General features: G+C 51.5%; 50 protein-coding genes (1 of these 50 running past the window's edge). 12 read left to right on the top strand and 38 right to left on the bottom strand.

From position 1 onward, the window contains the following. A protein-coding gene (gene guaA / locus C7A19_RS04075; RefSeq protein WP_116644244.1) for a glutamine-hydrolyzing GMP synthase crosses the window boundary here: on the bottom strand, nucleotides 1–1,095 show its 5' portion. The gene continues 483 nt to the left of window position 1, outside the view; 1,095 of the gene's 1,578 nt are visible here — the first part of the coding sequence; its start codon is at nucleotides 1,093–1,095; the stop codon falls past the left edge of the window. A gap of 75 nt (nucleotides 1,096–1,170) precedes the next feature. Next, complete coding sequence (gene guaB, locus C7A19_RS04070; protein WP_069363240.1) at nucleotides 1,171–2,634, bottom strand: IMP dehydrogenase; 1,464 nt, start codon at nucleotides 2,632–2,634, stop codon at nucleotides 1,171–1,173. A 244-nt stretch (nucleotides 2,635–2,878) separates the two neighbouring features. Here guaB and xseA point away from each other — a divergent pair, with 244 nt between their 5' ends. Next, on the top strand, nucleotides 2,879–4,237 hold the full coding sequence (xseA, locus tag C7A19_RS04065; protein WP_201264065.1) for an exodeoxyribonuclease VII large subunit: 1,359 nt from the start codon (nucleotides 2,879–2,881) through the stop codon (nucleotides 4,235–4,237). A 401-nt stretch (nucleotides 4,238–4,638) separates the two neighbouring features. Here xseA and der read toward each other — a convergent pair whose 3' ends face one another. The 19 genes from der to trmJ form a co-directional block, all read right to left on the bottom strand. Continuing rightward, on the bottom strand, nucleotides 4,639–6,144 hold the full coding sequence (gene der / locus C7A19_RS04060; protein ID WP_116644242.1) for a ribosome biogenesis GTPase Der: 1,506 nt from the start codon (nucleotides 6,142–6,144) through the stop codon (nucleotides 4,639–4,641). A gap of 93 nt (nucleotides 6,145–6,237) precedes the next feature. After that, nucleotides 6,238–7,395, bottom strand: a complete 1,158-nt coding sequence (gene bamB / locus C7A19_RS04055) for an outer membrane protein assembly factor BamB (RefSeq protein WP_116644241.1) — start codon at nucleotides 7,393–7,395, stop codon at nucleotides 6,238–6,240. A 9-nt stretch (nucleotides 7,396–7,404) separates the two neighbouring features. Further along, nucleotides 7,405–7,998 carry a tetratricopeptide repeat protein gene (locus C7A19_RS04050; RefSeq protein WP_116644240.1) on the bottom strand — a complete coding sequence of 198 codons (594 nt, stop codon included), beginning with the start codon at nucleotides 7,996–7,998 and terminating at the stop codon, nucleotides 7,405–7,407. An 11-nt stretch (nucleotides 7,999–8,009) separates the two neighbouring features. After that, nucleotides 8,010–9,278 (bottom strand): histidine--tRNA ligase, encoded by a 1,269-nt coding sequence (gene hisS, locus C7A19_RS04045; protein WP_069363244.1) that lies wholly within the window; start codon nucleotides 9,276–9,278, stop codon nucleotides 8,010–8,012. A 52-nt stretch (nucleotides 9,279–9,330) separates the two neighbouring features. After that, on the bottom strand, nucleotides 9,331–10,458 hold the full coding sequence (gene ispG / locus C7A19_RS04040) for a flavodoxin-dependent (E)-4-hydroxy-3-methylbut-2-enyl-diphosphate synthase (RefSeq protein WP_069363245.1): 1,128 nt from the start codon (nucleotides 10,456–10,458) through the stop codon (nucleotides 9,331–9,333). Between the two features lie 15 nt (nucleotides 10,459–10,473). Then, a complete protein-coding gene (gene rodZ / locus C7A19_RS04035) occupies nucleotides 10,474–11,472 on the bottom strand; it encodes a cytoskeleton protein RodZ (protein ID WP_116644239.1) in 999 nt (332 codons plus the stop codon). After that, a complete protein-coding gene (pilW, locus tag C7A19_RS04030; RefSeq protein ID WP_116644238.1) occupies nucleotides 11,462–12,217 on the bottom strand; it encodes a type IV pilus biogenesis/stability protein PilW in 756 nt (251 codons plus the stop codon). Before pilW ends, rodZ begins: the two co-directional genes overlap by 11 nt. 24 nt (nucleotides 12,218–12,241) lie before the next feature. Beyond that, nucleotides 12,242–13,363 (bottom strand): bifunctional tRNA (adenosine(37)-C2)-methyltransferase TrmG/ribosomal RNA large subunit methyltransferase RlmN, encoded by a 1,122-nt coding sequence (locus C7A19_RS04025; RefSeq protein WP_116644237.1) that lies wholly within the window; start codon nucleotides 13,361–13,363, stop codon nucleotides 12,242–12,244. A gap of 248 nt (nucleotides 13,364–13,611) precedes the next feature. Further along, nucleotides 13,612–14,040: a nucleoside-diphosphate kinase gene (ndk, locus tag C7A19_RS04020; RefSeq protein ID WP_077673405.1), complete on the bottom strand. Its 429-nt coding sequence runs from the start codon at nucleotides 14,038–14,040 to the stop codon at nucleotides 13,612–13,614. Nucleotides 14,041–14,189: 149 nt separating this feature from the next. After that, nucleotides 14,190–15,485, bottom strand: coding sequence for an aminopeptidase PepB (pepB, locus tag C7A19_RS04015; RefSeq protein ID WP_116644236.1), 1,296 nt, complete (start codon nucleotides 15,483–15,485; stop codon nucleotides 14,190–14,192). Between the two features lie 201 nt (nucleotides 15,486–15,686). After that, a complete protein-coding gene (gene iscX / locus C7A19_RS04010; protein ID WP_046075004.1) occupies nucleotides 15,687–15,887 on the bottom strand; it encodes a Fe-S cluster assembly protein IscX in 201 nt (66 codons plus the stop codon). Nucleotides 15,888–15,916: 29 nt separating this feature from the next. Further along, nucleotides 15,917–16,255 carry an ISC system 2Fe-2S type ferredoxin gene (gene fdx, locus C7A19_RS04005; RefSeq protein ID WP_069363251.1) on the bottom strand — a complete coding sequence of 113 codons (339 nt, stop codon included), beginning with the start codon at nucleotides 16,253–16,255 and terminating at the stop codon, nucleotides 15,917–15,919. A gap of 2 nt (nucleotides 16,256–16,257) precedes the next feature. Beyond that, nucleotides 16,258–18,108 (bottom strand): Fe-S protein assembly chaperone HscA, encoded by a 1,851-nt coding sequence (gene hscA, locus C7A19_RS04000; protein WP_116644235.1) that lies wholly within the window; start codon nucleotides 18,106–18,108, stop codon nucleotides 16,258–16,260. A 43-nt stretch (nucleotides 18,109–18,151) separates the two neighbouring features. After that, nucleotides 18,152–18,664 carry a co-chaperone HscB gene (gene hscB, locus C7A19_RS03995; protein ID WP_116644234.1) on the bottom strand — a complete coding sequence of 171 codons (513 nt, stop codon included), beginning with the start codon at nucleotides 18,662–18,664 and terminating at the stop codon, nucleotides 18,152–18,154. Nucleotides 18,665–18,677: 13 nt separating this feature from the next. Next, the gene (gene iscA / locus C7A19_RS03990; protein WP_046075008.1) at nucleotides 18,678–19,001 is read right to left on the bottom strand and encodes an iron-sulfur cluster assembly protein IscA; all 324 of its coding nucleotides are present in this window, start codon (nucleotides 18,999–19,001) and stop codon (nucleotides 18,678–18,680) included. Between the two features lie 20 nt (nucleotides 19,002–19,021). Continuing rightward, on the bottom strand, nucleotides 19,022–19,405 hold the full coding sequence (gene iscU, locus C7A19_RS03985; RefSeq protein ID WP_069363254.1) for a Fe-S cluster assembly scaffold IscU: 384 nt from the start codon (nucleotides 19,403–19,405) through the stop codon (nucleotides 19,022–19,024). Nucleotides 19,406–19,458: 53 nt separating this feature from the next. Then, on the bottom strand, nucleotides 19,459–20,673 hold the full coding sequence (locus tag C7A19_RS03980; protein ID WP_077771563.1) for an IscS subfamily cysteine desulfurase: 1,215 nt from the start codon (nucleotides 20,671–20,673) through the stop codon (nucleotides 19,459–19,461). Between the two features lie 30 nt (nucleotides 20,674–20,703). Beyond that, nucleotides 20,704–21,225 (bottom strand): Fe-S cluster assembly transcriptional regulator IscR, encoded by a 522-nt coding sequence (gene iscR / locus C7A19_RS03975; protein ID WP_069363256.1) that lies wholly within the window; start codon nucleotides 21,223–21,225, stop codon nucleotides 20,704–20,706. A 122-nt stretch (nucleotides 21,226–21,347) separates the two neighbouring features. Beyond that, nucleotides 21,348–22,112, bottom strand: coding sequence for a tRNA (cytosine(32)/uridine(32)-2'-O)-methyltransferase TrmJ (gene trmJ, locus C7A19_RS03970; RefSeq protein ID WP_077650347.1), 765 nt, complete (start codon nucleotides 22,110–22,112; stop codon nucleotides 21,348–21,350). 222 nt (nucleotides 22,113–22,334) lie between these two features. Here trmJ and suhB point away from each other — a divergent pair, with 222 nt between their 5' ends. Then, nucleotides 22,335–23,138: an inositol-1-monophosphatase gene (gene suhB, locus C7A19_RS03965; RefSeq protein WP_116644233.1), complete on the top strand. Its 804-nt coding sequence runs from the start codon at nucleotides 22,335–22,337 to the stop codon at nucleotides 23,136–23,138. Between the two features lie 156 nt (nucleotides 23,139–23,294). On the opposite strand, the gene secF is transcribed toward suhB, so the two are convergent. From secF to queA, 5 genes are all read right to left on the bottom strand, one after another. Beyond that, entirely contained in the window at nucleotides 23,295–24,242 is a 948-nt protein-coding gene (gene secF, locus C7A19_RS03960) for a protein translocase subunit SecF (RefSeq protein ID WP_069363259.1), read from the bottom strand. 12 nt (nucleotides 24,243–24,254) lie between these two features. Continuing rightward, nucleotides 24,255–26,108 (bottom strand): protein translocase subunit SecD, encoded by a 1,854-nt coding sequence (gene secD, locus C7A19_RS03955; protein ID WP_116644232.1) that lies wholly within the window; start codon nucleotides 26,106–26,108, stop codon nucleotides 24,255–24,257. Between the two features lie 27 nt (nucleotides 26,109–26,135). Beyond that, nucleotides 26,136–26,465, bottom strand: coding sequence for a preprotein translocase subunit YajC (yajC, locus tag C7A19_RS03950; protein WP_021022912.1), 330 nt, complete (start codon nucleotides 26,463–26,465; stop codon nucleotides 26,136–26,138). Nucleotides 26,466–26,501: 36 nt separating this feature from the next. Beyond that, nucleotides 26,502–27,623 carry a tRNA guanosine(34) transglycosylase Tgt gene (gene tgt / locus C7A19_RS03945; RefSeq protein ID WP_116644231.1) on the bottom strand — a complete coding sequence of 374 codons (1,122 nt, stop codon included), beginning with the start codon at nucleotides 27,621–27,623 and terminating at the stop codon, nucleotides 26,502–26,504. Nucleotides 27,624–27,735: 112 nt separating this feature from the next. Beyond that, a complete protein-coding gene (queA, locus tag C7A19_RS03940; RefSeq protein ID WP_116644230.1) occupies nucleotides 27,736–28,788 on the bottom strand; it encodes a tRNA preQ1(34) S-adenosylmethionine ribosyltransferase-isomerase QueA in 1,053 nt (350 codons plus the stop codon). Between the two features lie 215 nt (nucleotides 28,789–29,003). Here queA and C7A19_RS03935 point away from each other — a divergent pair, with 215 nt between their 5' ends. Beyond that, nucleotides 29,004–29,444: a CBS domain-containing protein gene (locus tag C7A19_RS03935; RefSeq protein ID WP_077484548.1), complete on the top strand. Its 441-nt coding sequence runs from the start codon at nucleotides 29,004–29,006 to the stop codon at nucleotides 29,442–29,444. Between the two features lie 58 nt (nucleotides 29,445–29,502). Here C7A19_RS03935 and aceA read toward each other — a convergent pair whose 3' ends face one another. The 3 genes from aceA to C7A19_RS03915 all read right to left on the bottom strand — a co-directional run bounded on the left by aceA (nucleotide 29,503) and on the right by C7A19_RS03915 (nucleotide 33,911). Then, nucleotides 29,503–30,807, bottom strand: a complete 1,305-nt coding sequence (gene aceA / locus C7A19_RS03930) for an isocitrate lyase (RefSeq protein WP_069363264.1) — start codon at nucleotides 30,805–30,807, stop codon at nucleotides 29,503–29,505. A 78-nt stretch (nucleotides 30,808–30,885) separates the two neighbouring features. After that, nucleotides 30,886–32,493, bottom strand: coding sequence for a malate synthase A (gene aceB, locus C7A19_RS03925; RefSeq protein ID WP_116644229.1), 1,608 nt, complete (start codon nucleotides 32,491–32,493; stop codon nucleotides 30,886–30,888). 503 nt (nucleotides 32,494–32,996) lie between these two features. Then, nucleotides 32,997–33,911, bottom strand: a complete 915-nt coding sequence (locus tag C7A19_RS03915; RefSeq protein WP_116644227.1) for a hydrogen peroxide-inducible genes activator — start codon at nucleotides 33,909–33,911, stop codon at nucleotides 32,997–32,999. A gap of 143 nt (nucleotides 33,912–34,054) precedes the next feature. Between C7A19_RS03915 and C7A19_RS03910 the strand changes: the two genes are divergently transcribed. From C7A19_RS03910 to ppk2, 3 genes are all read left to right on the top strand, one after another. Further along, nucleotides 34,055–34,657 (top strand): peroxiredoxin C, encoded by a 603-nt coding sequence (locus tag C7A19_RS03910; protein ID WP_069363267.1) that lies wholly within the window; start codon nucleotides 34,055–34,057, stop codon nucleotides 34,655–34,657. 201 nt (nucleotides 34,658–34,858) lie between these two features. After that, nucleotides 34,859–35,599, top strand: a complete 741-nt coding sequence (locus C7A19_RS03905) for a copper homeostasis protein CutC (RefSeq protein ID WP_116644226.1) — start codon at nucleotides 34,859–34,861, stop codon at nucleotides 35,597–35,599. A 150-nt stretch (nucleotides 35,600–35,749) separates the two neighbouring features. Then, complete coding sequence (gene ppk2 / locus C7A19_RS03900) at nucleotides 35,750–36,562, top strand: polyphosphate kinase 2 (protein ID WP_077600227.1); 813 nt, start codon at nucleotides 35,750–35,752, stop codon at nucleotides 36,560–36,562. Between the two features lie 3 nt (nucleotides 36,563–36,565). Here the strand turns inward: ppk2 and phoU are convergent, their stop codons facing one another. The 4 genes from phoU to C7A19_RS03880 are packed head-to-tail and all read right to left on the bottom strand — an operon-like array spanning nucleotide 36,566 to nucleotide 42,013. After that, on the bottom strand, nucleotides 36,566–37,273 hold the full coding sequence (phoU, locus tag C7A19_RS03895; protein ID WP_046075027.1) for a phosphate signaling complex protein PhoU: 708 nt from the start codon (nucleotides 37,271–37,273) through the stop codon (nucleotides 36,566–36,568). 10 nt (nucleotides 37,274–37,283) lie between these two features. Further along, nucleotides 37,284–38,102 carry a phosphate ABC transporter ATP-binding protein PstB gene (gene pstB / locus C7A19_RS03890; RefSeq protein ID WP_069363270.1) on the bottom strand — a complete coding sequence of 273 codons (819 nt, stop codon included), beginning with the start codon at nucleotides 38,100–38,102 and terminating at the stop codon, nucleotides 37,284–37,286. An 18-nt stretch (nucleotides 38,103–38,120) separates the two neighbouring features. Continuing rightward, nucleotides 38,121–39,767 (bottom strand): phosphate ABC transporter permease PstA, encoded by a 1,647-nt coding sequence (gene pstA, locus C7A19_RS03885; protein ID WP_116644246.1) that lies wholly within the window; start codon nucleotides 39,765–39,767, stop codon nucleotides 38,121–38,123. 17 nt (nucleotides 39,768–39,784) lie between these two features. Then, nucleotides 39,785–42,013, bottom strand: coding sequence for an ABC transporter permease subunit (locus tag C7A19_RS03880; RefSeq protein WP_116644225.1), 2,229 nt, complete (start codon nucleotides 42,011–42,013; stop codon nucleotides 39,785–39,787). A gap of 300 nt (nucleotides 42,014–42,313) precedes the next feature. On the opposite strand from C7A19_RS03880, the gene C7A19_RS03875 reads away from it, so the two are divergent. The 3 genes from C7A19_RS03875 to ppx are packed head-to-tail and all read left to right on the top strand — an operon-like array spanning nucleotide 42,314 to nucleotide 46,445. After that, nucleotides 42,314–42,823 (top strand): ACT domain-containing protein, encoded by a 510-nt coding sequence (locus C7A19_RS03875; protein WP_116644224.1) that lies wholly within the window; start codon nucleotides 42,314–42,316, stop codon nucleotides 42,821–42,823. 21 nt (nucleotides 42,824–42,844) lie between these two features. Then, nucleotides 42,845–44,959: a polyphosphate kinase 1 gene (gene ppk1, locus C7A19_RS03870; protein WP_116644223.1), complete on the top strand. Its 2,115-nt coding sequence runs from the start codon at nucleotides 42,845–42,847 to the stop codon at nucleotides 44,957–44,959. Further along, on the top strand, nucleotides 44,934–46,445 hold the full coding sequence (ppx, locus tag C7A19_RS03865) for an exopolyphosphatase (protein ID WP_116644222.1): 1,512 nt from the start codon (nucleotides 44,934–44,936) through the stop codon (nucleotides 46,443–46,445). Before ppk1 ends, ppx begins: the two co-directional genes overlap by 26 nt. A gap of 60 nt (nucleotides 46,446–46,505) precedes the next feature. On the opposite strand, the gene C7A19_RS03860 is transcribed toward ppx, so the two are convergent. The 5 genes from C7A19_RS03860 to C7A19_RS03840 form a co-directional block, all read right to left on the bottom strand. Next, nucleotides 46,506–47,474: a phosphate ABC transporter substrate-binding protein gene (locus C7A19_RS03860; RefSeq protein ID WP_116644221.1), complete on the bottom strand. Its 969-nt coding sequence runs from the start codon at nucleotides 47,472–47,474 to the stop codon at nucleotides 46,506–46,508. After that, complete coding sequence (gene phoR, locus C7A19_RS03855) at nucleotides 47,468–48,763, bottom strand: phosphate regulon sensor histidine kinase PhoR (protein WP_116644220.1); 1,296 nt, start codon at nucleotides 48,761–48,763, stop codon at nucleotides 47,468–47,470. The genes C7A19_RS03860 and phoR overlap by 7 nt, the downstream gene beginning before the upstream one ends. Nucleotides 48,764–48,801: 38 nt before the next feature. After that, a complete protein-coding gene (gene phoB / locus C7A19_RS03850) occupies nucleotides 48,802–49,491 on the bottom strand; it encodes a phosphate regulon transcriptional regulator PhoB (RefSeq protein ID WP_069363277.1) in 690 nt (229 codons plus the stop codon). 107 nt (nucleotides 49,492–49,598) lie between these two features. Next, a complete protein-coding gene (locus C7A19_RS03845) occupies nucleotides 49,599–53,366 on the bottom strand; it encodes an AAA family ATPase (RefSeq protein ID WP_116644219.1) in 3,768 nt (1,255 codons plus the stop codon). Between the two features lie 3 nt (nucleotides 53,367–53,369). Next, a complete protein-coding gene (locus C7A19_RS03840) occupies nucleotides 53,370–54,725 on the bottom strand; it encodes an exonuclease SbcCD subunit D C-terminal domain-containing protein (protein WP_116644218.1) in 1,356 nt (451 codons plus the stop codon). A 40-nt stretch (nucleotides 54,726–54,765) separates the two neighbouring features. On the opposite strand from C7A19_RS03840, the gene rdgC reads away from it, so the two are divergent. The 3 genes from rdgC (at nucleotide 54,766) to C7A19_RS03825 (ending at nucleotide 57,400) form a co-directional block, all read left to right on the top strand. Continuing rightward, nucleotides 54,766–55,674: a recombination-associated protein RdgC gene (gene rdgC / locus C7A19_RS03835; protein WP_201264064.1), complete on the top strand. Its 909-nt coding sequence runs from the start codon at nucleotides 54,766–54,768 to the stop codon at nucleotides 55,672–55,674. 123 nt (nucleotides 55,675–55,797) lie between these two features. Then, nucleotides 55,798–57,144 (top strand): tRNA 5-hydroxyuridine modification protein YegQ, encoded by a 1,347-nt coding sequence (gene yegQ / locus C7A19_RS03830; protein WP_116644216.1) that lies wholly within the window; start codon nucleotides 55,798–55,800, stop codon nucleotides 57,142–57,144. Nucleotide 57,145: 1 nt separating this feature from the next. Beyond that, nucleotides 57,146–57,400 (top strand): YfhL family 4Fe-4S dicluster ferredoxin, encoded by a 255-nt coding sequence (locus tag C7A19_RS03825; protein WP_102504733.1) that lies wholly within the window; start codon nucleotides 57,146–57,148, stop codon nucleotides 57,398–57,400. The last annotated feature ends 271 nt before the right edge of the window (nucleotides 57,401–57,671 follow it).

Below are 57,671 nucleotides of genomic sequence, written 5' to 3'. Positions count from 1 at the left end.
CGGCAGGCCACCCACATTGTGATGTGATTTGATCACATGGGCTTTACCGGTTTTCGAGGCCGCTGACTCAATCACATCCGGGTAGATGGTGCCTTGTGCCAGCCACTTGGCATTTTTCATTTTGCTCGCTTGCTCATCGAATACTTCGACAAACACGCGGCCAATGATTTTACGCTTAGCTTCCGGATCCGCTTCGTCTTTAAGGGCATCGAGGAAACGGTCTTCAGCGTTAACATGAATAATATTCAAACCAAAGTGGTCACCGAACATTTCCAGTACTTGCTCACCTTCGTTAAGGCGTAGCAGGCCATTATCGACGAACACACACGTGAGCTTATCGCCAATTGCACGGTGAACCAGCATGGCGACCACAGAAGAGTCAACGCCGCCAGACAAGCCAAGGATCACTTCATCATCCCCGACTTGCTCACGAATACGCTCAATCGCATCGTCAATAATGGTGGCTGGTGTCCACAAGCGCTCGCATTGGCAGATTTGCATCACAAACTGCTCCAACATGCGTTGGCCTTGGCGAGTATGGGTCACTTCTGGGTGGAATTGCACACCATAAAAACGCTTGTCTTCATTGGCCATGGCCGCGAAGGGGCAAGTGTCTGTCTCGGCCACTTTGACAAAATCTTCTGGAATGGCGACCACTTTATCGCCATGGCTCATCCATACATCAAGGAGTGCGTGACCGTCATCGGCGATGGCATCTTCAATGCCATCAAACAGCGCGCTTTGTCCAACGCGTTTTACTTGCGCGTAGCCAAATTCACGGTGCTCAGAGCCGGCCACCTTACCACCAAGCTGCTCGGCCATGGTCTGCATGCCATAACAAACCCCCAACACTGGCACGCCGGCGTTAAAGACATACTGCGGCGCTCGTGGCGAGTTCTCCTCTGCCACGCTCTCTGGACCACCGGATAGGATGATACCGTTAGGGGCAAAATCACGAATGTCTTGCTCGTCGACATCCCAGCTCCAAAGCTCACAATACACACCGATCTCGCGTACACGGCGCGCAATCAATTGGGTGTACTGGGAGCCAAAATCAAGGATCAAAATACGTTGAGCATGAATGTTCTGGGTCATTATCTGGCTTTCTCAATTAAGTGGAACAAAGGGGAGCCGCGCTCCCCTCTCAAATACATCGCGGTGGTGATGTCTTTAGCCGAGGCGGTAGTTCGGCGCTTCTTTAGTAATGGTGACATCATGCGCGTGTGACTCTTTCATGCCCGCGCCGGTTACGCGAACAAACTGCGCTTGGGTACGCATCTCTTCAATGGTGGCAGAGCCGGTGAGACCCATGCTGGAGCGCAAGCCACCCATTTGTTGATGAATGATCTCTTTCATCATGCCTTTGTAATCAACGCGTCCTTCAATGCCTTCAGGCACCAGCTTGTCTGCGGCGTTATCGCTTTGGAAGTAACGGTCAGACGAGCCTTTCGACATCGCGCCTACCGAGCCCATACCACGATAAGATTTGTAAGCGCGACCTTGGTAAAGCTCCACTTCACCCGGAGACTCTTCGGTACCGGCGAGCATTGAGCCTACCATCACACAGGATGCACCGGCCGCAATGGCTTTACACAGATCCCCAGAGAAGCGGATACCGCCATCGGCAATCACAGGAATGCCGTATTCTTGCGCTACAGCGGCTGCATCACTGATCGCCGTGATCTGCGGGACACCCACGCCGGTAACGATACGCGTGGTACAAATTGAGCCTGGGCCAATGCCAACCTTAACGGCATCCACACCGGCTTCAATCAAGGCGCGTGCGCCTTCAGCCGTGGCGACGTTGCCGCCCACAATCTGCAGGTTCGGATACGCGGCACGTGCTTCACGGATACGTTGCAACACCCCTTCAGAGTGGCCGTGTGATGAGTCAATCAGCAGCACATCCACGCCGGCTTCAACCAAGGCGGCAATACGTTCTTCATTGCCCGCACCGGCCCCGACCGCACCGCCAACACGTAAGCGACCTTGTTCGTCTTTACAGGCATTAGGCTTGCTTTCCGCTTTTTGGAAGTCTTTAGCGGTGATCATACCGGTGAGATGATGGCTTGAGTTGACCACCAAAACCTTCTCGACGCGGTGTTGTTGCATGAGCTGTTGTACCTGCTCACGCTCCGCGCCTTCTTGCACAGTGGCAAGGCGAGATTTTGGTGTCATCACGTCTTCGACGCGCTTGCTTAAGTCAGAGACAAAACGCACGTCACGGCCAGTGATGATGCCCACCAGCTCTTTTTGTGCATTGACAACAGGGTAACCGGCAAAGCCGTTACGCTCAGTCAGCGCCTTCACATCAGCAATGGTCATTTCAGGGGTCACAGTCACTGGATTGGTGACCATGCCTGCTTCATAGATTTTGACCAAGCGTACTTGTTCAGCCTGTTGCTCGATGGTCATGTTTTTATGGATAAAGCCAAGACCACCTTCTTGCGCCAAGGCAATTGCCAAACGGGCTTCGGTCACCGTGTCCATCGCGGCGGATAGCACAGGAATGTTTAAGCTGATCGAGCGTGTCAGTTTAGTACGCAGATCGGCATGGTTAGGAAGAACATTTGAGTGGGCAGGGACGAGGAGTACATCGTCAAAGGTTAGCGCTTCTTTCGCGATTCTCAGCATTGCAATATCTCACACCAAAATTTGTGAAGGGGAACAAAATATTGCCGCAGCATTATACGTGCAGCGCAAACGTTTGGCTATCGATTTTTACTAAGAATGTCCGTTTGTTGGGCAACTCAGATTTAGTCGGTTGATTTATCAACATATATCCGCGGGACTTTTTCGCAACCGATTGCTCTAGGTCTATTTGGCATACCGGAATGCGACAGGTAGTATGCTGACAAGCTTATTGAAAGGGACCGAGATCGTGACCGCTAACAACCGAAATATTCTTTCCGTCTCTCGCTTAAATGCCGAAGTGCGTCTTTGCTTGGAGAAAAACATCGGTATCGTCTGGCTCACGGGAGAAATCTCTAATTTTACCGCTGCGACATCGGGTCACTGGTATTTGTCGTTGAAAGACAACCAAAGCCAAGTTAAATGTGCGATGTTCCGTGGTAACAACCGCCGCGTGATGTTCAAACCTAAAAACGGCGATCAGGTGTTGGTGCGTGCGCGCGTGTCTATGTACGAGCCTCGCGGCGACTATCAGCTGATCCTTGAGAGCATGCAGCCCGAGGGCGATGGACGACTGCAGCAAGCGTTTGAGCAACGCAAACAAGCGTTGGCAGCCGAGGGATTATTCGCACAAAGCGCCAAACAGGCCTTGCCCGACCAACCCAAGCGCGTTGGCATAATCATCTCCAAAACGGGCGCTGCCTTGCATGATATTCTAAATGTGTTAAAACGGCGCGATCCGAGCCTGCCAGTGGTTATCTACCCCACGCTGGTACAAGGACAAGAAGCGGCGGTTTCTATTGCCCAAGCCATAGGACGCGCGAATACGCGCAACGAGTGTGATGTGCTGATTGTTGGCCGTGGCGGCGGCTCACTCGAGGATTTATGGTGCTTTAATGAAGAAATTGTCGCCCGTACTATCGCCGCCAGTCAGATCCCCATCGTCAGCGCCGTGGGCCATGAGGTCGATGTCACCATTGCCGACTTTGTTGCCGACGTGCGCGCGCCGACGCCATCAGCCGCCGCAGAATTAGTGAGCCGAGACCTCAGTTATCGCTTACAGCAATATCAGCAGCGCGAGCAAGCACTTAAAAACGCGATCGGCACCCTCTTGTATCGCCAGCAACGGGCGCTGACGCAGCACGAACACCGTTTGTCGCATCAGCACCCTCGTCGGCGTTTGCAACAGCAGAGTCAGCATATTGATGAGCTGCAACGACGAATGCACCAGGCACTCACTAAGCAGTTTTCACGGTACAGCAGCCAACTGAACACGTTAGATACTCGATTGCAGCGCATGACGCCTGACCGTCGTATTCAGCAGCATCAGGCTCAATTGGCGCAATACCATCAACGCCTTACCCACGCGATGGACTCGCACCTGTCCCATGCGCAACAGCGACTCGCGACCTTGGTCGCCACCTTAGATGCGGTCAGCCCACTTGCCACCCTTTCTCGCGGCTATTCAATTAGCCATGATAGTGATGGACACATCGTCACTAACATCAACCAGCTCAAAGAGGGTGATACCTTACACACCCAGCTCAGCAACGGCGATGTCACCAGCGTGGTACAACAACGACACCCGCATCAATCTCCTGATTAAACTCTGCACAACACACATCTGACCGATCAGTAAGCGATCGCGCGATCTGGGGGTTTATTCCCCCTGATCAGCTTCCTACCCTGAAAAGAATATTTATCAATACACTTCCCGAAAGCATAAGTTACATGTTCTGCATTTGGATTTATAGAAGGATAAAAATCTAAATTATGTTTTAATACAGCCTAGATCCAGAATAATCCAAAAGTGTGATATGGAAAGGGGTGTCGATTTTACCACCGCTCAAAACCTGAGCGGCAGCGCAATGGACTAGGATCTAAGACAACAGATAATCGCGCCTATTAACGTGACCTAGATCACTTTTATTCGGTTACGGATCCTAACAGAGATCGGACTCGCCATGTCGCGATCAAAAAAGCCCAGCATCGCTGCTGGGCTTTCTATCACTTCTTATTGCGGTTTTTCACCATATCCATTAAGCGTTTACGCTGACGGGATTGAGATAATGTCAGCTTTTCTTTTTTCCCCTCATAGGGGTTTTCGCTGTTTTGGAATTGGATCTTTATTGGCGTGCCCATTATATCCAGGGTTCGCCGATAGTAATTCATCAAATAACGCTTATAAGAATCTGGTAGCTCTTTGACCAAGTTACCATGAACCACCACAATCGGTGGGTTGTAGCCGCCTGCATGCGCATATTTGAGCTTTACCCGACGTCCACGGATCATCGGTGGTTGATGGTCATCTTGCGCCATTTTCAAAATGCGGGTGAGCATCGCGGTTCCAACACGTTTTGTCGCTGACTGATACGCCTCTTGAATCGACTCAAACAAGTGACCGACCCCGGTGCCGTGCAACGCAGAAATGAAATGCACACGGGCAAAGTCGACAAAGCCTAAGCGACGATCAAGCTCTGACTTCACACGCTCTTTCACTTCACTGTCCAAGCCATCCCACTTGTTGACCGCCAAAACAATCGAGCGCCCAGCATTCAGTGCAAAACCAAGCAAGCTTAAGTCTTGGTCTGAGATATTCTCGCGTGCGTCGATGACCAATAACACCACGTTGGCATCTTCAATCGCCTTGAGGGTTTGGATCACCGAGAATTTTTCTACCTTGTCGCTCACTCGTTTACGACGTCGCACCCCGGCGGTATCAATCATCACGTATTCGCGACCATCACGCTCCATGGGAATGTAAATGGAGTCACGGGTAGTGCCAGGCATGTCATAAACCACCACGCGCTCTTCACCGAGCATGCGGTTCGTCAGGGTTGATTTACCCACATTGGGGCGGCCAATAATTCCAATTTTAATCGGTAGCGATTGTAAGTATTCATACTCGCTTTCCGCCTGCTCTTCGGTTTTTACCGCGTCATCATCACTGTCGAGCGTATCGGCTTCCTCGGTCAAATCGATCACGCCTGCTTGCGCATCGTCCTCATCAGCTGACACTTGCTCCACCAAAGGCGTCAACGCACGATTAATCAGGCCGCTCACACCTCGGCCATGTGCTGCAGCGATCTGGAACATGTTATCCATGCCTAACTGCCAAAAATCAGCCGTCGCCGTGTCTGGATCAATACCATCCACTTTGTTCACCACCAAGAAGGTGGTTTTTTCACGGGTACGAATATGTTGCGCAATATCCTGATCCGCTGGGGTCAGACCGGCTCGACCATCGACCATAAACAGTACGACATCGGCTTCTTCAATCGCCGCCAGCGACTGCTCTGCCATCTTGGTTTCTACACCTTCTTCGGTGCCGTCAATGCCGCCGGTGTCAATCACGATAAATTCGTGATCATCTAGCAATGCCTTGCCGTATTTTCGATCCCTGGTCAGTCCCGGAAAATCCGCTACTAATGCATCGCGTGTGCGGGTAAGACGGTTAAAGAGCGTCGATTTTCCCACATTCGGGCGCCCCACTAGGGCTATAACAGGAATCATGTAGACCTCTTCTTTTCATTCGCTTTATTAATAAACAAGGCTCCCGACTGTCTTGGCAGCCAGGAGCCTAAATATAGAACTGGATGGCTTCGCTTACTCGATACTCAGCTTTCTCAGTTGACCATCACGGGTGATCACAATATAGCCATCATCGGTTTGCACCGGTGCAACTGCAATCCCGTTCCCTTCCAGAGATTGTTGCGCGACAAAGTCACCCGTTTGCGGGTCAAGCCAGTGCAAGTAGCCTTGGCTGTCGCCGACCACCAGATAGCCGCCGCTTGCCGCAGGTGCGGTTAAGATACGGTAAGCTAGCTGTGTATTGCGCCACTTTTCTAGGCCGTTACGCGCATCTAACGCAACGACATTATCTTTATCATCAATAAGATAAATACTATTGCCTGCGACTAGGAAGTCTTTAGCAGAGGAAAAATCCCGCTTCCACGCCGCTTTCCCCGAGCGCAAATCAATAGAGACTAATTGGCCATTATAGCCTACTGCATACAAACGGTCGCCATCGATTACTGGGGTCGCATCCACATCCACTAAGCGGTCAATCTCGGTCGCCCCTTTTGGGGTCGAGATAGGGATCTGCCAAATTGAGCGGCCGGTTTCGATCATGGCCGCCCCTAGGCGTCCATTGGCCATCCCCCAGAATACCCCGCCGGAAATAGTCACTGGCGCACTTTCACCGCGTAGGCTCAAGTTCGGCACATCATTAGCGTTATTCCACTGTGGATCGCCCGATTCTGCATCCAGTGCCACTAACTCACCACGGCTGGTATTAACGATCACCAACCCAGCTTCCACCAAAGGCTTGGCCAGTACTTCACCATTCACGTTCTGTTGCCAAACCCGCTCGCCGGTTTCGGCATCCAGTGCGTAAACTTGACCGGTTTCACCGCCCACATACACTTTGCCGTATGAGGCGCTCAAGCCGCCAGAAAGCAACGCCGGTGTCTCGGTTTGTACCGACTGTTGCCAGACAGCGTCACCGCTTTCTAAATCAAAGGCGGCGACTAAACCTTGGCGGTCCGCCGCAAACACTTTGTCATACGCCACGGTAGGCTGGAGCGCGGAATAGTATTGGCCAACCCCGTCACCCACTTGTGCCCGCCAATGCTGGGTTGATGAAATCTCATTAGTCACTGAAGGCAGTGGCGCCATTTGCACCACATCTTCTTCACCGGCACAGCCTGCCAGTATTGCCATGGTCGTGGCCATTGCAGCCATACGCCATAATCGTTTTTTCATACCACGACCTTATTGACTCAGATTATCAAGCTTCATGTTAACGGTTGGGCTTTCCGCCGCCGCCAATGACGCTGCATACGCGTCTCGCGCTGCCTGCTTGTCGCCCTGACGAAGCAAGACGTCACCACGGATCTCTGCCACTTTCGCCGTCCAGCTTTCGGCGGTCACTTTGTCGAGTTCGTTCAATGCGGCTGAATAATTTTCCAACTCTGCCTCAACGCGCGCCAGTCGTGTGGTGACAAGTCCATACAGGGCGCCATCTTTCACGGCTTGCTGCGCTTTTTTGAGTTGCGCCTGGGCACTGTCCAGCTCTCCTTGCGCAACATGCTTTTGCGCCAGCTGTAATGCCGCCAAGGCACGATAACCTTCATGGCCTTCTAGCTCGCTCAGTGACACGGTATCACCGCTTTCAATGCCACTTAGCACCTGTTCATATTGCTGCGAGGCTTGCGCTTGGTTCGCCAGTTGCTGTGACTGGAAATAACGCCAACCATATAACGCACCCAAACCGACAACGGCACCGATTACAACGGCCTTACCATTGTCTCGCCACCACTTTTTAATGGCTTCAACCTGCTGCTCTTCTGTGGTGTAGACGTCCACGTTCTGTCCTCTTAAATCAATGCTTTTAGTGACGCGGCGATCTCATCCTGATTCAGTGTTTGTTGCTCGCCGCCTTTCAAATCTTTTAACGCCACTGTGCCGTTGGCGACTTCATCTTCGCCCAACACCAGCGCCACAGAAGCGCCGACTTTGTCCGCGCGCTTAAACTGTTTTTTAAAGCTACCACCGCCGAAGTGCGACATCACGCGTAGCCCTGGCACCTGCTCGCGTAGGCGCTCCGCCAGTTTCATCCCCACAGCCATGGCTCCTTCGCCGGCTGTGACCATATACACATCCACGGCCGGGCGGACATCATCTTGGTTAAGGTTTTCCAGCATTAGAACCAGACGCTCTAAGCCCATTGCAAACCCAACAGCAGGGGTTGCCTTGCCGCCGAGTTGCTCAACCAAGCCGTCATAACGGCCACCACCGCACACCGTGCCTTGCGCACCCAAGCTATCAGTGATCCACTCAAACACGGTCCGGTTGTAGTAGTCGAGACCACGTACCAAACGGTGGTTTACTTGGTATTCGATACCTGCCGCGTCCAAGAGTTCACACAAGCGCGCAAAATGCTGTTTTGATTCGTCATCCAGGTAGTCACCGAGCTGAGGTGCATCCACTAGAATGGCTTGGATGTCTGCGTTTTTGGTGTCCAGCACGCGCAATGGGTTGGTCTGCATGCGGCGCTTGCTGTCTTCATCCAACACAGATTCGTGTTGCATCAAAAAGTCCACCAGCGCTTGACGATAATTCGCACGCGCTTGTGGTGAGCCGATTGAGTTAAGCTCCAATCGCACATGTTCCGCAATGCCCAGCTCGCGCCACATACGTGCAGTCATCATGATTAATTCAGCATCCACGTCTGGGCCATTGAGGCCAAAGACTTCCACACCAAATTGATGGAACTGGCGATAACGGCCTTTTTGCGGACGCTCATGACGGAACATTGGTCCGATGTACCAAAGACGATGCTCTTGGTTGTACAGCAGGCCATTTTCAATCCCGGCTCGGACGCAGCCCGCTGTCCCTTCAGGGCGCAAAGTGAGACTGTCACCATTGCGGTCATCGAAGGTATACATTTCTTTTTCGACAACGTCTGTCACTTCACCAATGGCACGGCTAAACAAATGCGTCGCTTCCACAATAGGCATGCGAACTTCACTATAGCCGTAAGCGCTCACTACGTTTTTAATGGTAGATTCGAGCTTTTGCCATAAAGGAGATTGAGACGGGAGGCAGTCATTCATGCCTCGAATTGCTTGAATTGTTTTAGCCACGTTAACTTCCGTTACCGAAATGATATAAAAGGGGAGAAGGCCGCCTAACGGCTTAGCCTTCTTGATCGATTTGAGACACTTTGATGCGGTTGCGTTCATCCATCATCGCCGCTTTGGCGCGGATTTTGGCCTCCAACTCATCCACCAAGTTGTCGTTATTAAAGCGCTCTTTTTGGCGTTTACCATCGAGGTAATAAGCGCTGCGCTTGTTACCCCCTGCCAAGCCGAGGTGAGACGCTTCGGCTTCACCCGGGCCATTGACCACACAACCAATCACAGAGACATCCATTGGGGTCAGTATGTCTTCCACGCGCTGCTCGAGCGCATTAACCGTACCAATCACATCAAACTCTTGACGTGAACAACTCGGACAGGCAATAAAGTTCACACCGCGAGAGCGGATACGCAGTGATTTAAGAATATCGAAGCCGACTTTGATTTCTTCGACCGGATCGGCGGCGAGTGATACACGCAAGGTATCACCAATACCTTCCGCCAATAGCATCCCCAAACCAACGGATGACTTAACCGCACCAGCACGCGCGCCACCGGCCTCGGTGATACCAAGGTGAAGGGGCTGATCGATTTGCTGCGCGAGTTTGCGATAAGACTCAACCGCTAGGAAGACATCTGACGCTTTCACACTGACTTTAAATTGGTCAAAGTTAAGACGGTCAAGGATATCGACATGACGCATGGCCGATTCGACTAAAGCATCAGAGGTTGGCTCTCCGTACTTTTCTTGCAGATCGCGCTCCAGTGAGCCGCCATTGACACCAATCCGGATTGGAATGTTTTTGTCACGTGCGGCATCCACCACCGCCCGAATGCGCTCTTCTTTACCAATATTCCCTGGGTTGATACGCAAACAGTCGACACCATACTCCGCCACTTTTAATGCAATGCGGTAGTCAAAGTGGATGTCTGCGACCAAAGGGATCGAGGTTTGCGCTTTAATCTCTTTAAACGCTTCCGCCGCGTCCATGGTGGGTACCGATACCCGAACGATATCTGCCCCCACCCCTTCTAGCGCTTTGATTTGTGCCACAGTAGCGGCTACATCTGTGGTTCGCGTATTGGTCATAGATTGCACGGCAATCGGCGCGCCATCACCAATCGGCACATTGCCGACGTTGATGCGCGTTGAGGGACGGCGTTTAATGGGAGTTTCGTTGTGCATATCGACGTTCTCTGATTACTGCGGAAGGCGCAACCGAGCCACTTGACCGGTTGGGAAGCCATCAAGATCAATGTTGTCGCCATTAAAGGTGATTTTCACCACGCTGGGAGCACCCAATACCAATTGATACGGGATGTCACCCGTTAAGGTCACTTGCTCACCCTCAGATTTTATCCCGGTTGCCAGTCGTTCGCCATTGGCATCTCGCACATCTATCCAGCAATCACCACTAAAGGTCATCACTAGACGATTATTGACCGTACTGGCGGGGGCTTCATCCTCAGACGCTGGCGTTGGTTGTGCCTCAGGTTCAGTTTGCGTCATCGCCTCGTTCGTTTGCCCCGGCTCAACCGCCGTAGCTGATTCTGGCTCCGTCGACCCTGAGCGGTTCTCCTGATTAGATACCGGCTCGTTCGCGGTATCTTGTGTGTCAGTTTCTTGTAACTCCGCCCCTTGTGAGGCCGTCGAATCTGTCATCGCAGGCTCGGCCATCGCCGGTGCCTCTGCGGCAACCATCGCGCTATCTTGCTCTGATGGCGTAGTGACAAGTTCATCCGCTTGCTGGCTATCCAGCTGTGTCGGCACAGACGTCATGGCCTGCTGGTTCTGCCAATACCACACACCCGTGATCCCGACCGCAATAGCGATGATCACCCAAGACAACCACATCAGGCGGCTTTCACTTTTTTGCCGCCGTGTTTTGCGCGAGAAGCTTTGCATTTTTTGTACGGTGGCCGTACTGCTTGCTTCCATATTGCTATTACCTAAAAGCTGATCAGCGTCGATTTGCATCAGCTTGGCATAGGATCGCAAATAGCCACGTGTAAACGTGGCCAATTGATCCATGTCCGGATTGTTTTGTTCAAGATCCTCAATGACGCTGACCCGCAACCGAAGTCGGTCAGCCACATCTCGAACACTCCAGCCCATTTTCTCTCGCGCTTGCTTTAATACTTCCCCGGGCGCAGGTTGGGTATCAGATTGCGCTTGTTCTTCCGTCTGTTCAGTATTCATTCGCTAGGTACAATTGATATTCTTTGGATTCTGGAAACCGTTGCGCCAATCGCTGAGCGTCATGGGCAGCTCGCTCCGTGTAGCCTTGTTGCTGATACGCTTTCACTAGCAATAACAGTCCGGCAGGCTGAACACCAACACGTTGGTGGAGCCGCTTGATACGTGCGACGGCCTCTGCCACTTGCCCGGTATCTATTTCTAATTTGGCAAGTTGTAAACCAGCACGGACATTCAGCGGGTCGTGATCAACCGCTTTGCTAAACAAGGCTTTTGCGCGTTCTACGTGGCCAGCTTTTAGCTGACAAAACGCCGCGTTTTCATAACTGCCTGACACACGATGATAATACGGTTGTACGACTGCTTGCAAAAATGCGTCATTCGCCGCGGAAAATCGCTGTTGTTCGCACAAGAAAACACCGTAATTGTTATAGACATCACCTTTTTCAGACGCTTGCGCTAACGCTTGTTGATATAAGCGATCCGCTTTGTCGTTTTCACCGACACGTTGTTGATAATACGCCATCGACAGCGAGGTGCGATAGTAGTTAGGCGCATATTGGCGCGCTTGCTGCAAGTTTTGCTGCGCTTGTTGATAGCGATCACTGTTTAGATAGCCTAATCCCAGTGCAATGCGCGCCTCTGCGGCTTGAATCTTATCAAATTTCGTCTCGCTGTGTGGCGAACCTGACGATGAACATCCAGCCAACACCATCAGCACGCCCAATACCCAAACCGTTTTTGTCATGCCATCCCCTTGTCACCCTCTCATTTAGACGGGTCGAACAGGGATCACCTCCTGTGCGCCCAGTCGCTTCTCGGCACGTTTGGTTCGGTCGACAATATCACCGGCAAGTTGGCCACATGCTGCGTCAATGTCATCGCCCCGAGTTTTACGTACCGTCACCGTAAAGTCGTATTCCATTAAGGTTTTCATAAACCTATCAATACGAGAATTGCTCGGCTTGTTGAATGGCGATCCAGGATACGGGTTAAATGGGATCAGGTTAATCTTAGCTGGGGTGTCTTTTAATAGCTCTGCGAGTTGGCGCGCATGCTCCATATAGTCATTGACATGATCGAGCAAGATATATTCTACCGTCACACGGCCGCGGTTAGCATTTGAGGTTTCAATATAACGATGTACCGCATCTAAAAAGGCCTCAATATCCCAACGATCGTTAATCGGCATAATTTGGCTACGCAGCTCGTCGTTCGGCGCATGCAGTGAGATCGCCAGCGCGACATCTATTTTACCAATCATTTGCTCCAAGCCAGAGACCACGCCCGATGTCGACACCGTGACTCGGCGCTTAGATAAGCCATACGCATTGTCGTCGAGCATCAAATTCAGTGAAGGGAGCAGGTTTTTCATGTTGAGCAGCGGCTCTCCCATGCCCATCATCACCACGTTGGTGATCGGACGACGGCCCGTCTCTTTCTCAACGCCAATCTCTTTTGACGCACGCCATACCTGTCCGATGATCTCAGACACACGCAAGTTGCGGTTAAAACCTTGCGCCCCGGTTGAGCAGAACTTGCAATCAAGCGCACAGCCTACCTGAGAGGAAATACACAGGGTCGCGCGGTCATCTTCGGGGATATACACGGTTTCCACGTCTTGACCGCCCACACGCATTGCCCATTTGATGGTACCATCTTGAGAGTAATGCGCTTCACTGACTGCTGGGGCTCTAATTTCTGCCACCTGCTTAAGTTTCTCACGCAACTTCTTGTTGATGTTGTTCATTTCATCGAAGTTGTCGCAACCAAAGTGGTACATCCACTTCATGACTTGGTCAGCACGGAAGGCTTTTTCGCCGAGCTCATCAGCGAAGTAGGCACGCAATCCTTGCCTGTCAAAATCAAGCAGATTAACTTTCTCTGTCGTCATTGGGGTTGCCTCGTAGAAACTAGCTAGGTGGTAAGACTGAATCATCGCCTCACGCGTGCCGATACCTGACCTTGATCATAGCCAATATATCACCTCGGGACGCGCTTAAGGCGCGAAATTGTACAGGCTTTAGATCACAGTTTCCACTCTCTAACCGCGGGGTTATTCAATGTGACCGTCTGATATCGATAGGCAGAAAAAAAAGAGGCTGATGCCTCTTTTGGAAGATTAAATAGCAGGTGCTTGATTTAGCAGCGAGGATGAATTTCATCCGCGGTGAAAAAGTACGCGATTTCGCGCTCTGCCGACGCTGGGCTATCAGAACCATGCACCGAGTTGTATTGCATGCTTTCCGCATAGTCAGCACGCAAGGTGCCGCAAGCTGCTTCTTCTGGGTTAGTTTTTCCCATCAATTCACGGTAGCGGCTGATCGCGTGCTCGCCTTCGAGTACTTGCACCATGATAGGGCCTGATGTCATGAATCCAACCAGGGAGTCAAAGAAAGGCTTCCCTTGGTGCTCGGCATAAAATCCTTCTGCCTGCTCTTTGCTTAAATGGAGCATTTTCGCCGCCACGATACGCAAACCAGCACTTTCGATACGCTGATAAAGCGTGCCAATCAAATTACGCTCTACGGCATCAGGTTTAACGATAGAAAAAGTGCGTTCAATGGTCATTCGCTTGTCCTTTCACTGTCTGAATCTGGCCCGCTAGGGGCAACAACGCGCCTACCCTAGCAAATTTCGTCCTCTGTCCCTATGACCAATCGGGTGAAGCGTTAACTCACACAAAATTTTGTTAACCTTTCACCCGACGTGTCGATGGTTTATTTCGCTTGGTCGAGCAATACACGCGCCAAGGTTTTCACGCCCATGCCAGTCGCCCCAACGGCCCACTTATCGTTGGCCGCTTTACGATAGGTGCCCGAGCAATCAACGTGCATCCACCCTTTTTGGTAATCCTCAACAAAGTAGGAAAGGAACGCTGCTGCGGTGCTCGCGCCCGGCATGTACGCCCCCATTGACGCATTGGCGATATCGGCAAACGAGGAAGGAAGCAGCTGACGGTGGAACTCCGCCAATGGCAATGGCCACATGCCCTCGCCTTCTTTTTGCGCCGCATCAAGCGTGCGATGGGCGAGCTCATCATCAAAACTAAACAGGGCGTGGTAATCGTTACCCAGTGCCGCTTTTGCCGATCCGGTGAGCGTGGCGCAATCAATCAGCAGTTCAGGTTTTTGCTCGCTGGCATACATCAAGCCATCAGCGAGCACCAAGCGTCCTTCCGCATCGGTATTGAGCACTTCAACCGTCACACCATTTTTGTAAGTAATGATATCGCCCAGTTTGTAAGCGCTGCTTGAGATCATGTTCTCGGCACAGCAAAGTATCAATTTAACGCGCTTATTCAACCCTTTGGCAATTGCCATTGCCAGTGCTCCGGTCGCCGTCGCTGAACCGCCCATGTCCGCTTTCATGGTGGTCATAAAGTCAGAGCCTTTAATGCTGTAGCCGCCAGAATCAAAGGTGATCCCTTTACCCACCAAACACGCATACACAGGCGCGTCCGGATCCCCTGTCGGGTTATAGTCAAGTTGTAACATGGTTGGCTTGCGCGCGGAGCCACGACCGACGGTATAAATGCCATTCCAGCCTTTTTCTAACAGGTCGGTACCGGAAATGATTTTATAAGTGACCTGATCGGGTGCCATGGATTTCACAAATTCCCCCGCACGTGCCACCAGCTGATGCGGGCCGACTTCTTCTGCGGTTTGGTTGATGATATCGCGCACCCAGTCACCTACGGTTTGTCGAAGCTCGAACTCTTGCGTATCGTCCTCGTTCAACACGGTCTGCGTAAAGGCGACCTTATTCTTGGGCCCGCGAAGCCCTTGGTAAAATGCCCACACTAATTCAAGATCCCAATGCTCCCCGGTCAAGCTCAGAGCCGGGACGCCTTGCCCTTCAAGCTTGCGCGCCGCTTGTTGTACCTTGTCTCGCTGATTGGCATCGTTGGAGGAATGGATCACCGCTTTGTCGGTGTCAAAAGAGACCAGCGCATTATCGCCCCACTGTGGCGCCGCCGGTTGATGCGACAGAATAACCTTTAATGTATCTGACATGTTGCACTCCTTGTACTGTCTCGCTGCTTTTGCTGTACAGCGTGTCTCACTGAGCCCTCAGGCAAACGCCTGGACGCCTCAGCAATATGAAAAAAGCGAGCCTATTGGCCCGCTTTGAATGTATGTTTTATTGGCCACGGGTACTGTGCCGAGCCGGTGACGATAACACAAGCATCATCAATCACTCACGAGAGCTAGCCCTCAGTCTCGCTCATCCATCCAGCACATAATGATCGCCTCGAGAATGCGTTCATTGGAACGCTCAGGATCATCATCAAAATCATCCAACTCGGTGATCCACTGATGTAAATCGGTAAAGCGAACCGTTGTCGGATCCACATCTGGGTAGGCGTCACAAAGCTCAATAGCAATATCGAGTGAGTCTGTCCATTTTAAGCTCATCTTGCTTCTCCGTCCGTTGCAGCGTTAGATTAATGATTTTCGGCTGCGTGATTCAAGGTATAGCGCGGGATCTCTACCACCAGATCTTCGTCGGTAATTTTGGCTTGGCAACCCAAGCGTGACTCCGGCTCAAGCCCCCATGCCTTATCGAGCATGTCATCTTCAAGCTCATCGCTTTCATCCAATGAGTCAAACCCCTCACGGATCACCACATGGCAGGTGGTACACGCGCAAGACTTTTCACACGCGTGCTCAATGCCAATGCCATTTTTCAACGCCACATCGAGGACAGTTTCCCCTTCTTTCCCTTCCAGTTCCGCACCTTCTGGGCATAGCTCGTGGTGCGGCAGAACAATAATCTTAGGCATGATTACACCTCATCAATGGATTGGCCGGCCAACGCATTGCGAATCGATTGATCCATGCGGCGTGCCGCAAAAGTCTGGCTGGCTTTGTCTAATGCTTTGATCCCGGCTTCAATGGCGGCGCCATCATTGCCGTTGCGCAAGGCAATCAAGGCTTCTATTTCTTTCACCAACGCTTGCTGCTCGTCAGCATTGAGCAGGTTATCCCCGTCTTGTTGCATAGCAACTAGCAAGCCTTCGATCACACGATCGGCTTCCACACGCTGCTCCGCCAAGTAGCGGGCATCTTTGTCTTCTTCCGCGTGGGTAAATGACGATTTGATCATGGTGGCAATCTCGTCATCACTCAAGCCATAAGAGGGCTTCACTTGGATAGACGCTTCCACTTCGGTGGACTTTTCCATCGCCGTCACGGACAACAAGCCATCAGCGTCCACTTGATAGGTGACGCGAACATGGGCCGCCCCCGCCGTCATTGGTGGGATGCCTTTGAGACTAAATTGTGCGAGTGAGCGACAATCGTCCACCATTTCACGCTCACCTTGTACCACATGCACTTTCATGCCGGTTTGGCCATCTTTAAACGTGGTGAATTCTTGGGCTTTTGCCACAGGAATGGTGGTGTTGCGTGGGATAATTTTCTCCACCAAACCGCCCATGGTTTCAATACCAAGAGAAAGCGGGATCACATCCAACAACAACATGTCAGAGTCTGGCTTGTTACCCACCAAAATATCGGCTTGCGTCGCGGCACCAACGGCCACCACTTTATCGGGATCGATGCTGGTCAAAGGTTCACGACCGAAAAACGAGCCAACCTGTTCACGTACAGCGGGCACTCGAGTCGAGCCACCTACCATCACCACTTCCAGCACTTCATCAGCACTGACACCGGCGTCTTTTAATGCGCGGCGGCATGACATCAAGGTTTTCTTAATAAGTGGGGCAACCAGCTGATCGAACGTTTCACGGCTCAGCTCGCCTTGCCAGCCCAGCACATCGATGGACGCGCTGTCAGCAGAAGAAAGGGCAATTTTCGCCTGCGTCGCCGCGTGCAGCACGGTGCGGCGCTGATCGCCACTGAGGGTGTCAAACCCGGCTTGCTCACAAATCCATTGCTCGAGCAGATGATCAAAATCATCACCGCCCAACGCGGAATCGCCACCGGTCGCCATCACCTCAAACACGCCCTGAGACAGGCGTAGAATCGAGATATCAAAGGTGCCGCCGCCCAAATCATAGACCGCAATCACCCCTTCTTGGCCTGAATCAAGACCATACGCAATCGCTGCAGCGGTAGGCTCGTTAAGCAAACGCAGGACGTTGAGGCCCGCCAGCTTCGCCGCATCTTTGGTCCCCGCACGCTGTGCGTCATCAAAATAAGCGGGCACGGTGATCACCACACCTTCAAGCGCGTCGCCCAAACTTTTTTCCGCACGTTCGCGCACAGTGCGTAAGATATCGGACGAGCCTTGCACCGGATTAATCGCGCCACGACGGGTTTCCACTTGTGGCAAGCCATTTTCGGTTTGTGAAAACTGATAAGGAAGTTGCGGATAACGCGCTTGCACATCGTCTAATGAACGTCCCATCATGCGTTTGACAGACACCAAGGTATTGGCGCTATCCGTTTGCACATGCGGGAGGGCATCATAGCCCACGGAAATGGCATCATCACCATAATGGACCACAGAAGGGATCAGTGGCCGATCTTGCTCGTCGTTCAAGGTGGTTGCGGTACCGCTTCGTACCGTGGCCACCAAGGTGTTGGTGGTACCCAAATCGATGCCGACCGCGTGCTTGTGCTCATGCGGCGCGGCACTTTGACCGGGCTCTGAAATTTGTAACAGTGCCATGTCTAATCCTTAAACTTTACTGCGTTGACAGGCGAAAGGGCGATCAACTCATCAGCTGATCTTCGACACGCTCCACTTCATGGCGAAGCTTTTCTGCGAACTTGAGTTTGCGCACAATCACGGCGGCCTCTAGCCACTGTGACGCAGCCAATGCCTGTTTAACCTCGAGAATCAATGTGTCGTAGAGCGACTGGGCTTTTTCACCAAAATCAAACAGCGCCGCTTCATCTTGACTATCGGTAATCGACTCAAGTTCTTCACGCAACGTCATTTGCTGCATCAGAAACTCAGGATCCTGCATGGTTTGCTGTTCGTCTTTTAAGTCAATGCCTTGCAACGTCAGCATATACTCAGCGCGTCGAACCGGATCTTTTAACGTCTGAAACGCGTCATTTACTTGCGATGCTTTCTGTACCGCCTGCAGACGGGTTTTCTCGTCTTGGCTGGCAACATTATCGGGATGGTACTGGCGCTGCAATTCCCGAAACGTTGAAGAAAGCGAGCTACCGTCCAGCTCAAACTGATACGGTAGCTCGAAAAGTTCAAAATGATTCATGTGCTCTCACGGATTACACGTTGAAGCTTTCGCCACAACCACATTCACTACTCACGTTAGGGTTGTTGAATTGAAAACCTTCATTCAAGCCTTCTTTGACAAAATCCAGCTCTGTCCCTTCGAGATAGAGCAGGCTCTTACCATCGACGATTACCTTGACATCATCGTACTCAAAAACCTGATCGCCTTCTTGCAGCTCATCCGCAAATTCGAGTACATAGGCCATGCCTGAACATCCTGACGTTCTCACACCTAGGCGCAAGCCAATGCCTTTGCCACGGTTATTGAGAAACGCTCTGACGCGATCTGCTGCCGCCTGAGTCATGGTAATAGCCATATATCAACAACCCCTTCGTTTTACTGCTGGTGTTTTTTCTTGTAATCACTGACCGCTGCTTTAATGGCATCTTCCGCCAAGATTGAGCAGTGCACCTTAACCGGTGGCAGCTCTAGTTCTTCAGCGATCTCAGAGTTTTTGATCGCCGCAGCGTCGTCAATCGAGCGGCCTTTCACCCACTCGGTAACCAGCGAGCTCGAGGCAATTGCCGAGCCGCAGCCGTAGGTTTTAAACTTGGCGTCTTCAATGATGCCTTCGTCATTCACCTTGATTTGTAGCTTCATGACGTCGCCACACGCAGGGGCACCGACCATGCCATTACCAATCGATGGGTCGCCTTTCTCAAACGAGCCAACGTTACGTGGGTTTTCGTAGTGGTCAATTACTTTATCGCTGTAAGCCATAATCGTTTCCTCAATATGATTGCTCACTGTTGCCAGCTGGCGCGTTATTCGAGTTAGTGGTGCGCCCATTCAACGGTACTTAAATCGATACCGTCTTTGTACATGTCCCAAAGTGGTGACATTTCACGCAGCTTGTTGACTGCTTCACGCACTTTCTCAATCGCATAATCCACTTCTTCTTCGGTCGTAAAGCGACCAAATGAGAAGCGCAGCGAGCTATGTGCTAGCTCATCGTCGCGTCCAAGCGCACGAAGCACATAGGAAGGTTCTAGGCTTGCTGAGGTACACGCAGACCCTGACGATACCGCCAGATCTTTCAGTGCCATCAGCAAAGACTCGCCTTCAACAAATGCAAAGCTCACATTTAGGTTATGTGGAACACGCTGCTCCAAATCACCATTAACGTAAACTTCTTCTAAATCTTTCACGCCTTCGTAAAAGCGGTTGCGCAGCGCCAGTGCATGCTCAAAGTCTTTCTCGCGCTCTTCTTTGGCGATACGGAATGCTTCGCCCATGCCCACGATTTGGTGGGTTGGCAATGTGCCTGAACGCATGCCACGCTCGTGACCACCACCATGCATTTGCGCTTCAATGCGCACGCGTGGCTTACGGCGAACGTACAAAGCACCAATGCCTTTCGGGCCATACGCTTTGTGTGCGCTGAACGAGATCAAATCGATTTTCATCTCTTTGACGTCCAATGGCACTTTACCCACTGACTGTGCCGCATCGACGTGGAACATAATCTTGCGTTCGCGGCAAAGTTCGCCAATCGCAGAGATATCTTGAATCACGCCAATTTCGTTGTTCACGTGCATGATTGACACCAAAATCGTGTCGTCACGCATCGCCGCTTCGAGCTTCTTCAGATCAACCAAGCCATTTTCTTCCGGCTCAAGATAGGTAACCTCAAAGCCTTCACGCTCCAATTGACGGCAAGGGTCAAGCACGGCTTTATGCTCGGTCTTGCAGGTAATAATGTGCTTGCCTTTCTTGGAGTAGAAATTAGCAATACCTTTGATGGCCAAGTTGTCAGACTCAGTCGCCCCAGAGGTAAAAACGATCTCACGCGGGTCAGCATTGCAGTAGTTGGCAATGTTCTCACGCGCTGTATCAACCGCTTCTTCTGCTTGCCAGCCAAAGCGGTGTGAGCGAGAGGCCGGGTTACCAAAAAACCCGTCCATGGTCAGGTACTGACTCATTTTTTCAGCAACGCGCGGATCGACCGGACACGTGGCTGAATAATCAAAATAAATGGGCAATTTCATGTTTTTCTCCAATTACACCGACATTGGTCATCAGGAGCGAACGTTCACGCCTATGGTGGCGCTATCTTGTTTGACCTTCGAGCTAAATGTATTTCTGGGCGCCAATGAGGCATCCAGTTTAGCGTCCTGACGATCTGCTACTTGCTTCACTTCATTATCATGCATCAGCTCACCGAGCGTGATGTCGTTTAAAAAGCCGCTAATTCGGGCACTCAAGTCGTGCCACAGAGTATGTGTTAAACAACGGGTGCCGCCTTGGCAATCCGCTTTACCTTGGCACTTGGTCGCATCGACAGATTCGTCAACGGCGGCAATGACCGCACCCACGGCAATGTCATTTGCCGCAATACCGAGGCGATATCCGCCGCCGGGACCACGGACACTCGTCACTAACCCCGACTTGCGGAGCCGTGAAAAAAGTTGCTCAAGATAAGACAAGGAAATGCCTTGACGCTCAGAGATGTCCGCCAGTGGTACAGGACCCTGCTCGGCATGAAGCGCCACATCGAGCATGGCGGTAACCGCATAACGGCCTTTCGAAGTCAATCTCATAACACGCTACCTGTGGTGAATAGATGCTCAGATAGTTACATACCTGAGTAATTTGGTCAAGTATTTACCTGAGTATTTTTGTCAGGTTTTCACCCTAAGTTACGCATGCTCGGTTGAAAGGATCACTGAGCGCGATGATTATCGGTATTTTGCTCGCTCGATGCCGCTTGTTGGGTCACTTTTTCGATAGATGACAGCACACCCCGTAAAATATTTAACTCTTGGCTCTCTAGTCGCGCGCGGTTAAAGAGCCGACGTAACTTGGTCATTACCATCCCGGGATGCTGAGTACGAATAAATCCGGTCTTGGTCAGTACGGTTTCCAGGTGCTGATAAAATCGTGCAAGCTCTTCATTTAACGGGTAGGTTTGTTCAAGCGTGGGGCCTTGATAGGCTTGGCTGTCTAACCAAGCGACGCGCATTTCATAGCACAGGGTTTGTACCGCCATCGCGAGGTTTAGCGAGCTGTAATCGGGGTTGGACGGAATCGACACATGATAATGGCAGGTCTGTAGCTCTTCATTGGTCAAGCCTGTCCGCTCGCGACCAAAGACAATCGCCACCGGGTGAGTACTGGCTTCTTCCACGGCCTTTTTACCGCATTCGCGCGCATCCAGCATCGGCCACTCAAGTGTCCGGCTTCTGGCACTGGTTCCCACCACAAGACCACAGTCTGCTACTGCCTCTTCTAAGGTCCCGACCACCCGCGCATTGTTGGCGATATCACTGGCACCAGCTGCTAACGCAATGGCTTGGCCATCCACGTCACAGTCAGGCGCGACGAGGGTCATATTGCTAAGCCCCATGACTTTCATTGCCCTCGCGGCTGAGCCAATATTTCCGGAATGGGAGGTTCCCACCAATACGACGCGGATTTGATCTAGCATAATGTTGTTTTCGTCTCTTACGCTGTGCACCCTTGGTGGGGCGAGCAGGTGTCTGTCAGATCTGCGCAGTTTATCACAGTGCAATCGATAATACTTCTCAGCTAAGCGTGTCGCGTCGCTTCACGGACATGGCCGCGGTCAAAAAATACCCACTTTCCTTTTGCTCTGGCTCTGTTATACTCCGCCCCGCTTTCGTTCTTTAACATCCGTTGGGAAAACCGTATGCATCCGATGCTAAACATCGCCGTCCGTGCTGCACGGAAGGCTGGCGATTTTATCGCTAAATCTGCAGAAAACAGAGACAACATCGAAACCGCACAAAAAGGCAGCAATGACTTTGTCACTAACGTCGATAAAGGTGCGGAACAAATCATCATCGACATCATCAAAAAGTCCTACCCAGACCACACCATCGTTGGCGAAGAGTCAGGCGTGGCTGAAGGGAAAGATAGCGACTATCAATGGATCATCGACCCACTGGATGGCACCACCAACTTCGTTAACGACTTTCCGCACTTCAGCGTGTCTATCGCGGTGCGCATTAAAGGCCGCACTGAGATCGGCTGCGTTTACGACCCTATCCGTAATGAGCTATTCACCGCACAACGTGGTGCAGGCGCGCAACTCAACAACAAGCGTATTCGTACCGGCAGCGCCAAAGAGCTTGACGGCACCGTCTTAGCCACGGGCTTCCCTTTCAAAGCCAAGCAGCACGCAGAAGGCTTTATGGCGGTTGTGAGCGCGTTGTTTGTCGACTGTGCTGACTTCCGTCGCACCGGCTCTGCCGCGCTCGATCTTTGCTATGTCGCCGCAGGCCGTGTTGATGGCTTTTTTGAACTTGGTCTTAAACCGTGGGATATCGCGGCAGGCGAATTGATTGCCCGTGAAGCTGGGGCGATTTGTACCGACTTTAACGGCGGAACCGACTACATGCGTAGCGGTAACGTGGTAAGCGGTGCACCACGCGTCGTAAAAGGCATGCTGGCCAAAGTGCGCGAGAACGCCCCTGAGTCGATGAAAAAATAATGCTTCCCTCTGGGTATAAAAAAGCGACGCTCGGTGAGCGTCGCTTTTTTTATGCATTCAAATCACCGACAGCCTCTTTGAGACACGCACCCTGTTGAGCGCTTCACGCCGATAATAGCAACATCGCCCCACCATCATGCGGGCAGGGCGAGCGTATTAAGGCATCGCGTCGAATTCTTGCCCTTCTTTTTCCACTTCTGGCACCAAGAGGTGCTCGCGTGCAATTCCCAACTTCAATGCCAGTGCGGACGCCACATAGATTGAAGAGTAGGTACCCACGGTGATACCAATCAGCAAGGCCATCGCAAAGCCGTGGATCATGGTTCCACCCAAGGTGAACAGGGCAATCACCACAAATAATGTGGTGCCCGAGGTGATGGTGGTTCGGCTTAGCGTCTGAGAGACAGACGCATTAATGATTTCATCTGACTCGCCTTTACGCAGCTTACGGAAGTTTTCACGAATACGGTCGAACACCACGATGGTATCGTTCAACGAGTACCCCACCACCGTCAGCAACGCAGCGACAATGGTCAAATCCACTTCGACTTGGAACAAGGAGAAAATCCCCAAGGTAATGATCACATCGTGCGCCAGTGCCATCACCGCGCCCGCGGCCAAACGCCACTCGAAACGGAACGACACGTAGATCAGGATACAGACCAGCGCGATAATAATCGCCAACCCACCCGCTTCGGTCAGCTCGTCACCCACGTTCGGGCCGACAAACTCGATGCGGCGCATTTCTACCTGGTCACCCGTACCTGCTTTGATGGCATTGAGCACCTCGTTACCGAGGTTCTCACCTTCCATGTCATCACGCGGACGCAGGCGCACCATCACATCAGTGGCACTACCGAAGTTTTGTACCACGGCATCATCGAAACCGTCAGCCGCCAGTGACTCACGAATCTGCGGTAAGTCAGCGGGCTGTTCAAAGCCCACTTCTATCAAGGTACCGCCGGTAAAGTCGAGCCCCCAGTTTAACCACTTAGTGGATAGGGTCACCACAGACGCGGCAATCATGGCGATGGACAACACGAAGGCCAATTTAGACCAACGCATAAAGTTGATCGACATGTCCGGTTTAAATATTTGAAACATGCTTGGACTCCCTTAAATCGACAGTTTCTTGACGCGCTTACCACCGTACACCAGGTTAACCAGTGCACGCGTACCAATGATGGCGGTAAACATCGAGGTCAAAATACCGATCGACAGTGTCACCGCGAAGCCTTTTATCGCGCCTGTTCCCACAGCAAACAAGATGATTGCGGTGATCAGCGTGGTGATATTGGCATCGGCGATGGTACTAAACGCGTTAGAATAGCCACGGTCGATTGCATGTTGAGGATTACGGCCTTCGTGGATTTCTTCGCGGATCCGCTCAAAAATCAGCACGTTGGCATCGACCGCCATCCCCACTGTCAAGACGATACCGGCAATACCAGGCAGTGTCATGGTCGCCCCTGGGATCAGAGACATAATACCGATGATCAAGACGATATTGGCAAACAAAGCACAGTTGGCAAACAGACCAAAGCGGCGGTAGTAAATCAAGGTGAAGAGCATCACCGCCACCAAGCCCCAGATACAGGCTTGCACACCCATATTGATGTTTTGCTGACCCATTGATGGACCAATGGTGCGCTCTTCAACAATCGAGATAGGCGCAATCAAGGCCCCCGCACGCAGCAGTAGCGCCAAGTTGTGAGCTTCAGCGGCAGAGTCGATACCGGTAATACGGAAGTTACGTCCTAAAGCGGACTGGATCGTGGCTTGGTTAATCACTTCTTCGTGTTTTTCCAAGATCACTTTGCCGTCTTCATCACGCTCGCCGCTGTCTTTGTATTCAGCGAATACCGTCGCCATCAGCTCACCAATATTGCGCTTACTGAAGTCGGCCATTTTGTCACCGCCCTCGCTGTCGAGCGAGATATTAACTTGAGGACGGCTGTATTCGTCGCGTGACGAGCTGGCGTCAGTAATGTGTGAGCCGGTCAAAATGACGCGCTTTTTCAGCACGGCGGGACGGCCATCACGGGTACGCATCAGCTCGCTGCCTGGCGGTACACGACCCGCCATGGCGGCAGATAGGTCAGCGTCTTGATCCACTTCGCGGAATTCCAAGGTCGCGGTCGCGCCCAGGATTTCTTTCGCGCGCGCTGTATCCTGCACGCCAGGAAGCTCAACCACAATACGGCTTGCACCTTGGCGTTGAACCAAAGGCTCGGCCACACCCAGCTCATTAACACGATTACGCAGAATGGTAATGTTTTGCGCCACCGCGTAATTGCGAATCTCTTTGAGTCGCTCTTCTTTGTATACCGCGGCTAATCGCCCTTCATCTTCATCGACAGAAAAGTTCATGTCGAGGTAGTTGTTCGAGAGCAGCTCTAGGGCTTTATTGGTGTCTTCGGCATTACGCAGATTTACCACGACGCGGGTATTATCTTCTACACGCAAGCCACGATAACGGATACGGGCTTCACGTAAGTCGGTGCGGAAGCTGTCTTCTTGTTGGGTGATCAGCTTTTCTAATGCTGCATCCATGTCCACTTCCATCAGGAAGTGCACGCCGCCACGTAGGTCTAGGCCAAGCTTCATCGGGGTAGCACCCAGCGTATCCAGCCACGATGGCGTTGCAGGCGCTAAGTTTAAGGCGACCACATAATCATCACTGTCGAAACGCGACATCAAGGCATCACGGGCGCCGATTTGTGCTTCCGTGTCTTTAAAGCGGGCTAAGACGGTACCGTCTTCGAGCGCAATGGATTGGTAGGAAAGGTCGTTCGATTCGAGGGTCTGTTTGATGGAGTCCAACGCAGTCATATCTACCGAGGCGCCACGCGCCCCGGAAATTTGTACTGCTGGATCTTCACCGTATAAATTGGGAAGTGCATACACGATGCCAATAACCAGTGTTATTAGCACCATGATGTACTTCCACAAAGGATAACGGTTTAGCACAGCATGCATCCTTTATGGTTGCGAGAATTAGAGAGACTGGATAGTACCTTTAGGCAGTACTGCCGTCACGAAGTCTTTTTTGATGGTTACTTCGTTATTATCGTTGAGCGCAATCACAATAAAGTCATTGTCTTCAGCGATTTGAGTGATCTTACCCACTAGACCACCCCCCGTTAGCACTTCGTCCCCTTTGCTCATAGATGCCATCAGGTTTTTGTGCTCTTTGACACGCTTAGATTGCGGGCGGTAGATCATAAAGTAAAAAATCACCGCAAAGAGACCAAGCATGATAAAAAGCTGCATTCCGCCACCTTGTGGTCCGGCTTCAGCGGCTGCGTGAGCTTGTGAGATAAACATTCAATCACGTCCTCGTTCTAGTTGTTGAATTCGAAATTAGTCGAGCGGCGGCACTTCTTTGCCACGACGCGCGTAGAAATCCGCTACAAAGGCATCTAATCTACCTTCGTCAATCGCGTTACGCAAACCTTCCATTACACGCTGATAGTAGCGCAAGTTGTGGATAGTATTGAGTCGCGCGCCTAGGATCTCATTACAGCGGTCTAAATGGTAGAGGTAAGCACGGCTGTAGTGGCGGCAAGTGTAACAGTCACACTCAGGATCCAAAGGCGAGGTATCACTTTTATGTTTCGCATTACGGATCTTGATCACACCGCCAGTAATAAACAAGTGGCCATTACGTGCGTTGCGTGTCGGCATCACGCAATCAAACATGTCGACGCCGCGACGAACACCTTCGACCAAATCTTCAGGTTTTCCTACGCCCATCAGATAGCGGGGCTTATCGTCTGGCAGCTGCGGGCAAGTGTGCTCCAAGATGCGGTGCATGTCTTCTTTGGGCTCCCCGACCGCGAGTCCGCCGACGGCATACCCATCAAAACCAATCTCGGTGAGGCCTTCTACCGACACATCACGCAAGTCCTCGTAGACACCGCCTTGTACAATCCCAAACAAGGCATTTTTGTTACCTAGTTTGTCGAAATGATTGCGACTACGTTTTGCCCAGCGCAATGACATTTCCATCGACTTTTTCGCTTCGGCGTGTGTCGCAGGATACGGCGTACACTCATCAAAAATCATCACGATATCTGAACCCAAGTCATATTGGATTTCCATCGATTTTTCCGCGTCCATAAAGATGCGATCACCGTTCACTGGGTTGCGAAAGTGCACCCCTTCTTCGGTGATTTTGCGGATATCGCCCAAACTGAACACTTGGAAACCACCTGAGTCGGTCAAAATAGGGCCATGCCACTGCATAAAGTCATGCAAATCCCCGTGCAGTCGCATAATTTCCTGACCAGGGCGTAGCCATAGATGGAAAGTGTTCCCTAATAGGATCTCCGCCCCCGTCCCTTTCACTTCTTCAGGCGTCATCCCTTTAACGGTGCCATAGGTGCCTACCGGCATAAAAGCCGGGGTTTCTACCGTGCCGCGTTCAAAAATTAAGCGGCCACGGCGAGCGCGTCCGTCGGTTTTTTTCAGTTCGTATTCCACGAATCCTCCTCAGTGCCAGAGAAACAGTCTGGCGTGTGTCTTATGCTAACAGATTGACCCTGCCGCAAGCATAGCGCACACAGGCATGAGAGCCCGTGTCCTCATTCTGTCGTCAGTTGTGCTGACGGGTAATAAACATGGCATCGCCATAGCTGAAAAAGCGATAGCGCTCTTCAACCGCGGCACGATAAGCCGCCATGGTGTGTTGGTAACCAGCAAAGGCACTGACCAACATAATCAATGTGGATTCCGGTAGGTGGAAATTGGTCACTAACACGTCAACCAGTTGCCACTGGTAACCCGGATAGATGAAAATCTGCGTATCATTAAAAAACGGGGACAGTGGCTCACCTTTTTGCTTGGCCGCCTGTGCCGCACTTTCCAGTGAACGCACCGAGGTGGTTCCCACCGCAATCACCCGCTTACCTTGTGCTCGTGTTTGATTGACCGCGTCAACCACTTCTTGAGGCACTTCAGCATACTCAGCATGCATGGTGTGCTCTTCAATGTTGTCGACCCGAACCGGTTGGAACGTTCCGGCTCCCACGTGCAAGGTGACAAAGGCAATATTGACGCCTTTTTCTTTAAGCGCTGTCATAATGGCATCGTCAAAGTGTAGGCCCGCAGTAGGCGCAGCGACTGCCCCAGGTTTCTGGTTATACACGGTTTGATAGCGCTCTTTGTCGCTCTCTTCATCAGGGCGGTCGATGTATGGCGGCAACGGCATATGGCCGATGTCGTTAAGCGTATCCACCACGCCTTTATCGCTGTTTAGCTGGATTTCGAACAGAGCATCATGGCGTGCCACCATCTGAGCCGCGACTTGTCCCTCATCGCCGAGGAAAAGCTCAGCCTCGGGTTTCGGAGCTTTAGAGGCACGCACATGAGCAAGGAAGCGCTGCTCGTCGAGCACACGCTCCACCAGCACCTCAATTTTTCCGCCTGAGGCTTTGCGCCCATACACACGCGCCGGGATCACGCGCGTGTTGTTGAACACCATCAGATCACCCGGCTCAACCAGCTCGAGGATGTCTTTAAACTGACGATGTACCACCTCGCCGCTGGTGCCATCGAGCGAGAGCAAGCGGCTCGCGCTGCGATCCGGTTGCGGATAGCGCGCAATCAACTCATCGGGGAGTTCAAAGTGAAAATCGGATAATTGCATGACCTTTGCCTAGATAAAAAGCAGGCCGCTAGTATAGGTAGCCCACCGTGAAGATCAAGCAAGCTGTAAGCTTGATTCAGGCATGGTTTACACTGGTACCCTTGGGCTCCACGTTTGCCTCGATGCACGTCGTTATCTTGATGCATATCACGTCTAACCCAGCACAACTGCACTACAGTAAAAGTAACCCTGTGTACTGACGACAAGGAGGTGCCATGTTTGTTGTTGATGATATGATGACCCGGCATCCACATACGCTTAGCCCTGACCACACACTTGACGATGCCCACCGTTTAATGCGCGCCGAGCGCTTCCGCCATCTCCCTATTGTGGATGATGATGAGCGTTTGTTAGGACTGGTCACCCAAAGAGATGTGCTATCAGCGCAAGCCTCATCACTGGGCAAGACCACCAATGGCGATCACCAGATCCATACTCCCCTATCACACTTTATCGAGCGACAACTGGTCACGGTCGATCCTGGCGCATCCTTACGAGCGGCAGCGCTAACCATGTTAGAGCGTAAAATAGGCTGTTTGCCGGTAGTGAAACACCAACGTTTAGTTGGGATCATCACCGACAGTGATTTTGTCGCCATCGCGTCGACACTACTCGAGATCCAAGAAGAAAGTGAACCGGTTGAAGAAGGCGAGTAAATTAAAAAAGGGAGTGCGAAACTCCCTTTTTATGAGGTTGATAACGGGTATCGCCTGACTAGAACTGATCTTCTTCCGTCGAGCCCGTCAATGCCGTCACCGATGACTGGCCACCTTGGATAATATTGGTCATTTGATCAAAATACCCGGTGCCCACCTCTTGTTGGTGTGCGACAAAGGTATAGCCATGCTCAGCGGCAGCGAACTCGGGGCGCTGAACCTTTTCAACATAGTGACGCATGCCCTCACCTTGCGCATAAGCATGCGCCAAGTCGAACATGTTGTACCACATGTTATGAATACCCGCTAAGGTAATGAACTGGTACTTGTAGCCCATGTCTGACAGCTCTTGCTGGAAGCGTGCAATCGTCTCTGCATCCAGGTTTTTCTCCCAATTGAAAGACGGTGAACAGTTATAAGCCAGAAGCTGGTCTGGGTACTGAGCATGAATAGCTTCAGCAAACTGTCGTGCTTCTTCCAAGTCCGGTTTCGCGGTCTCGCACCAAATCAAATCGGCATAAGGCGCATAGGCTAGGCCGCGCGAAATGGCTTGCTCAATCCCAGGGCGCACGCGATAAAAGCCTTCGGCTGTGCGCTCACCAACGATGAAGTCCTTGTCGTATGGGTCGCAATCTGAGGTCAATAGATCCGCGGCGTTGGCATCAGTACGCGCAATCACCAGCGTATCGGTGCCCGCCACATCCGCGGCTAAGCGCGCCGCCACCAATTTTTGTACCGCCTCTTGGGTTGGCACCAATACTTTTCCGCCCATGTGGCCACATTTTTTCACTGACGCGAGCTGGTCTTCAAAGTGCACGCCTGCCGCGCCAGCCTCAATCATGTTGCGCATCAGCTCGTAGGCGTTAAGCACGCCACCAAAGCCTGCTTCGGCATCGGCCACAATCGGCAAGAAGTAATCCGTGCCCTCCTCTGGCGAACTGCCTTTTGACCACTGAATCTGGTCGGCGCGGCGAAAGGCATTGTTAATGCGCTTAACGACAGCGGGAACAGAGTCGACCGGATACAGGGATTGGTCTGGATACATGCTTGAGGCGGTATTGTTGTCCGCCGCCACCTGCCAACCGGATAGATAAACCGCCTCAATACCCGCTTTGGCTTGCTGTACCGCTTGACCGCCTGTCAACGCGCCCAAGCAGTTCACGTAGCCTTTTTTCGCACTGCCGTTGACCAAATCCCATAGCTTGGCAGCACCACGCTTGGCGATCGTATTCTCCGGCACAAACGAGCCACGCATGTTGACCACTTCTTCAGCCGTATAGGGGCGCTTAACCTGTTTCCAACGCGGGTTTTCCGCCCAATCCTTTTCCAGTTCAGCGATTTGTTGTTGGCGAGTCAAAGTCATGTTCCATTCCTCTTTGTTAGTAGGGCTTTACCAGCCCCTTACTGTCATTCCATGTTTGTTATTGTGCTTCCATGCCCATTACGGCAGGTATTCATAACCTGGCAAGGTTAAGAAGTTAACCAGCTCATCACTGGTCGTGAGCTCAGCCATCAAGGTGGCGGCCTGCTGGTATTGGCCTTGCGCAAAGCGCGCTGCCCCCAGCTCTTTTTCCAGCACCGTCATTTCCTCACCAAGGTACTGTGTGAAGAGCTCCTTGGTCACCACCTTGCCATTGCTCAGTGGTTTCTGATGTTTAATCCATTGCCAAATCGACGCACGTGAGATTTCAGCTGTAGCCGCATCTTCCATCAGGCCATAGATAGGCACACAGCCGTTACCCGATATCCACGCTTCAATGTACTGCACCGCGACACGGATATTATGTCGCATACCGGCCTCAGTGCGTTCACCCTCGCAAGGCGCTAGCAAGCCAGCCGCCGTGGTCTCAGCGTCTTGCTCGCGGGTGACCGCTAGCTGATTTGGCTTATCGCCAAGTGCGCGGTCAAAAATCGCTTTAGCCGTGTCTGCCAGGCCTGGGTGCGCAATCCAGGTGCCATCGTGACCGTTATCAGCTTCTAAGGTTTTATCCTTTTCAATTTTGTCCAGTACCTGCTGATTTTCAGCCGGGTCTTTGCTGGGAATAAAGGCAGCCATACCGCCCATCGCCAACGCACCACGCTTATGGCAGGTTTTGACCAGCAGACGCGAGTAAGCGTTAAGGAAAGGCTTATCCATGGTCACCACTTGGCGATCAGGCAACACACGATCCGGGTGATTGCGCAGCGTTTTGATATAGCTAAAGATATAATCCCAGCGGCCGCAGTTAAGGGCGACGATATGGTCACGGAGGTGATACAGGATCTCATCCATCTCAAACACGGCAGGCAGGGTTTCAATCAGCACAGTTGCCTTAATGGTGCCGCGGCTCAGACCAAACTCGTCTTCGGCAAAGGAAAACACCTCGCTCCACCATGCTGCTTCCTGATAAGCCTGTAACTTAGGTAGGTAGAAATAAGGCCCCGATCCCGTCTCGAGTAAACGACGGTAGTTATGGAAAAAGTACAGGGCGAAGTCGAACAAAGCCCCGGGAATCGGCTTACCTTGCCACATCACGTGTTTTTCGGTCAGGTGCAAGCCACGCACACGGCAGATAAGACGCGCAGGGTTGTCATTCAGCTGGTAGCGCTTGCCGGTTTCTGGGTGCTGATAACTGATGGTGCCATTGACGGCATCGCGCAAATTACGCTGGCCTTCAACCACTTGCGGCCATGCTGGCGAAAAGGAGTCTTCAAAATCCGCCATGAAAACTTTCACGTTGGCGTTAAGTGCATTGATCACCATTTTTCGCTCTACTGGTCCGGTAATTTCTAGCCGCCGATCTTGTAAATCCTTGGGAATGCCACGGATGGTCCAGTCGCTTTGGCGAATCGATTGCGTCTCCGGTAGAAAGTCGGGCAGCGCTCCCGCATCAATGCGTTGTTGACGTGCTTCACGCGCTGCTAAAAGCGTAGGGATACGCGCCGCATACCGCTCAGCGAGACTGGCTAAAAAGCACAATGCTTCCTCGGTTAAGATTTCTGCCTGCTCTTCGGTGACTGTCTCGTTAATCACCAACGATTCGCGTAAGGTTGAGCACGCTTCCGTCATATCGCCTCCCTGGCTTATCATTTGTAATCCAATCACAACACTCTTTTCACTACACGCTCTTGGGCTCTCGTGCAGCGCTTGAGTTATTACGTTGGCTTACATTCGCGCAAAAATCAACCAAAGGTCAAAACAAAACGGTAAGACAAAGACAAAAAAGCACATATAAACAAACAGTTAAAAAATTAGAGCATAAACTCTAATGTGCTTTTTTATGCCTATAAGCAGAATGATATAACACTGCTACTGGGATCATAATTTTGTCACCACCTTGTAATCAGTTACGTAATTAAATTACATATCGCGCACTTCACCTTCTCGTGAAAAAGTAAAAAACCAAAATCATTTCAATCTCTTAGGAAAAAAAGCAAAAAGCCGCTCCCCTAGATGCTGCTTTTTTCGTGATAATAATCCAACGGCTTCAGCGTCGTTTTGGCAAGGTTAAAATAGATGATAATGCTGAGATAAAGTAGATAAACCAGTTTAAATCACTCATTTTGGTCTCTTTATTCCTTAGCTATTGGGGAAAGTAGCTCTGCGACCAGATCAGCGAGCTGGTTGAACGTATCAATCCGACTCGAAGAAGGACGCCAGACCACCCCGATATCACGGTAGGCCGCTTCCCCCGGCGGCGTCTCTAAATGCACGTCGAGGTTATCAATCAAGCCATGATCGATTGCCATTTGCGGTATAAAAGTCACACCATTGCCGTTGGCCACCATTTGCACCAAGGTGTGTAAGCTGGTCGCCATGAAAGGATTAATCTTCTGCGAGGCCGTCATTTGACAGGCAGACACCGCGTGGTCGGTGAGGCAGTGTTCTCGTTCAAGCAAGAAGACAGACTCATCGGGGAGGGCGTCATAATCAATCGGTAACTCAAGCTGCGCAGCTTGCTTTTGGCTCATCACCATTTTAAATGGATCCCGCCCCACCACGCGGCGAGTCATGGTGCCAATATCCATGGGTAAAGCCAGGATAAGGATATCCATTTCGCCGTGTTTTAGCGCGGTGAGTAAGTTCGCCGTCGTATCCTCGCGCAATAGCAAATCTAGATTGGGATAATGTTGATTGACCTGCTGAACCACATCACACAACAAGAAAGGCGCAATGGTGGGGATGCAACCCAGCCGGACTTTGCCGTGCATAGGGTCTGATTTAACTTGCGTTAGCTCCATCAAATCCTGGCTGCGTGCTAGAATTTCTCGGCTACGGCGCACCACCTCTTCGCCCATGCCTGTGAGTACCAAGGTTTTATTGTCACGCTCAATGAGCTGAGCACCAATCAGATCCTCGAGGTTTTGGATCCCCGCGCTCAACGTAGACTGGCTGACAAAACACAATTTGGCTGCTTCGCCAAAATGCCGTGTTTCGGAAAGGGTAACCAAATATTGTAGCTGCTTTAAAGACGGATATTTGCTCATACAGTCATATTTTAAACAATCGTATTTTTCGATTATTACAATCTATTAATTCCACTTTTTTCAATCTAACAAGTTCGCTATAGTTTGTCTCGCTTATATAGGAACCTGATTATCAGGAAAACATTTAAACTAGGAGCTGAGATATGGTACTCGTAGGTCGTCAAGCACCAGATTTTACTGCCGCTGCCGTACTAGGCAATGGCGAAATCGTTGATAACTTCAACCTGAAAGAGTTCACCAAAGGCAAAAAAGCGGTTGTCTTTTTCTACCCACTCGACTTCACTTTCGTGTGCCCATCAGAGCTGATCGCATTCGATAAGCGCCTGAGCGACTTCCAAGCTAAAGGTGTTGAGGTTATCGGTGTGTCTATCGACTCTCAGTTCTCACACAACGCGTGGCGTAAAACGGCTGTCGAAGACGGCGGTATCGGCGCAGTGAAATACCCACTGGTTGCTGACGTTAAGCACGAAATCTGTAAAGCATACGACGTTGAGCACCCAGAAGCTGGCGTTGCCTTCCGTGGTTCTTTCCTTATCGACGAGGAAGGCGTTGTTCGTCACCAAGTTGTTAACGACCTGCCACTAGGCCGTAACATCGACGAAATGCTACGCATGGTTGACGCACTGAACTTCCACGAGAAAAACGGTGAAGTTTGCCCTGCACAGTGGGAAGAAGGTAAAGCGGGTATGGCAGAATCTCCTGAAGGTGTTGCTGCATACCTGTCTGAGCACACTGACGACCTGTAATAAGGTCAAGTGCCCCGCACTGGATAATGTGAGACAATAATGAGGCCCGGCAAACCGGGCCCTTTTTGTATCTGCTCGCCTCACCGTATCGGCTGATTCTCTCCCAACAAACCCTTTCCAACTAACACTAGGCGTTTTCCCCTCACCCTGTCACAATAGTTTTAGCTATGCTGACACGGTGCGTTTCGTCAAAGGGGTGATATGTCTGCCTTAGTTGAAGTTTGTATTGATAGTATCCGTTCATTATCGCTGGCCGAACACGCTGGCGCAGATCGGATTGAACTGTGTAGCGCACTGCGCCTCGGTGGCTTAACCCCGAGTGATGGCTATATGCAACAAGCCGCTCAAAAAGCACGAATCCCTATTTATGCGATTATCCGGCCGCGAGAAGGCGACTTCGTCTATGCCAGTGAAGAAATAGAAGTGATGCTGCAGGATATTGCCAACGCCCGCCAAGCCGGGTGTGCAGGCGTGGTGATCGGCGCACTCGCACCAAACGGTCAGCTCGACCTACCGGCGATAGACGCCATGCTTGCCCAAGCAAAGGGAATGGGCGTGACGTTCCACCGCGCATTCGATCATTGCCAAGACCCTCACGCGGCGCTCGACGCAATCCTTGCCCGCCCAGCGATTGAACGGATTCTTACCTCTGGGCAAGCGGCGAACGCTTTACAAGGCAAAGAGGCACTCAAACAGTGGGTAGACGCCACACGCCATACCTCATTGACCATCATGCCAGGCGCAGGTGTAACCCCTGATAATGCACAAGCGTTGCTCGCCTACACTGGCGCACGTGAAATCCACCTATCGGCACGTACCGAGCAAGTAAGCGTCATGCAATCAAACTCACATGCATCAATGGGCGATGGGGATGATGCCCGTTATCCGATCACCGATCCGGCAAGCGTTCGTCTGGTCAAAGCCATTGCCAATCGTTTTTAAACCTCGGTGTAATGTCGTGACCAAACAACATGGCAATGTGACCCGCTCTAGTCTTTTGAAGTGATATACGCTTTCGCTGCGTGAATCCATTGCATCCGAAAAGTGAGTTTTCTACCGTAACCCCATCGCTGTGGTAAAAGGAGATCGGCTTTGTCGGATAAAAAAACACAAAAAATCAGCAAAAAACACTACGAAAAAAAGCTAGCCGAATTACAAACTGAGTTGGTCAAGCTGCAAGAGTGGGTCAAGCAAGAGCAGTTGAAAGTGGTGGTCATTTTTGAAGGGCGCGATGCCGCCGGTAAAGGCGGCGTGATTAAACGGATCACCGAAAAGCTCAATCCGCGTGTTTGTCGCGTGGTCGCGCTAGACAAGCCCACAGAGCGCGAACGCACGCAGTGGTATTTTCAACGTTACATTGAGCACCTGCCCGCCGGTGGTGAAATTGTCTTGTTTGACCGCAGTTGGTATAACCGCGCCGGTGTCGAGCGAGTCATGAACTTTTGCAGCGATGAAGAATATGAAGAGTTTCTTCGCACCTGTCCCGAGCTAGAGCGTATGTTGATCCGCTCCGGGATCATCTTAATAAAATACTGGTTCTCGGTATCGGACGAGGAGCAAGAAAAGCGCTTCGCGGAGCGGATTAACACCCCAATAAAGCGATGGAAATTCAGCCCAATGGATCTCGAGTCTCGTAGTCGTTGGGTGCAATACAGTGAAGCCAAAGACCGCATGTTTGCCTACACCGACACCAAAGAAAGCCCTTGGTGGGTGGTGGAAGCCGATAACAAAAAACACGCTCGGCTCAATTGTATCGCCCACTTACTCTCACAAATCCCTTACCAAGAAATTGACTACCCCACAGTAACCCTCCCAGAAATCAATAAGGAAGGTTACGTGCGTATGCCTTTGCATGACCAGAGCTTTGTCCCAGACGCCGTCAGTGACTGGTTAAATGACAAGTAGCGATTATTTGAGGAGCTTTTCCAGCTCCTCTTTTTGAATGTGGCGAACGTCTTTGCCTTTGACAAAATAGATGATGTATTCACAAATGTTCTGACAGCGATCGCCCACTCGCTCAATGGCTCGGGCCGACCACATCACTTTCAGCACATTGGGAATCGAGCGTGGATCTTCCATCATGTAGGTCATCAACTGACGCAAAATCCCCTCGTATTCACGGTCTAACGAGTCATCTTTGCGATAGACCTTCATGGCCGCATCAATATCCATGCGCGCAAAGGCGTCTAACACATCGTGCAGCATTTTAGCGGCGCGCTGACCCAAGGCTTCGAGTGATACCAAAAACGGTTGCTGAGAGTAGCTTGAGTTATCCAATGCCATTTTAGCGATACTGTCAGCAACATCACCAATGCGCTCAAGATCCGTGATGGTCTTGATGATTGCCATCACCAGTCGCAAATCGCTCGCGGTGGGCTGACGTTTAGCAATGATACGTGTACATGCCTCGTCGATCGCCACTTCCATGCCGTTCACTTTGTGATCTTCACGAATAACATGGCGCGCAAGCTCCACATCTTGATTGTGCATGGCGCGCAGTGCATCGGTTAGCTGACGCTCAACCAAGCCGCCCATTGCCAGCACGTGGGTGCGAATGGCCTCAAGCTCTGCGTTAAACTGACCAGAAATATGACGGCTAATATTGTGGTTATCCAAGGCCTGCTCCTTATCCGTAGCGCCCGGTGATGTAATCTTCGGTTTGTTTGTTTTGTGGGGTGGTAAACAAGGTATCGGTATCCGCGTATTCCACCAAGCGCCCCATATTAATAAACGCCGTTTGATCCGAAACCCGCGCCGCTTGCTGCATATTATGGGTGACAATCACCACCGTATACTGATTTTTTAAGTCATTAATCAGTTCTTCAATGGTTAAGGTTGAGATGGGATCCAACGCCGACGATGGCTCATCAAGCAATAGCACCTCAGGCTCAATCGCGATCGCCCGTGCAATCACTAACCGTTGTTGTTGCCCACTGGACAACCCAAACGCATTGTCATTGAGACGATCTTTCACCTCATCCCACAATGCCGCGCCACGTAGCGAGCGCTCTACCGCATCATCCAGTGTTCTAGGATCATTGATCCCCTGCAAGCGTAATCCAAAGATCACGTTTTCATAGACAGATTTGGGGAACGGGTTTGGGCGTTGAAACACCATCCCTACTTGGCGACGTAATGCTGGCACATCCACATCACGGTGATAGATATTTTGTCCGTGCAGGGTAATTCCGCCTCGAACACGGCAGCCATCCACCAAATCATTCATCCGATTAATGCATCGTAGTAATGTCGATTTACCACACCCAGACGGCCCGATAAATGCGGTGACCTTCCCTTTCGGGATCCGCATACTGATATCAAATAGCGCTTGGGTCGATCCGTAGTAAAGATTGAGATCCCGAATGGCTAACGCGGTTTGCTCGTCAGGCAAATTCCCCAAATCTAAGCTAGGCGTTAAGCCTATGGGTGGCGTTATCGAAAACATCGAGCGGGATCCTTATCGTTATAATTCCAATGCGCGATACTTTTCACGCAAGTAATGACGAATACCAATCGCGGACAAGTTGAGCGCCACGATCACTGACACAAGCAAAAATGACGTGGCGTATACCAAAGGTCGCGCCGTTTCGATGTGCGCGCTTTGAAAGCCGACATCATAAATATGGTAGCCCAGATGCATGAACTTCCGCTCTAAGTGCAAAAACGGGAAGTTACCATCCACTGGCAAAGAGGGAGCGACCTTAACCACTCCCACCAACATTAAGGGCGCCACTTCTCCGGCTGCACGAGCGACCGCTAAAATCAACCCTGTCATCATCGCAGGACTGGCCATCGGCAGGACCACCCGCCAGAGCATTTCTGATTGGGTGGCGCCAAGGGCAAAGGCACCATGGCGGACACTGGTCGGAATTCGGGCGAGTCCCTCTTCTGTGGACACTATCACCACAGGTAAAGTGAGGATCGCCAATGTCAGAGCCGACCAGAGAATGCCTGGCGTACCAAAGACAGGCGCGGGTTGCGCCGCTTGATAAAACAGATCATCAATGGTGCCACCGATAAAGTAGACAAAAAAGCCTAGCCCGAACACCCCGTACACAATTGACGGTACCCCGGCGAGGTTAACCACGGCAATGCGAATAATACGCGTGAATGCCGTTTTCGGCGCGTACTCGTGAAGGTATACCGCGGCAAGCACCCCTAACGGGGTGACAATCACTGACATCAACAGCACCAAGAAAACGGTGCCAAAAATCGCGGGAAAAACGCCCCCCGCGGCATTACTGTCTCGTGGTGGTTCTGATAAGAAGGCCGCGACCTGGTATCCCCAAAATTCAAGCTTCTCAACCGCACTCATGGCGTTGGGATACCAAACATTAATCACATTTTGCAGAGGCAACGCCACGGTGTCACCGTGGCTATCTTCAACAACAAGCGCACCCGTTTGTTGTTTTTCTCGCAGCTGTTTGAGCTTTTTCTCCAACTGCTGGTATTGCGATAGCAGCTGTGAACGACGCTTATCGATTCGTTTTTTGTCTGCCGTGTTTAGCTGGCTGTCTAATGAGAGGGACTTTTCCTCCAGCCGCAATTGCTCCAGCCGATAGTTAATCCCCGCTAAGTGTACTTGCTCGATGTCATTGATCACCGCGCGACGCGCCGCTAAATCTTCCAAGCGTTGATAAAGTTCAGACAGCACTAATGCATGTCGGTGGCCACCGGCGTCGACGTATGCTTGAGGCTTACCATAAAACATGCCATTTTCACTTCGCTCGATCATCGCCATTTCAACTGGCGTGTGCTGGCTTTTGATCTGAAACGCAAGTAGCTGACGAAAATCAATGCCCGCTTGTTCTCGATTACCGGTTTTAACCACCAAGCGTTGGTAGCTAGGCTGGCGATAGGCTGGCAATGCAACACCGGCATCTTCAAGCTGCGTCGCATCAACCTGGTCGGTTCGGTAAATTTGTCCGACCACGGTTTCTACCCCCTGCTCACTCTTTACTTCAAAGCTGGTGACTGGTGTCGGCCAGAAGTAGCCTAAGCCTCGATAACCGAGCAATAACAGCACTCCGAGAATCGCGATCAGACTGACACTGACCATACCAGCCGTCATCCAAACCCAGGGAGTGCCAGATTTTATCCATGGACGCATGCGCATTCTCGTCTCGGTTAAAGGTTGCTGTACTTGTCACGCAAACGCTGACGGATCAGCTCTGCCAATGTGTTAAAGACAAACGTGAAGACAAAAAGAATAAAAGCGGTTAAAAACAGCACCCGATAATGGGAGCTACCCACTTCAGACTCCGGCATTTCTACCGCGATATTGGCCGATAAGGTACGTAATCCTTCGAGCAAATTCCAATCCATGATCGGCGTATTGCCAGTAGCCATCAGCACGATCATGGTTTCACCCACCGCGCGCCCAAAACCCATCATCACAGCAGAAAAAATACCTGGGCTCGCGGTAAGCAACACCACCCGGGTCAAGGTTTGCCAATGTGTTGCCCCTAAGGCCAAAGCACCGTTTTTAAGGTGTGGAGGCACCGAAAAAATCGCATCTTCGGCCATCGAGAAAATGGTTGGGACCACCGCAAAGCCCATCGCAATACCCACGACCAACGCATTGCGCTGGTCATAGCCGATGCCAAGCTCATGTGTGATAAATTGGCGAGCATCCCCCCCTAACCACAGCTGCTCTACCCATGGCCCCAGATACGCGGCGAATACGCCCACCAGCAATAAGGCCGGAATGATGACCACAATTTGTGCGTTATCAGGTAAGCGGCGTCGCACATACCTTGGGATCATGCGCCACACCCCGCTTAGCCCGAGCAAAACAATAGGGATAAGCAAGAGCAGCAAGAAGACGCTAGCAATGTGCGATTCAACCCAAGGTGCCAGCCACAAGCCGGCCAAAAAGCCGATAATGACGGTGGGTAACGCTTCAATTGTTTCCACCGTCGGCTTCACCCAACGCCGTAAGCCAGATGACATAAAGTAAGCCGTGTATATGGCTGCCCCTATCGCCATCGGCACTGCGAAAATTAAAGAAACCAAGGCGACTTTTAAGGTTCCAAAGATCACCGGAACCACGCTCAATTTCGCTTCAAAGCTGTCATCCGCAGAGGTCGATTGCCACACATATTGGGGAGACGGATACCCTTCATACCACACTTTCTGCCATAGCGAGTGAATACTCACTTCTGGGTGAGGGTTGTCCACAGTCAACCATTGCCATTGACTGTCAACCACAGCAATCAGCCCGTTTGCGCGAGGCGTAAACGCCAAAGCATCAGGCAGCGCGGTAAACTGAGCATCGAAATGGCGCACCTTTTTACTGGTGGCATGCACCAGGCTGAGTCGTCCGGTTTCATCCACCGTCGCCATGCTTTTGCGGTGACGCTCTGGTGCAAGACGCGCCACGCCCTCTCCCGGCGAAAACGCGCGTACTTCGGTTAACGACGGCTCGCCATTTTTCACCACATCGAACCATTGTGTCACTGTGCCGTCTTGGTGCTGAAGGAGCAAAGAGCGCCCCCCGGCTAGCATCGCCATTTTCGTGACCGGACTGGTGACGACATTGTCGAGATTGACCGTTTCGCGCAAGGCTAGATCGTTTCCCTTTAAGCGCCAAATCGCTAAGCGATTTTGTTGATGGACAAACAAGCGCTGTCCGTCTCCTGATAACGCAATATGGTCAACGGCTTGTGAAAGAGGCACCGTGCTTTTTTGCGTACCCCGATAGACGACCAGGCGGTTATCCTGGGTAACGGCAGCCAGCACTGGCGGGATGGTTTGACCATGTAAACTATCCGGCACCGCCACGGTAAGCTGGTTAAGCGGCTGCGCGCTCGCGTCCACGATCAACTCACGACCAAAGGCTGGCATAGTGGACAATTGAGGGACCACTGAAGCGTCAGCTTGATACTGTGTACGAAAGCGTAATTGCCAAACAGCCACGCGCCCTGGTGTCTTTTCTACCGCCAAAAACGGCGTAGATGCTTCGACGCGGCTTATCGCAGGCTTATCCATGCTGGATAACGGCTGCTGTAATACCGTTTGCGCGCGTGGCACGGCGCTGGCTGCGGGCGTCCCAGACCGTGACGGGCGCTTGACAACGGTTAACACCCCTCGATCATCCAAGCCATACGCCAACTGATTGCGCGTATCGGCGCCAATGTATTGAGGCACGCCGGGAGTGGCTACGCTAAAACGCTCACTCAAGCTGACACTCGCTTGGTGAAAAAGCGGTACCACCACTGTGAGTAAGTAGAAGAAAAGAAGCAGCAGGGTCACTAATACCATCACGCCACCAAGACGTACCGTTTGGCGAGTCAGTTTATCTTTAAACCGCCGCGCCGGTCGGGTATCCGTTAATGATGGTGAAGAGTGGATCATTCGTGCCTCTTTTTATTGAGCAAGCCCTGCATTGTATGTCATTACAATGACAATTTTGTGACAGCGGTATCCTGTCATAGCCCGTAAGGATCAACGCGTTGCGGCGCTTTCCTTTAGTGTATCGCGCGCGGTCATTCACGCCTAGTGACTTGGTTGCCACGCAATAAATATGCAACAAACGGGCTTTAGGCTTGCCCAAGTTGATATTGGGCACACTTTCGTGAGTTTAGCCTCTCGCAGCATAGACAACACCTTGACTGACCTCAATAATTGTCTGAACAATCGCCGTAAGGATCACGCATGAAGCACTTTGTTATCACCTTAGTCGGCCCAGATCGCGCAGGCCTAGTTGATCAGATATCACACACAGTGTTCAGCCATCATGGCAACTGGCAAGCCAGTCGGCTCAGTCAGCTAGCAGGGCAATTTGCCGGTATCATTCACATTTCGGTATCAGACACGTACGCTGATGCCTTGGTTCATTCGTTACGCGCGCTCGATGGCTTGCAGCTGCTGGTCGCCGATGCGACACCCGCTTCGCCGTCTCCGATCACCCATACCTTGTCGGTGACAGGCAACGACAGGCGTGGCATCGTTCAAACGCTCAGCCAACTGCTCGCGGCTCATGGCGTCACCATCAACAAACTCAACACCCAAACGCAAAGTGCCGCCAATACGGGCGGGCAAATTTTCACCGCAGATTTTTATTTAACTGTCCCACCAACGGCGGACATTAACGTATTGCATGAAGCCCTTGAAACGCTGTCAGACGACTTGATTGTCGATTTTGACAGCAATTTTATTCAGTAGAACAGGATTTTCTTACGCGTTATGACTTTAGACTCTTATCATGTCGACAAAGAACTTAGCTGGCTTTCTTTTAATGAACGTGTCTTGCAAGAAGCAGCAGACAAAAGCGTCCCGATTATTGAGCGAGTCCGGTTTTTAGGCATTTTTTCATCCAACCTTGACGAATTTTATCAAGTACGGTTTGCCGACGTGAAACGGCGCATCATCATTGATGAAGAGCGGGGAGTAGAAAGTCATGCCAAAGAGTTGTTGAGCAAGATTCAAGCGAAAGTCGTCAAACTGAACCAAGACTTTGATCATCTTTACAATGATATCTTGCTAGAAATGGCCCGCCGCCACATTTTTTTAGTCAACGAACGTCAACTCTCTGATCATCAAGCCCAGTGGCTAAGGCGTTATTTTAGAAGCAATATTTTGCCTTACATCACGCCAATCATGCTTAACAAAGACGTCGATGTTTTAAGCTTTTTGAAAGACGCCTATTCTTACCTCGCCGTTCAGCTGAAAAAAGAAGGGGAAGAGCCCAAGTATGCGCTGATAGAGATCCCCACTGATGAGCTAGAACGCTTTGTTAAAGTCCCTGAGCCAAAAGGAAAACGGCAGCGTAAAACCATCATTTTACTCGATAACATCATTCGTTTGTGTTTAGACCAAATTTTTAGTGGCTTTTTCGACTATGACACGGTCGAAGCGTACGCGATGAAAATGACCCGTGACGCAGAATACGATCTGACCAATGAAGTGGAGCACAGCCTGCTTGAGAATATGTCAGAAAGCTTGGATCAGCGTTTAACCGCCCTGCCCGTTCGGTTTGTTTATCAACGCGATATGCCGCCAGAAATGGTGAGCAAGTTGATTCAGGTATTAAAAATCTCCGACTACGACAGTGTCTTACCGGGTGCGCGTTATCACAACTTTCGCGATTTTATTGGCTTTCCGAATGTGGGGCGTAAATACCTGGAAAACCCGCCTCTGCCCCCATTCGAGTCAGCAGATTTTCAACTACAAAACAACGCATTTGAGGCCGTTCGCCAACGCGATATTCTCCTTTATTATCCCTACCATACCTTCCGGCATATGACCGAGCTGGTGCGCCAGGCCTCCTTTGACCCTAAGGTGCGCAGTATTCGTATCAATGTGTACCGCGTAGCGAAAAACTCCCGCATCATTAACTCAATGATTGATGCCGCTAACAATGGCAAGCGTGTCACCGTGGTCGTTGAACTCCAGGCGCGCTTTGACGAAGAGGCTAACATCGAGTGGTCACGGGTGCTCACGGATGCTGGTGTAAAAGTAGTGTTTGGCACCCCTGGGCTCAAAATTCACTCGAAACTGTGTTTGATTTCTCGTCGTGAAGACGGGGTGCTACGCGATTATGGTCACATTGGCACAGGCAACTTTCATGAGAAAACAGCGCGTATTTATACCGATTTTGCCTTATTTACCGCGGATCAACAGCTGACTTCAGAAATTCGTAAAGTCTTTGATTTTATTGAAAATCCCTACCGTCCTGTTAAGTTCAATCACTTAATTGTCTCGCCACGTAACTCGCGGCGGCGTATGTATAAATTGATTGAACGTGAAATTGAACATGCACAGGCCAAGCGTAAGGCTGGTATTACCCTCAAGGTCAACAACCTGGTCGACAAAGGCTTGGTGAACCTGCTTTACAAAGCGAGCAATGAAGGGGTGAAAATCCGCATTATTGTGCGCGGCATGTGCTCGCTGGTGCCTGGGGTTAAAGGAGTCAGTCAAAATATCAAAGCGATCAGTATCGTCGACCGCTTCTTAGAGCACCCCCGCGTGTTTGCCTTTGAAAACGGCGGCGAACGTGATATGTATATTTCGTCTGCCGATTGGATGACCCGCAACATCGATAACCGCATTGAGGTTGGGGCACCCATTCGCGATCCCAGACTGAAAGATCGCATCATGGCGGTCTTAGAAATTCAATTTTCCGATCGCGCGAAAGCCCGCGTTATCGATAAAGCCATGTCTAACGCCTACGTAAAACGCGGTAACAAAAAGAAGATCCGCTCGCAAACCGAGATCTATGATTACCTTAAACACGTGGAGCGCCAAGAACTCAAAAACGCGGAAAAGTTGCAACATGACACACCCCCAGTCAAAAAATAAGCCTCGCGAAATCGCAGCGGTTGATCTCGGATCTAACAGTTTTCACATGGTCGTCGCGCGCGTCGTTGGCGAAGGACTGCAGATAGTGAGTCGTCATAAACAACGTGTGCGACTGGCCGCCGGGCTGGATGATCAACATCGCCTCAGTGATGAGGCGAACCGCCGTGGTGTCGAGTGCTTAGCCATGTTTGCTGAGCGGTTGAACGGCCTCGACATGGAAAATGTCCGTATCGCCGCGACCCACACCTTGCGCCAAGCGCGCAATGTCGACACCTTCATCGAACGGGCGAGACAGGTTTTACCCTACCCGATTGAAATCATTTCTGGGGAGGAAGAGGCGCGTCTTATTTATATGGGCGTCTCCCACACGCAGCAAAACGTTGGCCGAAAATTAGTGATTGATATTGGGGGCGGCAGTACAGAATTAGTGATCGGGGATAACTTTGAGCCCGCATTGGTTAACAGTAAACGGGTTGGCTGTGTCAGTTATAACGAGCGCTTTTTCCCCAAAGGCAACATTACGCCTAAGCAATTTGCCGCCGCACAGCTGGCTACCCAACAAAAGCTAGAAAGCTTAGCGTCTCAATACCGCCAAGCCAGCTGGCAAGTGGCGCTCGGTGCGTCAGGCACCATCAAAGCGATTCGTGAAGTGATTATCGGTCTCGGTGATGAAGATGGGATTATCACCCGTAAGCGGTTAGATAACCTGATCGAAAAGCTGCTGAAATTTAAAAACAGCGACAGTATCGACTTGCCCGGCTTATCGGCTGACCGCCAACCGGTTTTCGCCGCCGGCGTCGCGATTCTTTCTGGGATATTTGATGCGCTTGCCATCGAATCGATGCGCTTCTCTGATGGTGCATTACGTGAAGGCTTGCTCTATGAAATGGAAGACCGCTTTCAGCGTACCGATATCCGTGGTCGCACGACGGATGATATGGCAGCACGCTACAACATCGACCTGAGCCACGCCCGTCGCGTGCAACATACAGCGGCGTATTTTTATGCGCAAGCCGAGCCGGTTAAGGGCAGCAAAAAAGCAGAGCTCGCCGGGCTTTTGAATTGGGCTGCGCTGCTGCACGAAGTGGGGTTAAGCATTGGTTATCCTGGCTACCACAAGCATTCTGCGTATATTTTGCGGAATACCAACTTACCTGGGTTTAACCAAGAGCAGCAAACCGTGCTTGCCACCCTCGCGCGCTTCCATCGTAAGGCACTAAAGCTCAACGAGATGCCTAAGTTTACCTTGTTTAAACCTAAGCTCATCGAGACGCTGATTTGCGCACTACGGTTAGCCTGTGTGTTGCATTCACAGCGTAACGACGAGGCCTTGCCAGAGATTGCTCTCAGTGTCGACAAAAAAGGGGCATGGCAGCTCACCTTTCCGACAGGATGGTTGCAAGACAACCGCTTGCTCGCGGCGGATTTGGAGGCCGAAAAGCAATACTGGCAATCCGTAAACTGGACGCTGACTTTTAGTGACTAAGCGCACGCCAAGCGTTCGCTTGCGCAACGCCGAGTCCCTCACAAGCCGATTATCTCGCAGCTAGTCTTTTAGCGATGCATCCAGCCCTAGTGCTCGTCTTTGCGCGCGCACCGCTTGAGCCGGCAAGGGAATATAGCCTTGCTGGCTCACCGCCTTCTGCCCTTGCGCCGACAAAATATAACGCATAAATGCCGATTCAAGGGGCGCCAGCGGCTGATTGGGGGCTTTATTGATGTACAAATATAAATAACGGGTAAGGGGGTACTCACCCGTTCGAATCGCTGAAGGGGTGGGCTTTATCGCCGCTTTTCCCTGGTGTGAAATCGCCAACATGCGCGCGCCAGAGGCCTGATGACCAATTCCTGCATACCCGATAGCATTCAGCGAAGAGGCCACCGACTGCACCACTGACGCCGAGCCAGGCTGCTCATTCACATCGGCACGGAAATCCCCACGGCACAACGCGGCTTGCTTAAAATAACCATAGGTACCGGATACCGAGTTGCGGCCGAATAATTGTAAATCTCGGTTGGCCCAACGGCCTGATAAGCCTAATTGCCCCCAGGTTGCCACCGGCTGACTCGCCCCACACCAAAGCGTGCGAGAAAATACCGCATCCAGCTGTTGAAAGCTGATGGCGCGTAAAGGGTTATCTTGGTGGACATAGACGGCCATCGCATCCACCGCAACGGGGACCGCGGTAGGAGGATAGCCAAAACGTGCTTGAAACGCATTTTCTTCACTGACCCGCATCGGACGACTCATGGGGCCAAGTTGGGCTGTCCCTTCCACCAGCGCGGGGGCGGCGGAGGCAGAGCCTGGCGTTTGTAGCTGTATATTCACTCCGGGATGCAACCGTTTGAACCCTTCCGTCCAAGCGGCCATCATATTGGCTAAGGTATCTGATCCTACTGAGCTCAAGTTACCGGATATACCACTGCTACGTTGATAATCAGGCAGGGTATCAGCATGACTAAGGCTCGCCACACTCAATAGCAGGCAGGCTGTGGCCAAAAACCGCTTTAACATGCTAATCGCTCCGGTAAGGTAAAGGAGAACGTGCTCCCCACCCCGAGTTCACTTTGAATATCTAATTCCGCATCGTGATGACTGAGCGCATGTTTTACAATCGCCAGTCCTAAGCCACTGCCACCCGTTTCACGGGAGCGGGCTTTATCTACCCGATAAAAACGCTCGGTTAACCGATCCAGGTGTTGCGGCGCGATACCCTCGCCACTGTCCTGTACTTCCAAGCGTGGGCCTTTGCTTGCGCGATACCAACGCACAGTGATCCCAGCTTTGGGCGGAGTATGCTTTACTGCGTTATAAACTAGGTTGGAAATCGCACTGCGTAATTGGTCGTCATTGCCTTTTACTTTAAGGCTGGTATCGACTTCAAACGTGAGTACATGCTCACTATCACCACTTAAGGCTTGAGCTTCTTTTTGTAGCACATCAAGCATGGCAGGCACATCGACAAGATGATCCAGCTCAGGCTTGGCCGCCGCTTCAATTTTAGACAGGGTCAAAAGCTGTTCTACCAGTGACTCCATCCGGGACAATTGCTCGGTCATCACCCCATGTGCTTTGGGCCACATGGGACCGACGACCATCTCTGGATCTTCCGTCATTTCTAAGTAGCCACGTAACACCGTCATCGGCGTGCGTAGCTCATGTGAAACATTGGCGAAAAAGTTGCGGCGCATCCCTTCCAGTTGCTTCAACTGAGTGATATCACGCACCACCATCAAATATTCGCCTTCCGCATAGGGCATGGTCCGGAACTCAAGTGTGCGCGCGCTATTAAGGTGAGAGCGCATCTCAAGGGGCACATCGTAGTTGGCATCAGCTATATAGCTGACGAATTCAGGGGCGCGGATAAGGTTACTGATATGCTGACCATTATCATCAGGCATACGCAAGCCAAGCAGCTCTTGGGCTAATTTGTTACACCAGACAATGGCACCGTCACGCTCAAACACCACCACCGCATCCGGTAAAGATTCTGCCCCGTTGCGAAAGCGACGAATCAGATTCGCCAGCTCCTTACGGCGACGACGATTACGCTTTTGTAAGCGATAAATCCCATTAAACAAAGGCTCCCAGGAGCCGGTGCCAGAGGGTGGCATCAGGCTTTTGTCTTTCCAAAGCCAATCGGACAGCTTGATCTGCTGATGCAGGTGCCAAAGCAGCATGGCAACGGTAGCGCCAAGCAATAGCCAAGGTAGGCCACCAAACAGCCAGCCTATAATAAACCAAGGTAAATAAAAAAAAGCCAGCTCCCAGGCTAGCTTCTTCCAAGACAGTCGTTCGACCATTGCGTCTCCATGCAGCCTACACCTGATGTAGGCCGGATTTAACTACGTGTTGAAAAGCGGTATCCAGCGCCGCGTACCGTTTGTACCAATTTAGCGTGCCCACCGGCTTCTAGCACTTTGCGCAAACGACGAATATGCACATCGACCGTTCTATCTTCAACATAGACATTGGTGCCCCACACGTTATTGAGTAGCTGCTCGCGGCTATACACACGCTCTTGATGGGTCATGAAAAAGTGCAACAGCTTAAACTCGGTCGGCCCCATGTCTAGCGGCTCATCATTGGCGGTCACTCGGTGCGAGACAGGGTCAAGTTTCAACCCTTGTACTTCAATAACATCATCCAAGGTTGTCGGCGATACACGGCGCATCACCGCTTTTAATCGCGCCACCAGCTCTTTCGGCGAGAAAGGTTTGGTGATGTAGTCATCTGCGCCTACTTCAAGGCCTCGCACTTTGTCTTCTTCCTCGCCCCGTGCGGTCAGCATCACCACAGGAATCTGTCGGGTCAACTCTTCCCGCTTTAAGTGCTTAATAAGATTGAGCCCCGATCCACCAGGTAACATCCAATCCATCAGGATCATTTCTGGGTAAGGCTCGCAAATTTGCGCCAGTGCCGAATCGTAGTCTTCTGCCTCAACCGTTTGATAACCTTTTTGTTCAAGCACAAAACAAAGCATCTCGCGAATGGGGGCTTCGTCTTCAACAACGAGAATCCGTCTAACCATGATAATTACCTAGTGTTATCATTGAACTGGCGCCATTATGTGGATTTATTATGACATTTTTGTGACCCAGCGCGAGCTATTTTCCCCTTGTGTCGACAGGCTGTGACCTAGCCAACACCTTGCTCTGTCACCATGACTTTGCTTGCGCCACCACCTTGGCTATCTACGCGCACTTGCGCACCAATCCGTTCAACCAGCGTATTCACATGCGAAATCACCCCAATTTGTCGGCCATCCGCTTGCAGAGTGTCCAAGCAGGCGAGCGCCATTTCTAAGCTGTCAGGATCTAGGGTGCCGAAGCCCTCATCAATAAACAATGAGCCAAGCTGGCGGGTATCTGCCGCTAAAGAGGCCAGTGCTAGCGCCAGCGAGAGCGAGACTAAAAAGCTCTCTCCGCCAGACAGTGATTCGACACTGCGCACCTCATCACCCATATCATGATCGACCACTTGTAGCGCCAGCAAGCTATCCGGTACCGTTTGCAATGCATAACGTGGTGACAATGACGCCAAGTGCTCATTGGCAATCTCGACCAGCTGGGACAAGGTTAACGACTGCGCAAGATTACGGAATTTAGCGCCACTGGCAGAGCCTATCAGGTCGGCCAATTTCAACCATTGCTCGGTTTGCTGCCGCTGTCCCTCGATTTTTTCGGTCAGCGAGCCGGCTTGCTGTTTGGCTTTTTCCGACTCCGTCAATTGATGGCGGAGGGTGAAGAGCCGCTGCTCGTTTTCTTCAAGTGCTTGTTGCCAACTCGCTTGCTGCGCGCTAAGTGATGCCTCATCCTCCGCGAGTTGCTGCATCGCTAGCCAAGCACTTGCATCAGCGATGGCCTGCTGACAATGACTAAGCTGTTGCTGACGCTCATCAAGGCGTGTTTTTGCTTCTTGATAACGCGCCTCAACGTCGCTGATAGCCTGTCGCTCATTAGCTCGCCATGCCTCACTGTAAGAAAGTGCGGTAATTAAATCATACTGATGAACACCAAGCTCCGGCTGCCATTGGATCCAACGTCTAACACTTGCGCGGTAGCGCTGGTCCGCCTCACGCTGCTGGGTATCGAGAGTTTGCTGGCGCGCCTGTACGCCCGCGCGCTTTTCACTGGCCTGCGTATACGCCTGCTCAGCGTGGTTACGTTGCGCCCGTTGCCCGTCGATGGCGGCTTTATATTCTCGCTCCAACGCCTCTAAATCTGATTGCGGGATCAGTGCTTGGCGCGCGACACTTTGTTGTTGATGCTCTTGCGCCAACACAACCAATTGCGCTTGCCGTGCTTGAATATCTTCCGACAAGCTCTGACACTGCTGCGAGAGCGTGGCCAGTTCAGTCTCTCTTTGTTGTTTGTGCTCAGCAAGCGCCGCTTTTTCATCTTGCAGTGCCTGGTAGGCCTGAATTTTTTGCTCCATCTGGCGGATATAATGCGCCGCCCCCACCTGTTGCAGGCTCGCCAGCCATTGCCCAGCACCTAACTGCTGATCCAACGATTGGCTGACGCGCGTGAGTTGCGCGTGTTGCTGTTGCCATTGCTCATCAATCGCTTTGAGTCGTGTCTCACACTCAGTCAGTGACTGATCAAGTTGATGACGTCGTGCCACTCGCTGCTCACGTGCATGTTGGAGTTCCGCGATGGCCGTATCCATTTGTTGCACGTGCGCAAGCTGTTGTTGGCGCTCCGTCATCGCTTGATAACAGATTTGATACTCGGCATAGGTTTGTTGCGCCTGTGCGTCAATCTCGCCGAGGATGTCACTGAGTGGACGTGATAAGTCGATGGCTTCATCCAGCTCAGCGATCGCGGCATACACCTCGCGTTCGCATTGCTGTCGCTCAGCCTGCCAAACAGCTCCCTGTTCTCTCAGCTCGGCGCACGCGTGCTGGCTTTGCTGGTGCTGTTTCTGCCAATAATAGTATTCGGCATTGTGCTGGTTATACGAGGCTTGCAAGGCGTCTACACGCGCCTGCTGCTGGGCGATCATGCCTTCAATCGCGGGGGCATGGTGCAGATAAGGATGTTCGGTGGCCCCACAGAGCGGACAAGGATCCCCTTCGTGTAAGGTTTGGCGAAGATCATCAAGCTCGACCACCGCCATCGCTTGTTGAAGGCTGTTTTGAGCCTCCTCCACCTGAGCCTGCTCACGGGTTAGTGTGTCTTTCAATTGGGCTAAATGGGCTTGGCTGTCCGCAAACAATGCTTGGTGTTTTTCTAGCTCCGCTTGATTATGCTGACAGCGCTCTTGCCAATACTGCCAGTTTTTCCCCTCATTGAGCACCGCGTCTTGCTGCTGCTTTTGCGTGTGCAATTTGCTATACCGCGCCTGATCTGCGTCTTGATTTGCCTGCAGCGCCTCAGGATCCAGCGCTTGTCGCTTGGCTTTCAGCTGCGCACTACTGTCATCCACTTGGGCAATGTCTTTGTCTAACTTGTCACGTTGCGGCTGCCAATGTTGCTGCTGATGATAACGGGCTTGATACTCTTCTTGCAGCGCCGAGAGAGTGTCTTGGCAATCGAGGTACTGGCGCAGGTTATCGAACACCGGCTGATAGTGCTCCGCCACATGCGAGAAGTCGCCGTATTGCGCGATTTCTTGCTCTAACGCCGTCTCGCGACGTTGCTGTTGCTCGGCTTGTTCGCGCGCATGGACGAGTGACTGGTGAGCATGACGATACTTCTGCTGCTGCTCATTCAACGCCACGTTTTGATCGTGCATTTGCCGCTCAATGCCGGACAACTGCGTATCGATTTGCTGCGCCTCACGCACTTTAGGCTCAATATCGGCCCAATATTGCTCGGCCTCAGCCAATGCTCGGTTGGCGGCGCGCCAGCGTTCGGCTTCTTGTTCATACGCGTGCGCAATCTCGCGCTCTTCGCGTGCGAGTTGATGGCTTTCGAGTGTGAGCGCTTGGCGTTGCCACTGGCTGGTTTGCACCGCTTGCCAGTCGTCGCGCGCCACTTGCACTCGCTCTATCTCATCCAACGCCTCTCGCCGCGCGGCAATGCCTTCTCGCGCTTCACTCGCTTCATCGAGCGCCTGCTGAGCCGTCTCGACACCCTGCTGCGCTTGGGCAAGGTGCGTGTGTTGTTGGCGGTAGTCGTTGAGTTTTCTCAGCTGAGTTTGTAAATCGTGAATGTGCTGCTGGCATTGCGCCTGCTCTTGGTGCAGTTGCTGTTCTTCATCATCCGTGAGTAACTGAATATCGCCCAACTGTTGGGTCAGTTGATCCAGTGCTTGCTTTTCATCGCGGGCCCGCTCGTGTGCCATTTGCGACAGTCGGCTATATATCTCAGTGCCTGTCATCCGTTCAAGCAAGGCCGCTCTATCATCGGCAGACGCTTTTAAGAATGCGGCAAAATCCCCTTGCGGCAACATCACCGCACGGCGGAACTGTTCATAACTGAGACCAACGAGACGCTCTATTTCACTGAGTACTTCCTGTTTTTTACCGGCAATACGTTGGCCTGTGGCGAGGTTCTCCAACCAATGCTCGCTCGCCTGTATGCGGCCATCCGCCTTGCCCCGCGCCCGGCGCACCGACCAGTGTGCGCGCCAACGGCTGCCGTCATAGGCGACAAAATCAACCTCTGCGTACCCCTCGCCTTTACCACGCGATAAGATACTACGCACATCATTGGCTTTAACGCGGGTTGCCGGATCGCCCAAACCAATATCCGCATCATGCTTTTTATTGGACTGAAAGCGCGGGATCTTGTCGTAAAGCGCCAAGCAAATCGCATCCAAAAGCGTCGACTTTCCCGCGCCCGTTTTGCCTGTGATCGCAAATAAGCCACTGTCACCCAGTGGTCCTTGTGAAAAGTCCAATGCAAACGGATGTTGAATGCTGGCCAAATTCTCGCCACGTAATGCCAGGATTTTCATCGTTTATTGATCCTCGTCCTGTTCCAGTTGCTCCAATAACTGAGAAAACGTTGCTGATAACGCCGTATCAGGTTCACCTTGATACTTTTGCTGCCAGCCATGACGCAGTACCTGATAAGGCTCAACCTCAGATAACCGTTGTTGCCGAAAGCCACTTGTTTGTGGTTGTTCTCGATAATGAGGGGTAATTTTGGCAAGCCGTACGGGTTTATTCTCTAGCGCGGCTAAGATCTTTTCTCTTAACATCGGCTGGGGTTTATCCAATAAAACAGGGACATCAAGCAAAGGCTGCTGCGACAGCGGTAAAGGCTCAAGCGTGAGCCCCGCCAAGGCGTCGAGTACCGTCTCCAGCGGTGCGGGCTGTTCCGGCACTCGCCATAAATCAACCGCACGCGGCACATAATGTGGCACCACACTTTGTAGCTGGTTGTCTTCAAGCGTCACGGCTAATACTTGGTGCCGATAGTGGCGCTCTGATAACGATAGCGGAATCGGCGAGCCGCAGTAACGGATCCGGGATTGTTTCGCCACTTGCTGGGCTAAGTGCAAATGCCCGAGTGCGACATAAGCAATATCCTCACTGAAAATATCTGCCGGCAGCGCATGCTGATTCCCCCCCAGAATGCGTCGCTCTGACATCTCTGATAACTCGCCACTGGCCATATACACATGGCCCATTGCTATCAATGCCTGATCAGCGCGCGCCTTTTCACGCCCCGCTTGCTCCGTTTGCTGATAAATAGCTCGCACTCCCTCAATAAGCCGATCGCCCTTTTCATCAAGCCCTTCTGTACGTAAATCACCACTTCGCAAAAAAGGCACTGCCAATACCCAAGCCGCGACCTCGCCTGACTTATCGGTAATTGGCACTCGCATACGTTCCGTATCTAAATCGCCATCGCCATCTCTCGCGATGGCGCCAATTAAGTGTAAATCAAAGGCTTTGAGTAGCTCGTGTGGGGCGTCGAGTTTGCTAGGTGAGTCATGATTCCCGCCAGTGATCACTACATTTAAGTGTGGCAGTGCTTTGGCAATGTCAGCTAAAAATCGATACAGCATCCGCCAAGCACTGGCGGGTGGGTTAGCACTGTCAAACACATCTCCCGCCACCAATAAGGCATCGGCTTGCTCATCAATGAGACATTGCTTAAGCCAATCGAGAAAAGCTTGATGTTCATATTGGCGATCATAACCATGCAGCTGATGACCAAGGTGCCAATCGGAGGTATGAATGATTTTTAACACAACTGAGGTAATCCATTCGTTGAGGAAGTTGGGCAAGTTTGTCTCGCTGAAGTCGCGAGCAGGGTTAAATTCTACGCTAATTGCAGCGACATTCGAGAGTGAATGCAATACCATGTTGCCTTTCTCACAACAGGATGGATAAAGCCTCGCCATGATTTGGTTTAAGAATTTACTCGTCTATCGTCTTACCCGTGATATTCCTCTCGATCCAACCCAATTGGAAAGCCAGCTCAAGGAGTTCGACTTTACCCCTTGTGGCAGCCAGGACATGCAAAAATTTGGTTGGGACAATGCGCTGGGTAAGCACGGCGATATGCTTACGCATGTCAGCGGTAACAATATCCTGATCCGCGCTCGCAAAGAAGAAAAGTTGCTCCCCGCCTCGGTAATCAAAGACGCCTTGGAAGAGAAAGTCGACGCCATGGAGCAAGCCCAAGGGCAACGCCTGAAAAAGCGCGAGAAAGACAGCCTAAAAGACGATGTGGTCATGGAGCTCTTGCCACGTGCCTTCACGCGCCAAAGCCAGATGTGTGCCTTGATCATGGCCGATAAAGGCCTGGTATTAGTTGATGCAGCTAGCATCAAAAAAGGCGAAGAGTTGCTCGCGCTATTACGAAAATCTATCGGCAGCTTACCTGTCGTGCCGGTTGAAACCGAGATCCCAGCAGAGCACGCGATGACAGAATGGGTCAAGCAAGGCCAAGCGCCGCAAGGCTTTCACCTCGGTGATGAGGCAGAACTGAAAGCGCTGCTGGAAGAAGGTGGGGTGATAAAATGCAAACAGCAAGATCTCACCAGTGACGAAATTCAGGCGCACTTGGAGGCAGACAAACAAGTCACCAAGTTATCTATGGACTGGCAAGAGCAAATTGACTTTGTATTGGGCGATGATTTGAGCCTGAAACGCCTGAAATTTTCTGAAGAGATCCGCGATCAAAACGCGGACATCGACCGAGAAGATGTTGCCGCCCGCCTTGATGCTGACTTATCGCTGATGTGCGGCGAGCTCGATACTCTATTAGAAGGCTTATTCACTGCTTTAGGCGGTTTAAAAACCGACTAACTAATCCCTACAAAGATTAGGTAAATTCGGCTGGTAGTGTGGGTAATGTCACAGTAAAATGGCGCCCACACTCACCTTCAACGTGAAGGTGCCTGACTTACACTCAGACTCAAGCTTGGAATTATGTTTACGCCAGAATTACTCTCTCCCGCCGGTAGCCTAAAGAATATGCGCTACGCGTTCGCCTATGGGGCCGACGCCGTGTATGCCGGCCAGCCACGCTATAGCCTGCGTGTGCGCAACAATGAATTTAACCACGACAACCTGAAAATAGGCATTGACGAAGCCCATGCGCAGGGTAAGAAGTTCTACGTGGTTTGTAATATTCAGCCGCACAACGCCAAGCTAAAAACCTTTATTCGCGATCTTAAGCCGATTATCGATATGGGCCCTGATGCGCTGATCATGTCCGATCCTGGCTTGATTATGATGGTGCGTGAGCACTTCCCTGATATGGCAATCCATCTTTCCGTGCAAGCCAACGCGATTAACTGGGCGACCGTCAAATTTTGGCAGCAGCAAGGGATTGAGCGTGTGATCTTATCGCGTGAGCTATCACTGGAAGAGATCGAAGACATCCGCCAGCATTGCCCCGATATGGAGCTTGAAGTGTTTGTTCACGGCGCGCTATGCATGGCGTATTCTGGTCGTTGTTTGCTGTCAGGCTATATTAATAAGCGCGATCCAAACCAAGGTACCTGCACCAATGCCTGCCGTTGGGACTACAAAGTTCATAAAGGCAAAGAAGACGACGCAGGCCAAGTCGTACAAGTTCAAGAAGTGACCCCAACCCTGGGTAAAGGCGAGCCGGTTGATGATGTGGTATTGCTCGAAGAGGGCGGACGTCCGGGTGAGTTGATGGCCGCTTATGAAGATGAGCACGGCACCTACATCATGAACTCAAAAGACTTACGCGCCATTCAGCACGTTGAGCGCTTGACCCAAATGGGCGTACACTCGCTAAAGATCGAAGGCCGCACTAAGTCTTTCTATTACTGCGCACGCACCGCACAGGTGTATCGCCAAGCAATTGATGATGCCGTGGCCGGTAAACCATTCGATGAGAGCCTGATGAACACCCTCGAGAACCTTGCACACCGGGGCTACACCGAAGGCTTTTTACGTCGACACACCCACGATAGCTACCAAAACTATGACTATGGCTATTCGGTTTCTGACCAACAGCAATTTGTCGGCGAGTTTACTGGCAAGCGCCGTGGCGATCTGGCTGAAGTGGAAGTGAAAAACAAATTTATGCTCGGTGACAGCCTTGAGCTAATGACACCGCGAGGCAATGTCCATTTCACATTAGAAGCAATGGAAAACCGCAAGTCAGAAACCATCACAGATGCCAAAGGCAGCGGTCATTTCGTGTTTATTCCTGTGCCAGAAGATATGGATCTAGAGTACGCGCTACTGATGCGTAACCTACAATCAGGACGAGATACACGTAACCCATCGGGTAAGTGATATGGCATTACTCATCACTGATAAATGCATAAACTGCGATATGTGTGAGCCCGAGTGTCCCAACGGGGCTATCTCTATGGGTGCCGAGATCTTTGAGATCGAGCCAGATTTATGCACCGAGTGTAAAGGCCATTACGAAAAACCAACGTGCCAGTCGGTCTGCCCGATCTCCAAATGCATTATCACCGATCCCGATAATGTCGAGACTGAGGATCAGCTCCTAGAAAAATTTGTGGTCATCCAAGGGATGGCCTAAACCACTAAAAGCGCCGCGAGGCGCTTTTTTTATGTCTGTATCAATCTAATCTACAACAGTGAACTAACGCTAAGCGCTTAACAGTAATACATGGCAGTCTCAAATGAAGGGGTTGCGTTCAGGCTCACACATATCGCAATTGGTACCCTAGGGTTCTGCTTTTAACATAAGCAGGCTATTTACTCCGAGCCTGAACGCAAAAAACCCCAGCTTTTCAGCTAGGGTTTCTAAGTAGTGGCGGAGTGGACGGGACTCGAACCCGCGACCCCCG

The sequence above is a fragment of the Salinivibrio sp. HTSP genome (genome assembly GCF_003390965.1).
GTDB lineage: Bacteria > Pseudomonadota > Gammaproteobacteria > Enterobacterales > Vibrionaceae > Salinivibrio > Salinivibrio kushneri.
This window is presented reverse-complemented; position numbering and strand designations above follow the sequence as displayed.

Bases quoted from the DNA above. Each gene is read 5' to 3' on its own strand.
- yegQ (WP_116644216.1), top strand. From the start codon at position 55,798: ATGTTTACGCCAGAATTACTCTCTCCCGCCGGTAGCCTAAAGAATATG.
- C7A19_RS03880 (WP_116644225.1), bottom strand. From the start codon at position 42,013: ATGATCCACTCTTCACCATCATTAACGGATACCCGACCGGCGCGGCGG.
- pepB (WP_116644236.1), bottom strand. From the start codon at position 15,485: ATGTCAGATACATTAAAGGTTATTCTGTCGCATCAACCGGCGGCGCCA.
- fdx (WP_069363251.1), bottom strand. From the start codon at position 16,255: ATGCCTAAGATTATTGTTCTGCCGCACCACGAGCTATGCCCAGAAGGT.
- secF (WP_069363259.1), bottom strand. From the start codon at position 24,242: ATGTTTCAAATATTTAAACCGGACATGTCGATCAACTTTATGCGTTGG.
- pstA (WP_116644246.1), bottom strand. From the start codon at position 39,767: ATGCGTCCATGGATAAAATCTGGCACTCCCTGGGTTTGGATGACGGCT.
- der (WP_116644242.1), bottom strand. From the start codon at position 6,144: ATGATTCCTGTTATAGCCCTAGTGGGGCGCCCGAATGTGGGAAAATCG.
- iscU (WP_069363254.1), bottom strand. From the start codon at position 19,405: ATGGCTTACAGCGATAAAGTAATTGACCACTACGAAAACCCACGTAAC.
- queA (WP_116644230.1), bottom strand. From the start codon at position 28,788: ATGCAATTATCCGATTTTCACTTTGAACTCCCCGATGAGTTGATTGCG.
- hscB (WP_116644234.1), bottom strand. From the start codon at position 18,664: ATGAATCATTTTGAACTTTTCGAGCTACCGTATCAGTTTGAGCTGGAC.
- C7A19_RS03910 (WP_069363267.1), top strand. From the start codon at position 34,055: ATGGTACTCGTAGGTCGTCAAGCACCAGATTTTACTGCCGCTGCCGTA.
- rodZ (WP_116644239.1), bottom strand. From the start codon at position 11,472: ATGAATACTGAACAGACGGAAGAACAAGCGCAATCTGATACCCAACCT.
- iscA (WP_046075008.1), bottom strand. From the start codon at position 19,001: ATGGCTATTACCATGACTCAGGCGGCAGCAGATCGCGTCAGAGCGTTT.
- pstB (WP_069363270.1), bottom strand. From the start codon at position 38,102: ATGTTTTCGATAACGCCACCCATAGGCTTAACGCCTAGCTTAGATTTG.
- pilW (WP_116644238.1), bottom strand. From the start codon at position 12,217: ATGACAAAAACGGTTTGGGTATTGGGCGTGCTGATGGTGTTGGCTGGA.
- guaB (WP_069363240.1), bottom strand. From the start codon at position 2,634: ATGCTGAGAATCGCGAAAGAAGCGCTAACCTTTGACGATGTACTCCTC.
- C7A19_RS03860 (WP_116644221.1), bottom strand. From the start codon at position 47,474: ATGTTAAAGCGGTTTTTGGCCACAGCCTGCCTGCTATTGAGTGTGGCG.
- C7A19_RS03915 (WP_116644227.1), bottom strand. From the start codon at position 33,911: ATGAGCAAATATCCGTCTTTAAAGCAGCTACAATATTTGGTTACCCTT.
- C7A19_RS03980 (WP_077771563.1), bottom strand. From the start codon at position 20,673: ATGAAATTGCCCATTTATTTTGATTATTCAGCCACGTGTCCGGTCGAT.
- C7A19_RS03935 (WP_077484548.1), top strand. From the start codon at position 29,004: ATGTTTGTTGTTGATGATATGATGACCCGGCATCCACATACGCTTAGC.
- C7A19_RS03825 (WP_102504733.1), top strand. From the start codon at position 57,146: ATGGCATTACTCATCACTGATAAATGCATAAACTGCGATATGTGTGAG.
- iscX (WP_046075004.1), bottom strand. From the start codon at position 15,887: ATGAGCTTAAAATGGACAGACTCACTCGATATTGCTATTGAGCTTTGT.
- C7A19_RS03840 (WP_116644218.1), bottom strand. From the start codon at position 54,725: ATGGTATTGCATTCACTCTCGAATGTCGCTGCAATTAGCGTAGAATTT.
- aceB (WP_116644229.1), bottom strand. From the start codon at position 32,493: ATGACGGAAGCGTGCTCAACCTTACGCGAATCGTTGGTGATTAACGAG.
- aceA (WP_069363264.1), bottom strand. From the start codon at position 30,807: ATGACTTTGACTCGCCAACAACAAATCGCTGAACTGGAAAAGGATTGG.
- C7A19_RS04025 (WP_116644237.1), bottom strand. From the start codon at position 13,363: ATGACGACAGAGAAAGTTAATCTGCTTGATTTTGACAGGCAAGGATTG.
- hscA (WP_116644235.1), bottom strand. From the start codon at position 18,108: ATGGCACTGTTACAAATTTCAGAGCCCGGTCAAAGTGCCGCGCCGCAT.
- C7A19_RS03905 (WP_116644226.1), top strand. From the start codon at position 34,859: ATGTCTGCCTTAGTTGAAGTTTGTATTGATAGTATCCGTTCATTATCG.
- iscR (WP_069363256.1), bottom strand. From the start codon at position 21,225: ATGAGATTGACTTCGAAAGGCCGTTATGCGGTTACCGCCATGCTCGAT.
- ppk1 (WP_116644223.1), top strand. From the start codon at position 42,845: ATGACTTTAGACTCTTATCATGTCGACAAAGAACTTAGCTGGCTTTCT.
- ndk (WP_077673405.1), bottom strand. From the start codon at position 14,040: ATGACCATTGAACGCACTTTTTCTATCGTTAAACCTGATGCCGTAGAG.
- bamB (WP_116644241.1), bottom strand. From the start codon at position 7,395: ATGAAAAAACGATTATGGCGTATGGCTGCAATGGCCACGACCATGGCA.
- phoR (WP_116644220.1), bottom strand. From the start codon at position 48,763: ATGGTCGAACGACTGTCTTGGAAGAAGCTAGCCTGGGAGCTGGCTTTT.
- C7A19_RS03845 (WP_116644219.1), bottom strand. From the start codon at position 53,366: ATGAAAATCCTGGCATTACGTGGCGAGAATTTGGCCAGCATTCAACAT.
- C7A19_RS03875 (WP_116644224.1), top strand. From the start codon at position 42,314: ATGAAGCACTTTGTTATCACCTTAGTCGGCCCAGATCGCGCAGGCCTA.
- yajC (WP_021022912.1), bottom strand. From the start codon at position 26,465: ATGTTTATCTCACAAGCTCACGCAGCCGCTGAAGCCGGACCACAAGGT.
- phoB (WP_069363277.1), bottom strand. From the start codon at position 49,491: ATGGTTAGACGGATTCTCGTTGTTGAAGACGAAGCCCCCATTCGCGAG.
- ppx (WP_116644222.1), top strand. From the start codon at position 44,934: ATGACACACCCCCAGTCAAAAAATAAGCCTCGCGAAATCGCAGCGGTT.
- trmJ (WP_077650347.1), bottom strand. From the start codon at position 22,112: ATGCTAGATCAAATCCGCGTCGTATTGGTGGGAACCTCCCATTCCGGA.
- suhB (WP_116644233.1), top strand. From the start codon at position 22,335: ATGCATCCGATGCTAAACATCGCCGTCCGTGCTGCACGGAAGGCTGGC.
- ispG (WP_069363245.1), bottom strand. From the start codon at position 10,458: ATGCACAACGAAACTCCCATTAAACGCCGTCCCTCAACGCGCATCAAC.